The sequence below is a fragment of the Eubacterium sp. SB2 genome (assembly GCF_001244405.1).
GTDB classification, from domain to species: domain Bacteria; phylum Bacillota; class Clostridia; order Lachnospirales; family Lachnospiraceae; genus Faecalicatena; species Faecalicatena contortus_B.
Map to the genome: position 1 here is coordinate 725982 of NZ_LN865153.1, position 57671 is coordinate 783652.

The 57671-nt window shown below is 49.0% G+C and carries 46 protein-coding genes (2 of these 46 cut by a window edge); 6 read left to right on the forward strand and 40 right to left on the reverse strand.

Annotated features, from left to right (window positions below; genetic code table 11):
* The 3 genes in view from BN1938_RS15635 to phnG are tightly spaced (at most 37 nt apart) and all read right to left on the reverse strand, a layout consistent with a single transcriptional unit that may run on beyond the window.
* Nucleotides 1–985, reverse strand: partial view of a carbon-phosphorus lyase complex subunit PhnI gene (locus BN1938_RS15635; RefSeq protein ID WP_050641487.1) — the 5' portion only. It extends 194 nt beyond the left edge of the window; 985 of the gene's 1179 nt are visible here — the first part of the coding sequence; its start codon is at nucleotides 983–985; the stop codon falls past the left edge of the window.
* A gap of 37 nt (nucleotides 986–1022) precedes the next feature.
* Nucleotides 1023–1616, reverse strand: coding sequence for a phosphonate C-P lyase system protein PhnH (phnH, locus tag BN1938_RS15640; protein ID WP_050641488.1), 594 nt, complete (start codon nucleotides 1614–1616; stop codon nucleotides 1023–1025).
* 3 nt (nucleotides 1617–1619) lie between these two features.
* A complete protein-coding gene (phnG, locus tag BN1938_RS15645; RefSeq protein ID WP_050641489.1) occupies nucleotides 1620–2048 on the reverse strand; it encodes a phosphonate C-P lyase system protein PhnG in 429 nt (142 codons plus the stop codon).
* Nucleotides 2049–2293: 245 nt separating this feature from the next.
* Between phnG and BN1938_RS15650 the strand changes: the two genes are divergently transcribed.
* The gene (locus tag BN1938_RS15650; RefSeq protein WP_050641490.1) at nucleotides 2294–2998 is read left to right on the forward strand and encodes a GntR family transcriptional regulator; all 705 of its coding nucleotides are present in this window, start codon (nucleotides 2294–2296) and stop codon (nucleotides 2996–2998) included.
* Nucleotides 2999–3176: 178 nt separating this feature from the next.
* Here BN1938_RS15650 and BN1938_RS15655 read toward each other — a convergent pair whose 3' ends face one another.
* From BN1938_RS15655 to BN1938_RS15680, 6 genes are all read right to left on the reverse strand, one after another.
* The gene (locus BN1938_RS15655) at nucleotides 3177–3539 is read right to left on the reverse strand and encodes a DUF1667 domain-containing protein (protein WP_050641491.1); all 363 of its coding nucleotides are present in this window, start codon (nucleotides 3537–3539) and stop codon (nucleotides 3177–3179) included.
* Between the two features lie 2 nt (nucleotides 3540–3541).
* Nucleotides 3542–4825, reverse strand: coding sequence for an NAD(P)/FAD-dependent oxidoreductase (locus tag BN1938_RS15660; RefSeq protein ID WP_050641492.1), 1284 nt, complete (start codon nucleotides 4823–4825; stop codon nucleotides 3542–3544).
* 108 nt (nucleotides 4826–4933) lie between these two features.
* Nucleotides 4934–6370, reverse strand: a complete 1437-nt coding sequence (locus tag BN1938_RS15665; RefSeq protein WP_050641493.1) for an NAD(P)/FAD-dependent oxidoreductase — start codon at nucleotides 6368–6370, stop codon at nucleotides 4934–4936.
* A 330-nt stretch (nucleotides 6371–6700) separates the two neighbouring features.
* Entirely contained in the window at nucleotides 6701–7204 is a 504-nt protein-coding gene (locus BN1938_RS15670) for an L-2-amino-thiazoline-4-carboxylic acid hydrolase (RefSeq protein WP_050641494.1), read from the reverse strand.
* Nucleotides 7205–7288: 84 nt separating this feature from the next.
* Nucleotides 7289–8785, reverse strand: a complete 1497-nt coding sequence (glpK, locus tag BN1938_RS15675; protein ID WP_050641495.1) for a glycerol kinase GlpK — start codon at nucleotides 8783–8785, stop codon at nucleotides 7289–7291.
* 69 nt (nucleotides 8786–8854) lie between these two features.
* Entirely contained in the window at nucleotides 8855–9427 is a 573-nt protein-coding gene (locus BN1938_RS15680) for a glycerol-3-phosphate responsive antiterminator (protein WP_369794803.1), read from the reverse strand.
* Nucleotides 9428–10615: 1188 nt separating this feature from the next.
* Here BN1938_RS15680 and BN1938_RS15685 point away from each other — a divergent pair.
* The 5 genes from BN1938_RS15685 (at nucleotide 10616) to BN1938_RS15705 (ending at nucleotide 17505) form a co-directional block, all read left to right on the forward strand.
* Nucleotides 10616–12397, forward strand: coding sequence for an adenine deaminase (locus BN1938_RS15685; protein ID WP_050641497.1), 1782 nt, complete (start codon nucleotides 10616–10618; stop codon nucleotides 12395–12397).
* An 83-nt stretch (nucleotides 12398–12480) separates the two neighbouring features.
* Nucleotides 12481–14223, forward strand: a complete 1743-nt coding sequence (gene ade / locus BN1938_RS15690) for an adenine deaminase (protein ID WP_330581580.1) — start codon at nucleotides 12481–12483, stop codon at nucleotides 14221–14223.
* A 17-nt stretch (nucleotides 14224–14240) separates the two neighbouring features.
* Nucleotides 14241–15806: a xanthine/uracil/vitamin C permease gene (locus tag BN1938_RS15695; RefSeq protein ID WP_050641498.1), complete on the forward strand. Its 1566-nt coding sequence runs from the start codon at nucleotides 14241–14243 to the stop codon at nucleotides 15804–15806.
* 407 nt (nucleotides 15807–16213) lie between these two features.
* Nucleotides 16214–16396: a helix-turn-helix domain-containing protein gene (locus BN1938_RS15700; protein WP_275891938.1), complete on the forward strand. Its 183-nt coding sequence runs from the start codon at nucleotides 16214–16216 to the stop codon at nucleotides 16394–16396.
* A 185-nt stretch (nucleotides 16397–16581) separates the two neighbouring features.
* Nucleotides 16582–17505, forward strand: a complete 924-nt coding sequence (locus BN1938_RS15705; RefSeq protein ID WP_050641499.1) for a magnesium transporter CorA family protein — start codon at nucleotides 16582–16584, stop codon at nucleotides 17503–17505.
* On the opposite strand, the gene BN1938_RS15710 is transcribed toward BN1938_RS15705, so the two are convergent.
* The 31 genes from BN1938_RS15710 to BN1938_RS15860 all read right to left on the reverse strand — a co-directional run.
* Nucleotides 17502–19175, reverse strand: a complete 1674-nt coding sequence (locus tag BN1938_RS15710; protein ID WP_050641500.1) for a MutS-related protein — start codon at nucleotides 19173–19175, stop codon at nucleotides 17502–17504. The genes BN1938_RS15705 and BN1938_RS15710 overlap by 4 nt on opposite strands.
* A 141-nt stretch (nucleotides 19176–19316) precedes the next feature.
* The gene (nifJ, locus tag BN1938_RS15715; RefSeq protein ID WP_050641501.1) at nucleotides 19317–22859 is read right to left on the reverse strand and encodes a pyruvate:ferredoxin (flavodoxin) oxidoreductase; all 3543 of its coding nucleotides are present in this window, start codon (nucleotides 22857–22859) and stop codon (nucleotides 19317–19319) included.
* A gap of 1017 nt (nucleotides 22860–23876) precedes the next feature.
* Nucleotides 23877–25103 (reverse strand): uroporphyrinogen decarboxylase/cobalamine-independent methonine synthase family protein, encoded by a 1227-nt coding sequence (locus BN1938_RS15720; RefSeq protein WP_242843875.1) that lies wholly within the window; start codon nucleotides 25101–25103, stop codon nucleotides 23877–23879.
* A gap of 17 nt (nucleotides 25104–25120) precedes the next feature.
* Entirely contained in the window at nucleotides 25121–26092 is a 972-nt protein-coding gene (locus tag BN1938_RS15725) for an ABC transporter permease (RefSeq protein WP_050641502.1), read from the reverse strand.
* Entirely contained in the window at nucleotides 26089–27591 is a 1503-nt protein-coding gene (locus BN1938_RS15730; RefSeq protein WP_082203033.1) for a sugar ABC transporter ATP-binding protein, read from the reverse strand. The genes BN1938_RS15725 and BN1938_RS15730 overlap by 4 nt, the downstream gene beginning before the upstream one ends.
* A 70-nt stretch (nucleotides 27592–27661) precedes the next feature.
* On the reverse strand, nucleotides 27662–28690 hold the full coding sequence (locus BN1938_RS15735) for a sugar ABC transporter substrate-binding protein (protein WP_050641503.1): 1029 nt from the start codon (nucleotides 28688–28690) through the stop codon (nucleotides 27662–27664).
* Nucleotides 28691–28873: 183 nt separating this feature from the next.
* Complete coding sequence (locus BN1938_RS15740; RefSeq protein WP_050641504.1) at nucleotides 28874–30460, reverse strand: response regulator; 1587 nt, start codon at nucleotides 30458–30460, stop codon at nucleotides 28874–28876.
* Complete coding sequence (locus BN1938_RS15745) at nucleotides 30453–32273, reverse strand: cache domain-containing sensor histidine kinase (protein WP_050641505.1); 1821 nt, start codon at nucleotides 32271–32273, stop codon at nucleotides 30453–30455. The genes BN1938_RS15740 and BN1938_RS15745 overlap by 8 nt, the downstream gene beginning before the upstream one ends.
* Before the next feature lie 3 nt (nucleotides 32274–32276).
* Entirely contained in the window at nucleotides 32277–33236 is a 960-nt protein-coding gene (locus BN1938_RS15750) for a substrate-binding domain-containing protein (RefSeq protein ID WP_050641506.1), read from the reverse strand.
* Nucleotides 33237–33438: 202 nt separating this feature from the next.
* Nucleotides 33439–33756 (reverse strand): hypothetical protein, encoded by a 318-nt coding sequence (locus BN1938_RS15755; protein ID WP_148487231.1) that lies wholly within the window; start codon nucleotides 33754–33756, stop codon nucleotides 33439–33441.
* Between the two features lie 158 nt (nucleotides 33757–33914).
* The gene (lgt, locus tag BN1938_RS15760) at nucleotides 33915–34862 is read right to left on the reverse strand and encodes a prolipoprotein diacylglyceryl transferase (RefSeq protein WP_050641508.1); all 948 of its coding nucleotides are present in this window, start codon (nucleotides 34860–34862) and stop codon (nucleotides 33915–33917) included.
* 45 nt (nucleotides 34863–34907) lie between these two features.
* On the reverse strand, nucleotides 34908–36005 hold the full coding sequence (ychF, locus tag BN1938_RS15765) for a redox-regulated ATPase YchF (RefSeq protein WP_050641509.1): 1098 nt from the start codon (nucleotides 36003–36005) through the stop codon (nucleotides 34908–34910).
* 109 nt (nucleotides 36006–36114) lie between these two features.
* Nucleotides 36115–36768, reverse strand: coding sequence for a thiamine diphosphokinase (locus BN1938_RS15770; RefSeq protein ID WP_050641510.1), 654 nt, complete (start codon nucleotides 36766–36768; stop codon nucleotides 36115–36117).
* Nucleotides 36761–37423: a ribulose-phosphate 3-epimerase gene (gene rpe / locus BN1938_RS15775; protein WP_050641511.1), complete on the reverse strand. Its 663-nt coding sequence runs from the start codon at nucleotides 37421–37423 to the stop codon at nucleotides 36761–36763. The genes BN1938_RS15770 and rpe overlap by 8 nt, the downstream gene beginning before the upstream one ends.
* A 3-nt stretch (nucleotides 37424–37426) precedes the next feature.
* A complete protein-coding gene (gene rsgA, locus BN1938_RS15780) occupies nucleotides 37427–38305 on the reverse strand; it encodes a ribosome small subunit-dependent GTPase A (RefSeq protein ID WP_050641512.1) in 879 nt (292 codons plus the stop codon).
* A 3-nt stretch (nucleotides 38306–38308) separates the two neighbouring features.
* Entirely contained in the window at nucleotides 38309–40423 is a 2115-nt protein-coding gene (pknB, locus tag BN1938_RS15785) for a Stk1 family PASTA domain-containing Ser/Thr kinase (protein WP_050641513.1), read from the reverse strand.
* Nucleotides 40417–41160, reverse strand: a complete 744-nt coding sequence (locus BN1938_RS15790) for a Stp1/IreP family PP2C-type Ser/Thr phosphatase (RefSeq protein WP_025655087.1) — start codon at nucleotides 41158–41160, stop codon at nucleotides 40417–40419. Before BN1938_RS15790 ends, pknB begins: the two co-directional genes overlap by 7 nt.
* A gap of 12 nt (nucleotides 41161–41172) precedes the next feature.
* The gene (gene rlmN / locus BN1938_RS15795; RefSeq protein ID WP_050641514.1) at nucleotides 41173–42213 is read right to left on the reverse strand and encodes a dual-specificity RNA methyltransferase RlmN; all 1041 of its coding nucleotides are present in this window, start codon (nucleotides 42211–42213) and stop codon (nucleotides 41173–41175) included.
* A 3-nt stretch (nucleotides 42214–42216) separates the two neighbouring features.
* Nucleotides 42217–43572, reverse strand: a complete 1356-nt coding sequence (gene rsmB / locus BN1938_RS15800) for a 16S rRNA (cytosine(967)-C(5))-methyltransferase RsmB (RefSeq protein WP_050641515.1) — start codon at nucleotides 43570–43572, stop codon at nucleotides 42217–42219.
* A 57-nt stretch (nucleotides 43573–43629) separates the two neighbouring features.
* Complete coding sequence (locus BN1938_RS15805) at nucleotides 43630–44328, reverse strand: zinc metallopeptidase (RefSeq protein WP_050641516.1); 699 nt, start codon at nucleotides 44326–44328, stop codon at nucleotides 43630–43632.
* 46 nt (nucleotides 44329–44374) lie between these two features.
* The gene (gene fmt, locus BN1938_RS15810; protein WP_050641517.1) at nucleotides 44375–45325 is read right to left on the reverse strand and encodes a methionyl-tRNA formyltransferase; all 951 of its coding nucleotides are present in this window, start codon (nucleotides 45323–45325) and stop codon (nucleotides 44375–44377) included.
* A 1-nt stretch (nucleotide 45326) separates the two neighbouring features.
* Nucleotides 45327–45803: a peptide deformylase gene (gene def / locus BN1938_RS15815; protein ID WP_025655082.1), complete on the reverse strand. Its 477-nt coding sequence runs from the start codon at nucleotides 45801–45803 to the stop codon at nucleotides 45327–45329.
* A 63-nt stretch (nucleotides 45804–45866) separates the two neighbouring features.
* Nucleotides 45867–48092 carry a replication restart helicase PriA gene (gene priA / locus BN1938_RS15820; RefSeq protein WP_050641518.1) on the reverse strand — a complete coding sequence of 742 codons (2226 nt, stop codon included), beginning with the start codon at nucleotides 48090–48092 and terminating at the stop codon, nucleotides 45867–45869.
* A 13-nt stretch (nucleotides 48093–48105) separates the two neighbouring features.
* Entirely contained in the window at nucleotides 48106–49566 is a 1461-nt protein-coding gene (locus BN1938_RS15825; protein ID WP_050641519.1) for a UDP-N-acetylmuramoyl-L-alanyl-D-glutamate--2,6-diaminopimelate ligase, read from the reverse strand.
* Nucleotides 49567–49706: 140 nt separating this feature from the next.
* On the reverse strand, nucleotides 49707–50720 hold the full coding sequence (locus BN1938_RS15830) for an acyltransferase (RefSeq protein WP_050641520.1): 1014 nt from the start codon (nucleotides 50718–50720) through the stop codon (nucleotides 49707–49709).
* Nucleotides 50717–52009 (reverse strand): DNA polymerase Y family protein, encoded by a 1293-nt coding sequence (locus tag BN1938_RS15835; protein ID WP_050641521.1) that lies wholly within the window; start codon nucleotides 52007–52009, stop codon nucleotides 50717–50719. Before BN1938_RS15835 ends, BN1938_RS15830 begins: the two co-directional genes overlap by 4 nt.
* Complete coding sequence (gene clpB, locus BN1938_RS15840) at nucleotides 52006–54603, reverse strand: ATP-dependent chaperone ClpB (RefSeq protein WP_050641522.1); 2598 nt, start codon at nucleotides 54601–54603, stop codon at nucleotides 52006–52008. Before clpB ends, BN1938_RS15835 begins: the two co-directional genes overlap by 4 nt.
* A gap of 133 nt (nucleotides 54604–54736) precedes the next feature.
* Nucleotides 54737–55054 (reverse strand): type II toxin-antitoxin system RelE/ParE family toxin, encoded by a 318-nt coding sequence (locus BN1938_RS15845; RefSeq protein WP_050641523.1) that lies wholly within the window; start codon nucleotides 55052–55054, stop codon nucleotides 54737–54739.
* 1 nt (nucleotide 55055) lies between these two features.
* Nucleotides 55056–55334, reverse strand: a complete 279-nt coding sequence (locus BN1938_RS15850) for a type II toxin-antitoxin system Phd/YefM family antitoxin (protein ID WP_050641524.1) — start codon at nucleotides 55332–55334, stop codon at nucleotides 55056–55058.
* 67 nt (nucleotides 55335–55401) lie between these two features.
* A complete protein-coding gene (locus tag BN1938_RS15855; RefSeq protein ID WP_050641525.1) occupies nucleotides 55402–56379 on the reverse strand; it encodes a Gfo/Idh/MocA family protein in 978 nt (325 codons plus the stop codon).
* Nucleotides 56380–56477: 98 nt separating this feature from the next.
* Nucleotides 56478–57671: the 3' portion of a hypothetical protein gene (locus BN1938_RS15860; RefSeq protein WP_050641526.1), read on the reverse strand. The gene runs 852 nt beyond the window's last position; the window shows 1194 of its 2046 coding nt (coding positions 853–2046); the start codon falls outside the window, past its right edge — the gene reads right to left on this strand; its stop codon occupies nucleotides 56478–56480.

Here is a 57671-nt window from a genome sequence, read left to right on the forward strand (position 1 = left end):
TTTCCAGTCCCGCATCGGCAATAGACATGGCAATGGCCTTGTTCTCATTTCTGCCGAATATCAGGCCGTATCCTCCGGAAAGCGTCATCTTATCGAATTCCTCATCTGTTTCTGTGTGGGAAGGCACCAGTGCTTCCACTTCGGTCACAAGGATTTCTCCGATACAGATCTCTTCTTCCTCATTCAGTGCATAGGGAATGCATACTTCCACATATCCGCTCCGCAGCTCGGATACGGTCGGATGTACAGCCCCGTACCCGCGCATGGAGCTGTAAGCAACTCCCCCCAGGAATCCGGCATCACTTCTTGCAAACGTCTGCAGCCTTGCACTGCGCGGAGCGGGAAATGTGAGCAGACTGCTGGTCACATCAAAGGGAGGGGTATTATCTTCCGCTGTATCCTCCAGTAGATTCTCGGCTTTTAAAAGATCTGTCACGCGGCTGCAGCGAATGTCGGCGCCGTCTTCTGCCACAGTTCTTTCTATTTGTTCCTGCACTTCCCGTGGTTTATCGTGATTTACACGGTCTTCTGTTCCGCCTTTCGTATTGTCTTCTCTACTGCCTTTTATATTGTCTTCCATGATATCTTCCATCAGCGAAAAGTCCAGAAGACGATGTGAATAATCGTATGTAGGTCCCAATATCTGCCCTCCCGGGATATCTTTAAAGGCAGCGGAAATCCTCCGCAGAATCCGCATTTTCCCCGTATCAATCGGCAGTGAATAATAGTTTCTAGGCAGGGTGGAACGGTAGGCCCGCAGTAAAAATACCGCTTCCTCCACACTGCCCTCGCACTGCTTCAGCGCCAGCGCAGCATACTCTTCTGAGTAAAACCCTGCTTCGCTCATGATCTTATCTACTAACAGCGCCATATTTTCTTTCATGCATGTCACACTGATATCTTCTTTGCTCTCTCTGAATATTTCCAGCAGTTTCAAGGACTGTTCAATTGCCTCTTTGCCGCCGGTAACTGCTACATAAGCCATATGTCTGCCTCCTATTGTTTTCTTGAATACTCTGCTTTTATATCATCCTGCACAACCTCGGGAGTCCCATAATGTTCCCGGTAACATCCGCAAATACCAAATCCACCCCTAGCGGATACTCAATCTGCAGACTTTGACGCAGAGCGGTGACCTTTTTTATATAAGGATAGACCTCGACAGTAAGCCTGTCTTTGATGCCGGGTCCCTCCAGTGTCATGGATTCTCTGCCTGCCAGCTCCGTGCACTGCAGAAAAACCGTGGCCGACTGCTGAGGATCGGCATACGTCCCATGCTTAATATTTTTCAAAATCTGTTCCATGGAGCCATAATTCATCTCGGAGGAAAGGAAGATATAATCTGCCTTGTCCAGATCCGCCTCATGGCACAGTGTCAGACTGTGTAAATCCGCAGAAAGTACCGGATTCTTTTCTACATACATTGTTTCTTCATTATCCAGCAATGTGCATCCCAGTGCCATCAAAGCCTGGTGGCTGCCTGCAAATTTACCGGCCTGATGACCGATACTGCCGATTGTTCCCGGATTAGCCAGGGCATGGAGCAGTTTTCTGAATACCTTCTGTCCGTCAAACACAAAATCAAACTCATATGCAAGTTTTAATTCCTTCACCATTTTCTATTCTCCCATTACATTAAAATTAACCTTCGATTTTCTAAGCGCGCGATTTAACTCTGCACGCGCCGCTGCCTGCTGCCTGCCAAGCTCTTGAATCTGCCCGAGTACCTGCTGCTTCTCTGCCTTTTTATCCGGCAGATTCAGAAACCCGTCAATAACAGCTGCCGCCGTCACTTTATCAAAATCATCTCCCGCAAGTACTGCCGCGCCTTTCACGCCATCCACCAGCACCATACATTCTGTTGCAAGCACTTCGCCGAGATAGAACAGGGATCTTTTAACAGTTTCCCTGGCTTTTACCATAACGAGTGTTTTCTGCGGCGGCTTCATAATTTGAATCTCACAGTTTTCTTTCATAGGACCAGCAATTTCTATTACTTCCTTCTGGGAAGCTCCTGCCAGAATTACGGATATCTCCCGCTTCGTCATAACTATTCCTCCTGATCTGCCTTTGTTTAAATTCAAATATTTTACTTCTCTGAGCATCTTATGTGAGGAATGTAAAGTTGCCAACTGCGTTGCGTAAACTCTTCGTAAAGTTGTCTGAATATTGTTGTGCTTGAGAGATTCTGTTGTTATAATCGTGGGGAAAACAGGCAGAATTTGAAGGGGAGGTCAAAGGGGTCTGACCCCCTTGAGCTTCATTGTCTGAATATACACGGAGGTGTACTTATATGAAGAAAAATTGGACATGGGAGTCCATTGTTGATGTTCTTATACAGGAATTTCAGAAAAATATATACAAGAAGGGCGATAAGATGCCAAGTGAAAATAAGATGGCCGTCCGATTTGGCGTCCCCCGCTCCGAGATCCGGAAGGCTTATGAACGGCTGAAGGAACTGGGTTATATCTATGCCATGCAGGGCTATGGCAGTTTCTTTTCCGGCAGGCGGGATAAGATTCTGCTTTCTATGGAGGACCGGAGTTTTTCCAGCAAGATGGCGGATCTCAATCTTTCCTTTGAGACCCGGAATATGGGATGCCAGAAACTGCGAGGAGATTCTCTGATTCACAGCATGCTGGGTGTGGAATTCGAGGAGCCTATTTATAAGATCACCCGCCTGCGCATACTGGATGGTGAGCCTGCTGCCATACATATCAGCTATATGGCGGAGGATCTGTTCCCCTGCATTCAGGAGGACGGTGCCTCGATTACTTCGGTCTATGACTATATCCATAATTGCGGCTATTCCAATCTGCATACGGAGAACCGGCAGCTTACGGTCTCTTCTCTCAGCAAAAAGGAGCGCTCCCTTCTGCAGATAAAAGGGTACGCTCCCTGTCTTGTTCTCACCTGCCGCTGCGTCACGCTTCCCTCCGGAACCGTTGTAGAGGTTGCCAGGACCATATACCGCAGTGACAAGTTCATATTTGTTTAACTAGTACAGCAGTGCATTAATCTTTCAGTAATAAGCGCCTGATATCTGCGTCAGAGTTGTGCCTGCTTTCGCGACGGCGTAGTGGTTCCTACGTCTAGCGAAAGCAGGTACAGCTATGGCGTAGATATCAGGCGCTTATTGCTGAATGATTAGTGCAATGCTGTACTAGTCACGGTCTTTAGCAAAGCACTTCCCTGGTAGCCACCACGTTTACTCCGGTTCCCGCCGCATTCCCCAGAACGATATCCCCTATATGCACAGGAGGTTTCATTTCCACATCCTTCAGCTGCCTTACACACTCAAATATCTTTCCTTTCGGAATATCCGTCTCCGTCTTTACAGAGACCGTCTTCTCCCGGCTGTCACTCATCCTGACTGTTGTGGTCACAATTCTGGTCGGGTTCGTCACTTCCTTTCTGGCATAGCTTTCCCCGCGGGGGCAGGTATTTCCGGCCACAGACAGCACCTCATGATCCTCTGTCTCCACCGTTAAGGCACATCCCATGGGACAGCCGATACAGATCAGTTCTTTTTTCTCCATTTCTATGCCTCCTCTATCCGAATTCTGATTGTTTCATCTTCATTGCAGCCCAGCAAAAGGGACTTCTCCAGCCTGATCTCTTCCATCTCTCCCGGAGCCATTACAGGACGTTTTTTGTGAATGATTCTTTCTTCCCCGAGATATACGCTGACATAACACTTCCGGTACACACTGCCGACCCGGAATCTTACCGTCAGCTTATCCTCCATATGATCCGGTCTTATAAATGAAGGGACTGTATAGCGCACCCCGCCTGACGGCTGTATTGGAATCACTTTTCCATATCCTCCGCCGTTTTCTGTGGACTTATCCACATGCTTCTTAACATAAAGTGCGGCATTCTGCCCTGCCATTTCCGCTTCCTCCGAAACGAAATCTACCAGATCGTGGACATGCAGAACATTCCCACAGGCAAAGACTCCGGCCACGCTGGTCTCCAGGCTTTCATTCACCACCGGCCCGGAGGTGACGGGGTTTAACTCTGCTCCCATCTGCCCGGATAATTCATTTTCCGGAATCAGGCCGACAGACAAGAGAAGCGTATCACATTCATAGTCCTCCTCTGTCCCGGAAATGGGTCTTCCTTTTTCATCAACCGCCGCAAGCGTTATCCCTTCCACGCGCTCTTTTCCCTTAATATCTGTTACGGTGTGGCTCAGCTTCAGTGGTATGCCGTAGTCGTCCAGACACTGTACGATATTCCGCTTCAGCCCGCCGGAGTAAGGCATCAGCTCCGCCACCACTTTTACCTCTGCGCCTTCCAGCGTCATTCTTCTCGCCATAATCAGACCAATGTCCCCGGATCCCAGTATCACAACCTTTCTGCCGGGCAGAAAGCCCTCCATATTTACAAGCCGCTGCGCCGTGCCGGCCGAATAGATCCCCGCCGGGCGGTAGCCCGGTATGTTCAGCGCACCCCTGGAACGCTCTCTGCATCCCATGGCAAGGACAATGGCCTCCGCCTGAATCTGAAACATGCCTCTTTCCCGGTTCATGGCAGTAATCAGCTTCTCCCGGCTGATGTCCATGACCATGGTTTCCAGTCTGTATTCAATCCCCAGTTCCAAAACGCGCGCCTCAAAACGCGCCGCATATTCCGGACCGGTCAGCTCCTCTTGAAAGGTATGCAGACCAAACCCATTATGGATGCACTGGTTCAAAATCCCCCCCAGCTCCTTATCCCGCTCCAGGATCAGAATGCTCTCTATTCCTGCATTTCTGGCTGAAACTGCGGCTGCCAGTCCCGCAGGCCCTCCTCCGATGATCACGATCTTATATTTCTCCATTTTTATATCCTCCTACTGTCCGCAGACTTCCAGTTCATCTTCTCCATGCTGCTGATCTGATGATAACAGTTCATGCCTGCCTGAACTGTTACATCTGATGCAATCCATCTACAGCACATCTTTATTCGTCCCTACGATCAGTCCGGAGTTTCCGCCGGCCTTTGTAATCGCTTCCATGGACACGCCCAGTTCCCTTGCCAGAATCTCCATCGTCCTCGGCGAACAGAATCCGGCCTGGCACCGTCCCATACCTGCTCTCGTCCTGCGCTTCACGCCGTCCAGTGAACGCGCCCCCAGCGGCCGGTGTATGGCATCCAATATCTCCCCTTCGGAAATCATTTCGCACCGGCAGATAATGTGTCCATAGGCCGGCTGTTCCAGAATCAGTTTATTTCTATCTTCTATGGAGAGCAGCGCAGGATTCAGTATCCCTTTTCTCCTCCCCTGAAAATCAGGATTTTTCTGCAGCTTCATCTTATCCCGCAGAATCTCCGCCACCATAAGCCCCACAGCCGGTGCGCTGGTAAGGCCGGGAGATTCTATTCCCGCACAGTCGATAAATCCCGGGGCATCTGAAGCCTCCTCTATGATAAAGTCATTTCCGTCCTCATGGGCACGCAGACCGGCAAAACTGGTGATCACCTTTTTGAGAGGCAGATCCCTTACATTCTGTCCGGCCTTCTCTGAAATCGCAGCAAGCCCTGCCGCTGTAGTATTTGTGCCTTCTTTATTCTCGATATCTGCCGCCGTAGGTCCAACCAGCAGATTTCCATGCACAGTCGGAGTGACCAGAACTCCCTTTCCTAATTTCCCCGGAAGGGCGAATATAGTTCTGGAAACGTGATTTCCTGCCCCTTTATCCAGCAGGAAATATTCTCCCTTCCTTGGAGTGATATGGAGCTTTCTGCTGCTCACCATATTATGGAAACGGTCCGCATACACACCCGCAGCATTTACCACATACCGGGCTTTGTAATCACCGGAATCTGTCTTGAGAAGGTAGCCGCCCTCCACCTTCTCAATCGCATCCACTTCCGTATCAAACCGAAATTCCACGCCGTTGGCACAGGCATTTTCAGCCATTGCGATATTCAGTCCAAAAGGACAAACGATTCCGGCCGTGGGTGCATACAAGGCGGCCTCCACCTGTTCCGTAATATTGGGTTCCAGTGCAAGCGCTTGTTCCCTGTTCAGAATCTCCAGGCCTTCCACACCGTTCTCTTTTCCCTGAGCCTGCAGCCTCAATAGAACCGGAAGCTCCTCCTGATTCCTGCATATAACCAGCGACCCCTTTCTCTGAAACGGAAAATCCAGCTCTTCTGACAGCATCCCCATCATGCGGTTTCCCTCCACATTCAGCTTGGCCATTAGAGAACCTGGCCGTGCGTCATATCCGGCATGGACGATCCCGCTGTTAGCTTTGGATGTCCCGCAGCATACATCCTCTGATTTTTCCAGAACGCATACCTTCACCTTATATCTGGACAGCTCCCTTGCTGCCGCCGCACCGGAAACACCGGCTCCAATTATAATTACATCATACATATTTCATCCCTCCTGGATTCCGAAAAATATTTTGTCTTTAAAGACAAAAAACAGAGCCCGCAAACAAACATATCTGCTGATATGTCATCTGCCAGGCTCTGTTCTCATCGGCACAAATTATTTATTTCTATATATATTATACGCCCCCCTCCCCCAAATTACAACCGGAATTTAAGGAGGGAAAGCTTCCCCTCTGGGTGGGGTTCCGAAACGGTGGCAGCGGATTAATTCGTTTGGTTGTACTGAGTTGGCCTAGAGCGTGTTCCACCGTTCTAATTAATACGCTGCCACCGTTTCGGAGGCCCCATCCGCTGCCGAGACTTAAGCTCGTCAGCTAATATCTGGTTTATGGTAATATAATCTGCATACCTCATCTCCCTTGGCAATGCTCTTTAATAGCTTCAGTTTTCCGCCATATGCTTCTCCGATTCCCCTGTCTCCGCACATGGCTATATCGCACAGATCAGAGATTTCCTCATCGGAACATCCCGCCTTCTGCCACGCTTTTACCAGCGGGCAGTAATGGAAATCTATTGCCAATACTTCTGGCGTGTTTTTTCGGATTTTCATTTCAAATACCCACTGGGCTGGTTTTGTGAATAAGGTTTTCCTGAGTCCTGTGAAATCTTTTGTGCCGCCCTTTTTCACCAGTGCCGCTCCCTGGGTAAGCCCGCAGCGTTTGATTGCGGCGCTGCCGAAATCTTTTTTGTCCAGGCCTCTTTTTTCTGCCTCATCACACAGCAGATAAAGCCAGGTTGCTCTGTGCTCCAGTTGTTCCCGGATGGCCGTTATTAATGCATTTTTAATCTTTGGTTCATTTTTAACCCTGCTCATGTCCTGCCTCACATTTCTATTTAATGTATTCACATATCCTTATTTTTGAAAATGATCTGATGCTGCTGATTCACTGTGCTGTCTTTATTCTTCTTTTGCCCAGCCGTATGAGTACCTCACCGCTTTGTTCCAGCCCCGGAGCATCTTTTCCCGTGTATCGGCCTCGATATCCGGCTCAAATACCCGGTCGATCGCCCAGTTTGTTAATACCTCTTCCTTACTTTTCCAGTATCCTACAGCAACCCCGGCCAGGTAAGCTGCGCCCATGGCGGTTGTTTCCACGCACTGCGGACGTTTTACAGGGGCATTGCTCAAATTTGCCTGCGTCTGCATGAGGAAATTGTTTGCGCTGGCGCCGCCGTCTACCTTGAGTGCAGAAAGCTTTATCCCGGAATCCGCCTCCATGGCGCGCAGCACGTCATTTACCTGATATGCCAGAGACTCCAGGGTGGCGCGTATGATATGATACTTGTTTACACCGCGGGTCAGGCCCACAATGGTTCCCCTGGCGTACTGATCCCAGCGCGGCGCTCCAAGACCGGTAAATGCGGGAACTACATAACATCCGTTTGTGTCCTCCACCTTCTGGGCCATATATTCGGACACTTGTGACGAATCAATCAACTGCATCTCGTCCCGCAGCCACTGGATCGCCGCACCTGCTACAAAGATGGAACCTTCCAGTGCATAATTGACTTTCCCGTCCATGCCCCAGGCAATCGTCGTCACAAGACCATTTTCGGAATATACCGGCTTCTCCCCGGTATTCATCAATAAAAAACAGCCTGTTCCATATGTATTCTTGGCCTCGCCTTTCTGAAAGCAGGTCTGGCCGAAAAGCGCCGCCTGCTGATCTCCTGCTGCCCCCGCAATTGGGATGGGCGCCCCGAAAAACCCGGCGTCCGCCTCACCGTATATGCAGCTGGACGGCTTCGCCTCCGGAAGCATGGAGGCCGGTATTCCAAGCTCCGCCAGTATCTCTGCGTCCCACTGAAGTGTATTGATATTAAACAGCATGGTTCTGGAGGCATTGGAATAGTCCGTTACATGAACCGCCCCTTTTGTCAGCTTCCAGATCAGCCATGTCTCTACCGTCCCGAATAAAAGCTCCCCTCGCCCGGCACGTTCCCTGGCCCCTTCCACATTGTCCAGAATCCACTTTACCTTAGTCCCGGAGAAATAGGCGTCGATCACCAAGCCTGTTTTTTTCCTGAATTTGTCTGTCAGCCCTTTTTCTTTCAGGCTGTCACAATACTCAGATGTCCGCCTGCACTGCCATACAATCGCCTGATAGACCGGCTCGCCGGATTCCTTATCCCAGACGATCGTCGTCTCCCTCTGGTTAGTAATGCCAATGGCTGCTATATCCGCAGCCGTCGCATTGATATTTGCCATTGCCTGCTGCGCCACCTCAAGCTGGCTGGACCAGATCTCTTCCGCATTGTGCTCTACCCAGCCCGGCTTCGGAAAATATTGTGTGAACTCTTTCTGTGCCACACTGCACATATCCCCCTTTTCATTAAAAAGAATACACCGGTTGCTGGTCGTCCCCGAGTCCAGCGCCATCACATACCTTGCCATAGTAAAACCCTCCTTTTATGATTTCTGCATTTGCTTCTATTCCCATACACGCCATAATTCTTGTACGCCTTATAATTCCCATACGCCGGGGTTGGTTGACGATACCGCCACAGCCCCCGCCTCCAGGGCTCCCATCACATCCTCTTTATCCGCGATCAATCCGCCTGCAATGACCGGAATCCGGCTGCTTCTGCAGATCTTCCGGATCACTTTGGGCATCACTCCCGGCATGACCTCGATAAAATCCGGTTTTTTGCCCCGCTGTCCGTCCAGATTCTCTATGCTCTTAATGGCCATGGAATCTATGACGAAATAACGCAGCACTGCATACATTGACAATTCCTTAGCCCGCTGGATCATCAGCGATTTTGTGGACAAAATCCCGTCGGCGGCGGTACTGTTCTTGATATAATCAACTGCCGCCTCTTTGGCACTCAGCCCGGTAATCAGGTCGATATGTACCAGAGCCGTCTTCCCGGCCTCTTTGATCCGCTTCACAATACCGGGTATAGAACAGATATCCCCGTAAAGTACAAAAATCACCTTCATTTCTTCCATGGCGCAGCATGTTTCCACACCCTCTTCATCCTTCACTGCCGCGATCACCGGATTTTCCTCGACGATCTCATAAAATTCCCGCATTTTATTCATTCCTTCCCTCTCCGCCGGAAATCCACATCCCACTGGAGCGCGTCTGAAAATTGCTTGTTGCAAGATGTTGTCCCAGTTTGCGGGGATATAAGTCCAACTTTTCATATTCTTTTACTTGTTATATTTTATCATGCGTTGTGCCTGCACACAAGCAAACGTCTACGTTTTTGTCACTAATCCAGAAAGAAAGTTAGCGACGAGCTTTACTCTCGGCGCGGATGGGGGGGACGCCAAGCGAACCGTAAGGGGAGGCCTCAAACGGGGGCAGCGTATGATGTTGAATTAGCGTGGATTTGTTTGCCCCAGTATTTTTTCAAAAATAGGTTTTTAAACGCTTTTATACCTTATTAATTACTTTACTGCTAACTTAATTATTAAAAATTACTGGAGCTAACAAATCCACGCCAATTCGCTATCATACGCTGCCCCCGTTTGAGGCCACCTTAGGAACGTGTCCTTTTCCTACCGGTTGGATACGCCAGCTCCATGAAGGGATAGCCGAAAGCCTCCCGGAGAACATCCATGTCCTTTCAAAAACGCTCTAAGCGGGCCTTAGAAATTCTTGGTGGGAAACAGCCCTGAAAATGGAGAGATTTTTGGATTCCGAATCCAAAAATCAGCTGACCCAGCGCGAGAAATCATCGGATTTCTCGTGATGTGTCAGTGGTGCTCCATTTTCAGGGCTGTTTCCCGCCTAGAATTTCTTAGGTCCGCGGCCGCGTTTTTGAAAGGACATGGATGTTCTCCGGGAGGCTTTCGGCTATCCCTTTATGGAGCGTCCCCATCCGTGCCGCGACTAAAGCGCGTCACTAACTCCCGATTTAGATGTTGGCTGGGGTATTAATTGTTACGAAAGAAAGGTGTTCCTGTTCATATCCTACGGGCGTGCTCAGTTTCAACTACTGTCCGTTCCTTGGTAATCCATTCAAAAAAATAGTTTGGCAAGCATTTTTTTGCGCCCCGCTCCTGAATAAATATTAACACCGTCGGCAAAACTACTTCCTATCGGTTACAGGATATGTGGGATAGACAAAACCGCCAGAAGCAGCACGCTGAAGCCAGGCTATCATATTTACATCTATCTGCTTTTTTTATTTTTTATATCCTGCTTCTTCTAACATACATGAGTGTACGCTTTACTCACCCATTTAAAAGTATCCATAAACGGGAGGATTATATATGGAAAGAACCATCGAAAATTTAAAAGAAATGATTCGTGCAGGTAGAGGAATTATTCCTGCAGATATTGCCATTAGAGGAGGCCTCCTGGTTAACGTCATGACAAGCGAAATCTATCCTGCAGATGTTGCTATTTACAAGGATATGATTACGGCCGTCGGGAATATTGAACATTATATGGGATCTGAGACAAAAGTCATTGATGCGACCGGAAAGTACCTGGTTCCCGGGCTGATTGACGGACATATCCACAGCGAATGCAGCAAACTCAGCATCACCAGCTTTGCAAAAGCCGTGGTCCCCTGCGGCACAACTAGCATCATATCCGGACTGGACGAGTACATTTCCGTATCCGGGCTGGACGGACTGAAGGAAGTGCTGGCGGAAGTAAAGAAAAGTCCGCTCAAAGTATTCTGGGGTGCACCGTTCAAAACCCCATATACAATTCCGGAATCTACGGTAGCCTTCAACATTAAAAAGGAAGTTCATGCACAAGTGCAGCAGTGGCCGGAATGCTTCGGGGTATGGGAAACCGTGCGGGAATTTCTTCAGGAAGAAGACGAGGATACGCTGGGCGCAATTGAACAGGCATTTAAAAACCGCCTCCCTGTTTTCGGATGCGCGCCGATGGCCAGGGGGAAGGACTTAAACGGTTATCTCTGCGGCGGCGTCCGTCTGGACCATGAAAGCTATGACCACGAAGAAGTTGTGGAGAAGATTCGGAAAGGTATGCATATGCTGATCCGTGAATCCTCTGTTACACATTTTCTGGCGGAAAATATCCGCGCGGTCACGGAAGTCAACCCTCTGATGGCTCGCCGTGTCAGCTTCTGTACGGACGACGTAACCGCTACGGATGTGCTGGAGAAGGGACACCTGAACCATGTTGTCCGGCTGGCAATAGCCGCAGGCGTGGATCCGATGACAGCAATTCAGATGGGTACCATAAACAGCGCGGAAGCTTACCGCATCGACCATCTGGTCGGCTCCATCTCTCCCGGAAGAATTGCGGATATTCTGCTCGTAGATTCGCCGGAGGAATTCCATGTGGAGGCAGTCATTGCCAATGGCCGTCCCGCCGCGAAAGACGGCAGGCTTGCCTTTGAACTGAAAGCGCCGGAAAGAAGTTCTGTCCTCAAAAGTGTCTTGAAATGTAAGAAAACAACGAAAGCAGACTTTGCATACAAAACCTCCATCCAAAATGGTACAGCCGATGTACTGTCAATGGATGTCCAGGGGCCATTTGTACGCAAGAGAAGAGACGTTGTCTTAAAGGTGGAGAACGGGATTGTGCTTCCCGATCCCGAACAGGATGTGGCTCTCGTCTCCGTCCTGGAAAGGTTTGGACGAAACGGCAACCGTTCCCTCGCTTTTTGTTCCGGCTGGAACCTGAAAAAGGGAGCCATGGCTTCCTCCGCCGCACCGGATGACAATAACCTGATCGTGATGGGAGTCAGTGCAGAGGATATGTCGCTCGCCGTGAACTATCTGATCGAGCAGGGCGGCGGACAGGTCGTTGCCGCGGACGGTAAGATTCTGGAATTCCTGCCGCTGCCGGTAGGCGGAATTGCAAGCGATGAAGACCCGGAAACCATCGCAGCGCAGGAAAAGCGTCTGAACAAGGCGGCGCAGGAGCTCGGCTCTACACTTTCCGAACCACTGATGTATATGTTCTTCCTCCCGATCACCGCGATTCCGGATTACGCAATCACTGATGTTGGGCCTGTTGATTATAAAAATCTGACTATTTTTAATCCGATTTTAAATCTGAGAGAACAATAGAACAGAAGGTAACAGTTCAGGCTTGCCTGAGCGGTTACAACAGAACAATTGTCCATAATGATTTCCAGCAAGGAGGAATATGCATGAATGAAATGAGCAAAGAGGCTCTGAAGGAACTGATCGACACAGCGGCCGGCAGAAATACCGCGGATATCGTCATCAAGAACTGCCGGGTTGTTGACGTCTTAAACGGCAGTATCATTGAGGGCGATATTGCAATGATCCGGGGAAGGATTGCCGGAATCGGGAGCTATGAGGGACGGGAAGAAATTGACGCAAAAGGAAAATATGCAGTCCCCGGCTTCATAGACAGCCATATTCACATCGAATCCGCCTATGTAAGCCCGGAAGAGATTGGCCGCCTCCTGGTTCCCCACGGTGCCACTACCATAATCGCCGACCCTCACGAGATCGTGAATGTATGCGGAATCCGAGGCCTGGATTATATGCTGCAGGCCGCAGAAGGCACTGCCCTGGATATCAAGTATATGCTTCCCTCCTGCGTCCCGGCCACTCCCTTTGAACACGCAGGCGCCAATATAGATGCAGAGGCTATGAAAGGCCCGATTCAGGACGAAAGAATCCTGGGCCTCGGGGAGTACATGAACTTCCCCGGCCTGATTCATGGGTGTGAAAGCGATCTCGATAAGCTTATGACCGCAAAGGAAATTGGAAAGCTGATAGACGGCCACAGCCCCGGAGTCTCGGGCCGGGATCTGAATGCCTATGCCGCCGCTCTGATCCACACAGACCACGAATGTTCCACTGTGGAGGAGATGCTGGACCGCATTTCCCGGGGTATGTACGTACTCCTGAGGCAGGGTTCCGCATGCCACAACTTAAGGACTCTGCTTCAGGGTCTGACCCCTATGAACAACCGGCGCTGTCTGCTCTGTTCCGATGACCTCCAGCCCAAAACCATTCTGGAGCAGGGGCATCTGGATCATCATCTTTCCATCTGCGTGGAGGAGGGGATCGATGCAATTACCGCGATCCGGATGGCAAGCCTGAATGCAGCCGAATGTTTCCGTCTTTACGACCGCGGAGCCATCGCACCGGGCCTTCGCGCGGACATCGTTCTGCTCGATAACCTAAGAGACTTCTCCGTCTCGAAAGTCTGGATTGGGGGTACCCTTGCCGCTGCCGAAGGGAACTATCTGCTTCCGGTTGAAAAGCGGGATATCTCATCGGTTAAAGGCAGCTTTCATGTGAAAGATTTTTCAAAAAACAAACTGAAAATGCATCTGAAATCGGGGCATGTTCATGTAATAGACATTCTGCCGGGCGGTGTAGTGACCGGAAAAGGCACTGCGGACGTGAAACTGGATAAGGCCGGCGACTTTGTCAGAGATCCGGATGTGGATCTTGTAAAAATAGCCGTCATTGAGCGCCACCAGGAGACAGGAAATGTTGCGGCCGCATTTCTGCGGGGCTACGGAATAAGGGAAGGCGCAGCAGCTTTATCTGTGGCCCATGATTCACACAATATCATTACCGTAGGCGTAACCGACGAGGATATGGCATTTGCCGTACAGGAGTTAATCCGCCAAAACGGCGGAATCGTTCTTGTAAAGGACGGGCATGTCACGGAATCTATGCCCATGCCCATCGGCGGCCTGATGAGCGACCAGAGCGGGGAATGGGTAGATGATAAACTGACACGCATTCACCAGGCCGCCCATGAAGAGCTGGGCATCAGCAGAGATGTAGAACCTGTTATGACATTGTGCTTCATGTCACTGGCAGTCATCCCGGAAATAAAGCTGACCGATATGGGCTTATTCGACGTAACAAAGTTTGACTTTATTCCTGTGGAAGCAGAATAGATGGAGGTGACAGGGTATTGAGAGAGAAGAAGGAGATTGTTCCTTTATTCCAAAGAGGAGATATCGGGGGGATGGCTTACTCCATCACCAATAATATTGTAAACTATCTGATCGTAATCGCCACTTTATCCGGTGTCCTTGGCTGGCCGGACGAGATCGTATACGGCAGAGTCATCCCCGGAATGTCAATCGGCCTGATGCTCAGTGGCTTTTACTACGCCTTTATGGCATACAGCCTGTCTAAAAGGGAAGGGCGTGCGGATGTGACCGCGCTGCCTTCCGGAGTCTCCACCCCTGCTATGTTTGTAATACTCTACGGTGTAATCATGCCGCTTCACTACGCGCTGGAGGATCCGGAACTGGCATGGTCCGCAGCCATTGCCGCCTGCTTTCTGGGAGGTGCAGTCGAATTCTTCGGCGGTTTCATCGGCCCCTGGATGAAGAGAAAAATCCCGAGGGCTGCACTGCTCGGGACCGTCGCCGGTATCGGATTCATCTGGATGGCAACGCAGGGAGTCTTTGACGTATTCAGCGATCCGGTCATCGGCATGCCGATCCTGATTCTTGCCCTGATCGGCGTATTCGGCGGCTATCTGTTTCCCGGAAAGATCCCTCCTCTTGTGGTCGCAATCGTGGGGGGCATCGTCTATGCCTTCTGTCTGGGGCGGACCAGCATTGATTTCAGCGGGGTCGGCTTTTATTTTCCGAACCCGGTAAACAGCATCCAGCATCTGTTAAGCGGCTTTGCCATAGTCGCTCCTTATCTCACGATTATCATCCCGATTGAGATCTATAACTTCATCGAAACAATGGACAATGTAGAGGCTGCAAACGCAGCCGGGGACAACTATAAAGTACGGGAAGCGCAGTTTGCAGACGGTATCTGCACCATGATCTCTGCCGTATTTGGAGGCGTTGTGCCGAATACCGTATGGCTTGGACATGCCGGCCTGAAAAAAGCAAAGGCCGGCATCGGCTATTCCTTTATCTCCGGTCTGGTGCTGGGCCTTGCGGGACTGCTGGGGCTCTTCACCTTCCTGAGCAGGCTGGTCCCGCCGGCCGTCTGTGCCGTCACCTATCTGTGGTGCGCCATCGTCATGGTGTGCCAGGCCTTTAAAGACTGCAGCAAAAAGCACTATGCCGCAGTCGGAATCGCCATGATCCCGCCTGTTGCAGACTACCTGTTCACGCAGATCACGGGAGCCGCTGGCCTTGCCAATGTCTGGACGGAAACACTCCCGGCCGGATACTCCGGATATACCCCGGAAGTCACCCAGTCCCTGCTGGACGCAGGCGTCATGTGGAACGGAGTCCCAGCGGTCAAACCCGGAGCCATCATTATCGGAATCCTGCTGGGAACCATGACCGCATTTATTATAGATAAAAAATTAAATCTGGCGGCGGTAACAGCCCTCGCCGGTGCAGCGCTCTCCTTCTTTGGATTTATACACAGCGCGGCTCTGGGGTTCTATCCGTTATCCCCTTTTATGATTGGGTATCTTTCCATGGCAGTACTGTGCTTCATACTGCATCTGGGACGCAGAAGCTGGTTTAAGGGGCCCGATGATTTCGATTATGTGTAGAGGGGGCGGGGGTGGCTGGTTGGGGGCCGCGGATTGTTTCATGCCATGATCAATGATTTCACAGAGTACGACTACATTACGCTTATTTTGCATCTTCTATAATGTACTTGAGTTGGTATCACGCCGGGCTTATAGTATTTTATACCGAATACAAAAAATATTATTACAATCTGCGCTCGGATTTTACACAGAGTATCGTTACAGCTTATATAGTTGCGTAGATATACCTCATGTCAGTGGGGGATACTTCTGCACCCTTCAGACACGTTTTAAACCTCATAAGCAAAGGTCCGATTCCATATAGCCGGATTACCGGCAATGTGAAAGTTTACGATCTTTCCTATAATTAGTTTAACGGAATGAAGGGAGTGAGTATTATCATAAGTTACGCTCCATTGTGGGAGACCTTGAAAAAGAAGGGACTTACACAATATAAACTAATCAATGAATACCATTTTTCAAACGGGACGCTGGACTCCCTCAGAAAAAATAAGAGCATCACTTTGAACACGCTGCAGGATATCTGTAAAATATTGAATTGTGATATCTGCGACGTTGTTGAATTCACAGATCGGGAAGAGGAGAACTAATTACTGTTTACCTTTTTTCATTTTACCAGAATTAGATAAACATGTCGAGCAGGCCAAAACAGACTTTTCGATGGGGAGCTGCTGTCTCTGCCCAAATGGATTCAGCAGTAACTATACACCCACTCGGATGTCTTTGTTTTTATGCAAGCGGATCCGCACTCTGTATAGAAAGGATGATTCCAGCTATGGTAAGATATACTTTATACAACAAATTAACTCCGGTTCAGGAGGGAGATGTCCTGACGGAAGGGGCCGGCCTGGTTACTGTTCTTACCTCAAGTGAATATGAAGAACTTTTTCACGGAGCCGGTCATTACAGAATGATAAAGCAGGGGTTTTCTAACATCCGATACTGTAAGGCAGATATGATGGGGGACTTCATATCCGGCGCTTTTTCATGTCCGTCCAGGGAAGCCCTGACAGGAGAACGGTCCGCTTTTGCCTTTTTTATAGAAAGAACAGAGCTGGCCTTTATCGATGACCAGGGATTCACCACCTCTGTTTTGGAACAGATGAAGGAAATCCCTTTATCACACCCCACCTCTGTTCTTCGCTTTTTTGCGGCTTTTTTGGAATATCTGATTAAGGACGATGTCTTCTTCCTCCAGCATTTTGAGGAAATTCTGACATCGCTTGAGGAACAGCTGCTGGATAAAAATGATGCCTCTTTTAACCGTCAGATCTTTCAAATGCGCAGAAAACTTGCAGTCTTAGGGAGTTACTATGAACAGCTCCAGGATATGGGAGAGGCTTTCGCATCGGATGGTTTCTGTGCCGAGGACGAAAAAAACAGCCTCCTGTTTGGTCTTTTTGCTGACCGTGCAGGGCGGCTGTATTCTAATGTCCAGATGCTCAAGGAGTATTCCATGCAGCTGCGGGAGATGCATCAGACTCAGGTGGATATGCACCAGAACCAGATTATGAAGTTTTTGACGATTGTCACAACTATATTTATGCCGCTGACTCTGATTGCGGGATGGTACGGTATGAATTTTGTCAATATGCCGGAGCTGGATTCTCCTTATGGCTATATTCTGGTCTGTGTCATCAGCCTTCTGATTGTACTGGTCGAGATCTGGCTGTTTAAGATCAAAAACTGGTTTGATTAACCGGCTGTCGGCGTCCACTTTCCGGTCTCCAGGAATCCTTCCACCATCTTCTCTGCACCGGCTGTGATGTCCGGATCATATCCGAGAATTTCCAGGAGCCGGATTGCATTTCTGGAATTGGACCTTCCTTCATAGAGGAGATAGTCAAAGACTACCTCCTCCTCAAGAACCTGTTCCTGGAAATGATAATTCCCGTACTGTTCTTCCAAAAGGTAAGTCAGCTCAATGTCATGAGTCGCGGCAAAACAGAGAATTCCCCGCTCACTGAACTTCTTCAGTACCTGTGCGGAAGCCGCAATTCTTTCCACTGTATTGGTTCCCCTGAGTACTTCGTCTACAAAACAGAGAACCGTCTCATTCCCTTCCCAGTCAAAGATCCTTTTCAGAGCGCGGATCTCCGCTATATAATAGCTCTCCCCATTATACAGATTGTCCCGCAGGGCCATGGAGGAAAATACACGGAACCATGCCCCCTTATATTGTCTGGCGGAACAGGTATGGATGGACTGCGCCAGTATGACATTTAAAGCAATGGTTTTCAAAAATGTGGACTTTCCCGATGCATTGGATCCGGTAATCAGTATTCCGCGCTCAGCTTTCACGGAGTTCGGCACCGGTTCGGATAATTCCGGATGATAGGCATCCACAATTTCAAGCACAGGTTCTTCCGTAAATTCAGGAATGCAGTAATACGGCAGCGACTCCCGCAGAGAACCTATGGAAATCAGGCTCTCCAGAAAACCCATAGTACTGATGATATCTTCCACCACATCTATGGATTTTTCCAGCCTTTTCATACACTTATAGAACTGAATACAGTCTACATGGGAAATCATCCGGATGTAATCCAGCGCGATTTCCGTCAATGACTGGCTGTCCGCGTTTGCCGATTTAATTAATGCCACATTGCCAATCTGTTTTTTCAGTTTTTTATAATCCTGTTCCAGCCGCTTCCGGTATTCCTCACTGCAGACAAGCTTTCTTTTCAGGATTCTCCCCGCACCTGCCTCCAGCTTTAAAAAGAGGTGAAGCGCCTGTATGGATGCCTCCAGTTTTCTCCTCTGGGACATATACAGCGCGATATTCACGGCCATGCAGAGAATCAAAAGCCCAATACCCGCAGCCGGGGCAGCGATTACACATATGACTGACACGATCAGAAGCAGCAGCGCCCCATAGTGCTGGATCGGAACATTTTTACTTAGATGGATGCTGTTCATAATATAATGGTAGGCGGAAGACGAATGATTCTTACCGATTGCTGCAAATTCCATCTGCATCTGCAGTCGCTCTTTTTCATGGGTTTGATAGTACCTGATCATTTCCTCCTGTTCTACACAGGTTACCGGCCCCTCCGCCGGGATATGCATCAGATAATACAGGTAGTCCTCCCCTGCAAAAGACCAGGTATGGTTTATCTTCATAAATACGGAATCCAGATCCAGGTCATTCCACGTGATGTCGTCCACCATGGTATCCTTTGCCTTCGTATAGGCTCCGATTACAGAAAGAATTTCGTCGGAATATACAATTTCTCTGTCGCGTCCGTAATAGTAAAGCATTCTCCGCTTCATTTTCCGCAGCCTTCTTTTCTGGTCGAAGAAAGAAATCAGAAAGAATATGACAAGAATACCGACGATCAGCAGTGCCACAAATATATTTTCATTCATACAGACTCCTCACAATCAAGCTCGCCTCAGGGGACATTGTCCGGCCGGCCATATATCCGGCTATATCTAAAAGGCGGTACACCGTGATAAGTGTACCGCCCCTTTTATTACCTGCCGCTTCCCGCAGGAAGACCGGCCTTTTTATTCCTCTCCGTAAAGAGTAACCAGTTTCTTCAGGTAAGCATATCTTTCCATAGCTTCTTTCTCATTCTGAGCAAAGAGTTTTTCAGCTTTTTCCGGATTTGCTCTCTTCAGGGCATTGTAACGAACTTCTCCGTCAAGGAATGCCTGGTATTCATCCTGTTTTGGCTCTTTGCTGTCCAGTGTGAATTTCGCACCCTCAGCTGCCGGATTGAATCTGAAGTTGTTCCAGTAACCACATTCTACTGCCAGCTGCTCCTCGGTCTGAGCTTTGCTCATACCTTTCTTGATACCATGGTTGATACATGGAGCGTAAGCGATGATGAGTGATGGTCCCGGATATGCCTCCGCCTCTGCAATTGCTTTTACTGTCTGGTTGTAATCAGCACCCATAGCGATCTGTGCTACATATACATAGCCATAGCTCATAGCGATTCCGGCAAGGTCTTTTTTCTTTGTTTCTTTTCCGCCTGCTGCGAACTGTGCAGTTGCACCTGTCTTGGTAGCCTTGGATGACTGTCCGCCTGTGTTGGAGTAAACTTCTGTATCAAATACCATGATGTTGATGTCCTGTCCGCTTGCCAGTACGTGGTCAACACCGCCGAATCCGATGTCGTAAGCCCATCCGTCACCACCGAAGATCCACTGGGATTTCTTAGCAAGGAAATCTTTGTGCTTCAGCAGTTCTGCTTTATCTTCGGAGTCACAGCCACATGCTTCCAGAGCTGCAACCAGCTTGTCTGTAGCCGTTCCGTTTGTAGCGCCGCTTGCAAATGTGTCCAGGTAATCCTGAGCTGCAGCCTTAACGTCTTCGTTTCCTGCATTCTCAGCAAGTTTCTCAACGTGGCCTTTCATTCTCTCTCTGATTGTATTCTGAGCCAGCAGCATACCATATCCAAACTCTGCGTTATCTTCGAACAGAGAGTTGCACCATGCCGGTCCTTTGCCCTCTGGTGTTACTGTGTATGGTGTGGACGGTGAAGAATTGCCCCAGATAGAGGAACATCCTGTTGCATTTGCAATATACATTCTCTCACCGAATAACTGTGTGATTAACTTCGCGTAAGGTGTCTCACCACATCCTGCACATGCACCTGAGAATTCGAGCAGCGGCTGTTTGAACTGGCTTCCCTTAACGGTTGTCTCTTTGAACTTAGTTACAACTTCCGGTTTTACAGGGATCTCTCTGCCAAAGTCGAAGTATTCCTGTACGCCTGCATTTGCTTCCATGTTCTCCATAACAAGAGCTTTTTCACCCTTCTTGCCCGGGCAGACATTCGCACATGATCCACATCCTGTACAGTCATATGCAGATACCGTGATAGCAAACTTCATGTTTGGCATACCAACCATATCGATTGTCTGGAATCCTTCCGGAACTTTCGCTGCCTCTTCTTCTGTCAGGGCAACCGGACGGATAACTGCGTGCGGGCAGACATATGCACAGCGGTTACACTGGATACAGTTCTCTGGTTTCCACATCGGAATATCAACTGCGATACCGCGTTTCTCGTATGCGGAAGTACCTGACGGTGTAGAACCATCTACATAATCCTTGAATGCGGATACCGGAAGTGAGTTTCCTTCCTGTGCATTTACTTTTGCCTGGATATTCTTAACGAAATCAACGATTTCTCTCTTGCCTTTCTCATTTACATGAGGAGTTGTCAGGCCTTCGTCAGCTGCATCTTTCCAGCTCTCCGGAACTGTGATCTCTACAACCTGCTTAGCGCCTGCATCGATTGCATCGTAGTTCATCTGTACGATCTTGTCGCCTTTTCTTCCGTAAGTAGCCTTAGCTGCTTTCTTCATCAGGTCGATTGCTTCCTCTTCCGGAATGATCGCTGCGAGTTTGAAGAATGCTGACTGAAGAACTGTATTGATACGTCCGCCAAGTCCGATCTCTTTACCAATCTTGATACCATCGATTGTGTAGAACTTGATGCCGTGGTTTGCGATAAACGCTTTTACCTGTCCCGGTAAGTGTTTGTCAAGTCCTTCAGCATCCCATGGGCAGTTCAGAAGGAATGTTCCTCCGTCAACCAGCTCCTGAACCATGTTATATTTGTCAATATAAGATGGGTTGTGGCATGCTACAAAGTTAGCCTGTCTGATCAGGTATGTTGACTTGATCGGTTTCTTACCAAAACGTAAGTGGGACATCGTAACACCGCCGGACTTCTTAGAGTCATAGTCAAAGTAAGCCTGTGCGTACATGTCTGTGTTGTCACCAATGATCTTGATGGAGTTCTTGTTAGCGCCGACAGTACCGTCTGCTCCAAGTCCCCAGAACTTACAGTTGATTGTTCCTTCCGGAGTCGTTACAAGCGGAGCGCCTGCATCCAGAGACAGATTTGTCACATCATCTTCGATACCGATTGTGAATTTCTGTTTCTCTGTGTTATTGAATACAGCTACGATCTGAGCTGGTGTTGTGTCTTTGGATCCTAATCCGTAACGTCCTGAGAATACCGGAACTGCATCAAACTTGGAGCCTTTAAGTGCAGCAACAACGTCCAGATATAATGGCTCTCCAAGAGCTCCCGGCTCTTTTGTTCTGTCAAGTACAGAAATTGTCTTAACAGTCTCAGGAATCGCATTGATCAGAGCCTCTGCGCAGAATGGTCTGTAAAGGCGGACTTTAACAACGCCGACTTTCTCGCCTGCAGCAAGCAGGTAATCAATCGTCTCCTCAATTGTGTCACATGCAGAACCCATAGCTACGATCACGCGCTCTGCGTCTTCTGCTCCATAGTAGTTAAACAATTTATAATCTGTGCCGATCTTGGCATTCACCTTGTCCATGTAATTCTGAACGATTCCCGGAAGAGCATCATAATAAGGATTGCATGCTTCTCTTGCCTGGAAGAAGATATCAGGATTCTGAGCGGAACCTCTATGGCATGGGTGGTTCGGATTCAGTGCGTGTGCACGGAATGCGTCGATGGCGTCCATGTTTACCATATCTTTCAGGTCTTCATAATCCCATGCCTCGATCTTCTGGATCTCGTGGGATGTTCTGAATCCGTCGAAGAAGTTGATAAACGGAATTTTTCCTTCAAGTGCTGCACAGTGTGCAACTGCTGTCAGGTCCATAACCTCCTGTACACTGCCTTCACAGAGCATAGCTGCTCCTGTCTGGCGACAGGCATAAACGTCAGAGTGGTCACCGAAAATTGACAGTGCATGGCTTGCGATTGCACGTGCTGATACGTTGAATACTCCTGGTAATTGTTCTCCGGCTACTTTATATAAGTTAGGGATCATCAAAAGCAATCCCTGAGATGCTGTAAATGTGGTTGTCAAAGCTCCCGCTGCTAATGATCCATGTACAGCTCCAGCCGCACCCGCTTCAGACTGCATCTCTGTTACCTGAACAGTTTGTCCAAAAATGTTCTCTCTGCCCTCGGTAGCCCATTCATCGATATGTTCTGGCATAACAGATGATGGTGTGATTGGGTATATTGCTGCAACTTCCGTATATGCATATGACACGTGAGCTGCTGCCTGGTTACCATCCATGGTCTTCATTTTTCTTGCCATTTCTTGTTCCTCCTTAAAATTACATTGTAAAAGTTTATTTTTTCACATGTGCTTCCATTATATCGCCTAAATCGGCAAAAGTCTAGTCAGGGTACCCCATTTTTTGTTTATTTTTGCGTACAACGGGGTGGGAGTTTTTCTTGAATTCGAATGGGGACGCGAATGACAAGGCGGGGACGGTGCGCGGCGGGGGGATGTCTGCTGGTGAAATGTCCTGACACTTCGCGAAGAAGCTGTAGAAGAAAGCGGAAGTAAAATGGAGGTACATGCCGCATTTGGCCCGAATGCCGATGCATTCGCGCCGCAGGCGGCATCAAAATTTGCCTGGTGAGGCAAATTTTGCCCTCCATTTTACTTCCGCTTTCTTCAACAGCTTCTAACGCTTGCTTTATGGACTTTTCACCAGCAGACATCCCCCCGCCGCGCACCGTCCCCGCCTTGTCATTCGCTATTGCATCCAATCGGCAGTTAAGAGCAAATCCCAGAGGGACTTGTACGGGAGCTGCGGATTTATGCTGGCATTTTGCGTTATAATTTAACTATTGATATGTTTTTTCTTTTCTTCCGTTAAAGTCTATATTCCCGAAATCTCTCCGTCACTCCGAATAGTTGTACGTTCCCTCAAACGAATTCCTACGCCGCCACACTCTGTAGTCCCCACGAGGGGATCTGTTCTTTCCTGCCGTCTGGAAGAACCAGCCTGGGGAAAGGAGGAGACGGGGCACGGCACAGGAGGCATATGTGGGTTTACAGGGCATAGAATGCGCGTTACTGCCACTTAAGGGGAAACAGCCGGATTTTATGGATGAAATTTGTTTTCCAAAACAAATTTCAAGAAGGGCTGAGCCGCGTTTTCATCAGAAAACGGGGTGAATCCCTTCGGTTCCATAAAATCCGGCTGTTTCCCCTTTAGTGGAAGTTAGCAAATGGACCGTCCAGTAAACCCACATATGCCTCCTGTGCCGTGCCCCGTCTCCTCCTTTCCGCAGGCGTCCCCCAAGTCAACACCCCTCACCACTACCCCCACCTTAACAACCGCGCTATGATTTGTTTTTGTGTCTCTGGGTTTTTTTCGTTCATGCACAGATAGATTCCCTTCGGGGATACTGCATCTATAAAAGTTTCCAGTTCCTGCGGCTCGAGATCTACAACGATGCTTTTACCCGCTGCCTGTATCTTTTTGATGAACGGGACCCACTGCATGATTGGTTTATCCGCTCCTACGCCCTGCACCCACTGGATAGCCTGTATCTGATCGATTTTTAGTATCTCGTCAATATGGTTTGCGACTCCTTTTCCGTCCAGGTGGAAGATGTTATGATCGAAGTGTTCGCTTTCTTTCTTTATATATGGCAGAGAGATCTCATTGAAGAATTCCTGGGAGATCATCGCCCCCATATCGCAGCTTGGTATATGCATCGTCCCATAGGAGGGGATATCCATCCACGAGACAGAAAGCTGCCTCTTTTGTCTTAGCTTGTCATGGAAGACTTCCATCATCGGGAAAAAGGGGGCAAAACATTTTTGTACCAGTTTTTTTACAAATTCTATGTCGTCGTACATATCCATACACAGCTCCTGTGTACCGCGCAAGGCTGCGGCGCAGTCCAAACTCGGATGCATATCCGTATAGCCGACCATAAAACGCCCTTCACACCGCTCGAGAGCATAGTCCATCATCTCCAGCATTTTCTGGTAATAGCTGCTTTCTGGATGAAAACAGATTTTTTCCAGATCATCCTCGCCGAATATCTGCGGTTCGCACCAGGAAGTTACTTCCCCGAACTCCAGTTCACAGTCTGCAAGCACCGCAGCAAAAAAGTTCGGGCCAAGATTTGGAAAGTAGATGGGGAATGTTTCCCCCAGCCACTGGTTTGCATGTAATTTTTTTTCAAAGGCGGACACCTGATATTCTGTATCGAACCACCGGGCTTTCAGACTGCTCCAGCTGTCCGCTGAATCTGCAGTGTCATACTCTTCATTGTGGGCCGAAAACCGTATGGGTACACGGTCCAGTATTTCTCCGTCATACCACGCGTATATCCGTTTCATACATTCTAAAAAATCTGGTTTTGTCTCCAGGCCCAGGTCATACATTGTTCCGCAGTTTTCTGCGGACCCGCCCGCAGGGCATGTATTACGGGGTGCCCTTTGGGTATACATTGTTCCGCAGTTTTCTGCGGATCCGTCCGCAGAGCAAGCCTTACAGGACGCCGCCTGGGTATTTAAGTTTGTATTTTCCATAAAAGTCTCCCTCTGCATTACGCTGTTTTTAGCTTTGCCTTCTTTTCCCTTGACCGGATATCCACGGCAACCGCCACAATCAGCACGATTCCTTTCACAACCCGCTGCCAGTATTCGTTGATATTGAGCATCATCATACCGTTTGCAAGGACTCCCATGAATACAACCCCCACGATTACCTTTGACAGTTTACCTTCTCCGCCGCTGACACTTACCCCGCCCAGGACTACGGCCGTTATAATGTCCATTTCGTAACCGTCTCCTGCACTCGGCTGCCCGCTGTTTACCCTTGACATCAGTATGAGTGAGGCCAGGGCGCCCAGGAATCCTACCATGGTATAGATTTTATAGATTTCCTTTTTCACATTCACTCCCGACAGCCTGGTCGTCTCCTCGTTGCCTCCTATGCCGTAAATCCTCCTGCCAAAAACTGTTTTTCCCAGCATGATATATCCGAAGATAAATGCCAGCACCATGATAATCATGGAGATCGGAACCAGCCCGATACTCCCCTGCCCCAGTATCTTGAATCCTTCGGGAATTCCATAGATAGGCATTCCGCCCGATATCAGATAGGTGGCTCCCCTCAGGCTTATCATCATGCCGAGAGTTGTAATAATTGGCGGTATTTTCAGACAGGTAATGCAGGTTGCATTAATGATTCCTATCACAATGCCAATGGCAAACCCTATGAATACGACGAGAACGGGATTGACGCCCTTACTCATTAAGGTGGCGCATGTCACGACGACAACTCCGATCAATGATCCGATCGAAAGGTCGATGCCTCCGGTCAGAATCACGCATGTCATACCAACAGCGCAGATTCCTACTATGGAAATCTGACGGGCAATATTTGCCAGGTTATTCGGCGTCAGAAATGAAGTCGTGGAGAAGGAAAAGAATATGACCATCACCGCTAATGCAATAATAATTCCCATATTATTCCACTCTATTTTCTTTTTGTTTGCATTCATCTTTTCCTTCATGACATAACCTCCTGTGCCTTAGACGCCAATTCTAATATTTTTTCCTGATGAATCTGCTCTTTTTTAAGTTCGCCGGATATCCGCCCTTCTGCCATGACGATAACACGGTCAGACATCCCCATCAGCTCCGGGAGCTCTGAGGAGATTAGGATCACGGCCTTCCCCTGTCTCGCCAGTTCATTGATCAGTTCGTATATTTCCTGTTTTGCTCCCACATCAATTCCCCGTGTGGGCTCATCAAAGATGATGATATCACAGTTCATGAGGAGCCATTTCCCCAGAATAACTTTCTGTTGGTTTCCGCCACTTAAGTTCTTGACAAGCTGCCGCATAGTCGGAGTTTTTACGGTCAGCTTCTCAATCTGCTGCCGGCAGGCTTCCTCTTCTTTATTTCCGTTAATCAACCCAAGAACATTTGTAATCCGGGGTGCGTATACAAAACTGATATTATCTTTTACAGACATGTTCAAAAACAGCCCCTGCTGCTTCCTGTCCTCGGGAATCAGTGCAATCCCATGTTTTATGGCATCCTCCGGAGACTGGATATTTACGGAACGTCCCTTGATCCGGATCTCTCCCTTCTGCATCTTATCCGCCCCGTATACCGCCCTTGCCGTCTCTGTACGACCTGCGCCGACCAGCCCTGCAAACCCAAGTCTTTCACCGCGGTAGGCCTCAAAAGATACCTCTTTTAAGAGCTCGGTACATACGTTTTGGACCTCCAGAACTTTTTCGCCTCTATCCGGAATAAATTCCGGAAACGTATCATTTAATTCCCGGTTTACCATCAGCCGGATCAGTTCTTCCTGTGTGGTTTCCTTTACATCCATTGTCTTTATGTAATGCCCGTCACGGAAAACAGAAACTTTATCACACAATTGAAATATTTCTTCCATACGGTGTGAAATGTACAGGATTGCCATGCCTTCCTGCTTCAGGGTTTTTACAATCTCAAACAAATACTCCAGTTCACTGTTAGTCAAAGCAGCGGACGGCTCATCCATAATCATAACCTTCACATCCTGTGAAAGTGACTTTGCGATTTCCACAAGCTGCTGATAACCGACCGACAGGTCTTTGACCAGCATCTTAGGATCTATCTTCACGCCAAGTCTGTCTAAAACCTTTGCCGCATCCTCTTCCATCCCACGAAAATCAATAAGCCCTCTTTTTTTCCGGTACCGGTTATAATAAATATTTTCTGCCACAGACAAGTGTTTCAGAAGATTAAGCTCCTGATAGATCGCCGTGATCCCCAGCGCCATCGATTTCTGTGGCGTATTGTCCTCGATTTGTTTTCCTTCAAATATGAGCGTCCCCTGCGTTGGTGCAATAGCTCCGGTAATCACTTTAATAAAGGTAGATTTGCCTGCTCCATTTTCACCGACAATCGCATGCACCTCTCCCCGGGAGAACCCCAGGGAGACGTCATCAAGGGCCACAACACCGGGATAAAGCTTCGTAATATGTCTTAATTCAAGTATTTTCTGCTCCATCATTCATAGGGGTCAGACCCCTTTGCCCTCCATTTTCAGAATTTTCTTAAAATATACCGTTGATTTTCAGCGCCTATTCAATATCATAATCCCCAATGTTCTCTTTTGTTACCTGGCTCATTTCATAGACGATCTGTTCTGATTTCGGTCCGTTTTCCAATACATCCTGTACTAAATCCAATACTTCCGCACCTTTTTCGGCGGGCTTGATGTCTACGGTTCCCTGATACATTGTATCTTGGGAGATCAGCTTGAGCGCTTCCGGCAGTGCATCCAGACCGATGATACAGGTATTGTCCGGTGTGTGCTCTTTATGTGTGAGACAGGATTCGTATACGCCCAGCGCGGAGGAATCGTTGATGCAGATGAACATTGAGACACCCGGATTGGACGTTAAGGCTGTTTCGGACAGGTTGTAACCTGTATCGGCATCCGCGGCGTTCTGCTCGTAGACATAGTTGATCTTCTTGTCGCCGGTATAAGTGTCTTCCAGCCCTTGTTTTAAGCCGTCTGCACGTTTGATAACTGACGGTATCTGGTCATAGCGGACAACCACGACCTCAATCTCGCCCTTATCGTTTGCAATATCGTCGATTGTGCCGTCGCCTTCTTTCTCGTTCAGCCATTGCCCTGCAAGCTCTCCGCCAAGCCGTCCGTATTCTTCTTCATCGATGCCGAAAAATGCATCCGAACCCTTTACTTCCTGGTCAAGGCTGATAACCGGTATCCCCGCATCCTGAGCCTTCTTTACCGCATCTGCCGGCGCTTCCTGATCCACCGGACTGATGATGATGGCATCCACACCCTGAGATACAAAATCTTCAATCTGGCTGATATGCTTTGATGCATCTGCCGCAGCATCTGCAACTACCAGATCGATTCCTTTTTCCTTGGCCGCAGCCTTCATCCCCTCCACAATGGAAACAAAATACGCATTTTCCATGCTTTGTACGGTATACCCTACCTTCAGGGTTCCGTCCTTTTTCTCTTTCGTGTCGGAAGAACCTCCTGCTGAATCATCCGAAGTCTTCACCAGGCTGCATGCCCCAAGGGACATCACCATCACCGCCGCTACCAGAATACTTAAAACTTTCTTTTTCATAAATTTTCTCCTTCCTATATGAAACAGTTCTATTTAAGATAGTTCTATTATAATTTTCATTGTCCAATCTGATAATCCAATATCATACGATAAACTTTAGATATCATACTCTCTTTCATATTGAACGGATTTCGGGTTAAGATAAACATTCAGCCAGGGTTCCCTAAAAAAAGAAGGCGGATGCTATACGCTCTCTCCGCCCCCGATTCCTTTAATCATTTTTTTATATTGTGAAACACTGACTCCCGTATATTTCTTAAAAGCCGCACTAAAATAAGCGGGGTTATCATATCCAGACATATAGCCAATCTCCTGAATCTTATAATCGGAGTTCGTCAGTAGCAGCTGGGCCTCTTTCATTCTTCTGCCGATCAGATAATCTGTAAAACTTTCCCCTGTCACTTCCGTAAAGACCGAACTGAAATAATTGGGGCTTAAGCCCGTATGCCCGGCAACCTCTCCAATCCGGAGGCCCGGCTCGGCAAAATGCTCTTCTATATACTCACACGCCTTCTTGATCATTTGATCGTTGGATATGGCATCTCCGGCCTTGAAACGCTCAGCCATCTTTATCAGTTCCGTTTCCAGAAGTTCCATTGCATCGTCCAGCGTTTTTTGTTTGATCACATGACGGTATACTTCATCCAGATCGGCTTCACCTGTTTCTGCAAGCTGCTGGGTTTTCCCCAGCTCCCCTAATATGGAACTCAGAGAAAAAGACAGCATCAGCAAAGAATCACTTCCTGTATACCTCAGGTTATTTTTCAGCCTTTCCACATACTCATGGATCATCTCCGTATTTCCCATCAGAACTAATTTTGCCAGATATTCCACAAGACTTTTATTTACGGTATGATGCTGGTCAAAATATTTATCCAGATCTTTCTCCGTCAAATCCTTGCCCTTTTCCTCGCTGAACTGGTAGCTGCATATCTGGCGGACTTTTTCGTACGACAGACCCAGGTAGTATAACTCCGATACCGCCGGCCCCATGATAAATGATATTGCGGCTGGTATATTTCTCTCCCGTATCCTCTTTCTGCATTCTTCTTTGAAGCTGCCGGCATCCGCTTCTATCCTTTCCCCGCTGCCCCAGCAGCAGATCAGACTGTGTCCAAAACTACAGATATACTGGTATCCGCGCATCTGGCAGACGCTCTTCACGATCTGGTTTATTTCCGTCTCCTTCTCATCATCGTCAAACATGGCCTCCATAACAAGCCACTTTTGACTCTCCTGTTTCTGAAAAGGCTTCTCCAGTTTACGGCACACTTCTCTTGTGTATTTCTGGTTCAGAACGTTCTGAAAAAAGGTTTCCTCCAGGATCTTTTCGTCCTCAAGCACGATTTCTTCCAGTCCGCTGCTATGTTTTCTCAGAGTCTCCGCCCGTTTCTTTTCATTTTTCTGATATACAATCTGCCTCATCGTCTCCCGGAGCTGGCTCAGGTCAATCGGCTTCAGTAGATAATCGTCCACGCCCAGCCGCAGCGCCTTCTGTGCAAATTGAAAATCATCATAAGCGCTCATAATGACCACCTGAATCTCCGGACACTGCTTTTTGATCTGTTCCGTCAGGTGCAGCCCATCCATATTTGACATCTTAATATCTGTCAGAAGGATATCCGCCTGCTTTTCAATCGCAGCTTCCAGCGCCTGATCCCCATCCTCGACTCCGGCTGCCACTTCAATCCCCAGCTCCTCCCATGGAAACGCACAGCACATTCCCTTCAACTGTATTTCATCATCGTCTGCGATCACCAATCTATACATGCATACGCTCCTCTCTTATCTCGATCAGAACTTTCATCCCTGCCCCTTCTTTGCTCTCAACCTTCATCCTGCACGCAGCTCCGAAGAAAAGCTTCAGCCGCTCGTTCACATTGGTAAGCCCGTAGCTCTCAGATTCCTCCACAAACCCTTCCGAAAGTTGTCTCTGGATTTTCCGGCAGCGTTCCTTTGGCATTCCAAGCCCATTGTCTTCCACCATAAGAACGATTCTCCCATTTTTTCTCCTGCAGTCAATCTGAATCTTCCCTCCGTCCTCTTTCCCCTTGATTCCGTGGTAAATCGAATTTTCTACCAGGGGCTGGAGGATTAGCTTCGGGAGTATAAAATCCCTGATGTCTTCCTCCAGATATATGGAAAATGAAAGCTTCTTCTTATATCTCATAAGCTGAATCGTCAGGTAGCTTTCAACATTCGAGATTTCATATTTAAGGGACACTTCTTCCCTGCCATTGTTTAAACCCGTTTTAAAGAAACGGGTCAGGGCCTCCAGCATGTTCTCTGCGTCCCTCTGTTCGTTCATGCGAATCAGCCACATAAGGGAATCCAGCGTGTTATATAAGAAATGGGGATTGATCTGTGCCTGAAGCAGAAGCAGTTCATAGTGGCGCTGCCGCTCGTGTTCCTTCTGAATGCGCTCCATCAGGTTCCGTATTTCCACAACCATGACATTAAACTGGCTCCCCAGCTCCCCAATCTCGTCCTCTGATTCACATGTAACCGCTATTTCAAAATTCCCCTCCTGCACCTTTTCCACGGACTTCTTCAGGGACAGAATCGGCCTGGTGATGCTGCCGGCCACTCGGTAAGATATGTACCCGCCTATCACAATCAGGAGGATGGTTACGATAACCGACACCGCCAGCACGTTGATCAAAAGACTGTAGTATGCAGCCTGAGGCATGTAATAGGCGATAATCCAGTCATTTGTATGGAGCTGCTGGTAGGCCGTAATAAACTTCGAGATGGTTCCAAAATCTTTTTCCGGAAAATCTTTTTTCCAGTATGTCAGAAACCTGGACGCCTCCAGAACTTCCGGCATTTCTTCCACCACTTCCTCATGGCCCGCTATACCATTTTCACAAATTAGCGTAACTCTGTCATCGTCATAGAGCTTCACCTGTCCATCCCTGATTCTGATCTGTGTGTCCGGGTAAAACAAGTATAATTCTCCACGTTCCTCCTGATACTTGCTGTTGCGCAGAATATCCGATACCGCCACTTCTACCATCACACTGCCCAGCATACGGCCTGTTTTCTCTGCCGTTACCGGAATTGCCAGAGAGACAAATTCCGTTTCGGCCGTACTGACAAAAAAGGATACACTGTGCAGTTCAAACCAGTTTGGTTCCTTTATCTCTTTTATCAGCTTATACCAGTCCTGGGATTTATAATCTTTTTCCTGGAGTGAGTATGGGCTGTCCTTATATACGCCGCCATTTTCTCCGACAATGTAGATCTTGATGGCCTCATCAAAATACCCGGATGTCCCCAACAATAAACTGTTCAGCTTTATTTCACTCTCATGAAGTTCCTGCGCGTCTGAAAAATTCCGCGATAATTCCCGGTTAACCACTTCATCTCCCGCTATCGTCTGACCGATCTGATAGGCCTGCTGGAGAAGCTTATCCAGCTGGGCCGCCTGATTCCCGAGATTCGTGGTTATCTCATTCTTTCTTTTTTCCTGCACATTTGCAGATATGTAAAGCAGCATTACAATGCAAAAAAGAACGACCGGTATCAGGGAAAAAAGCGCAAAGTTCTTCAGCAGCTTGTCCCGGATTGATTTTCTCTTCATCTTCTAATACCCCTGCATTTCATCCAGATTACTTACAGTAAATACATTTCCCCTTGCCACCATGCTGCTCTGGGTCTGTATCCCCTGCATGTCTTGATCGATCAGTTCCGCCAGTTCTCTCCCCAGATATGGAGATGCCTCGACACAGCCATAATATCCGCCTGCCTGTATCGCTGTTTTTACATCTTTGATCCCATTCACGGAGACTATGGTAATCTGTTCCCGAAGCCCCAGTTCTTCCAGGGCATGAACCGCTCCAATGCCTTCTTCATCCGTGTTGGCAAAGATAGCGTCGATTGAACCCGGATGGTTTAAAAGATAATTCATGACATTATTCCTGGCAGTTCCCCGATCCCCATTACCCTCCGTGCTTGCCGTGATTTCCAGATTGCCGTACTCGCTTAACTGGTTTCTGAATCCGATATTATGCATCCTGTTAATGGATGAACCATTTTCTCCGCGTACTTCCAGAATCTTTCCTTCTCTGCCGTCAAAAAACCGCGCCAGAAGATCCGCACAGGCTTCCCCTTCCCACATTGCATCGGTTCTGATCTCTGCCAGGACAGAGATGTCTTCTAAGTTGTCGGCCAGCCTGTCCAGCATGATAATCTTTGCTTTTCCCTGATCTGCCTGGCGCAGACTTTCTTCGAGCCCTATCGTTTTCACAGGCATAACTGCCAGGTATTCCGGTTCATATTCTAACAATTCCTGTATATCATGTTTCTGCTTCTCTATATCGGCATTTGCATCTCTCCACTCAACTGTAAAGCCCTGCCTTTCCAGATTCTCCAAAACATCCTGCCATATGGCAGTTGTCCTTGCGTTTTTTGTATCGCTGAACGATATTGCTACCTGAACGCTCTTTTTCCTTTTCTCTGCGCCATAGTCAAAGCAATTCACAACCAGCAAGAATAAAAGACAAATGATAATAACTGCGCTTATCCAGATACTTTTCTTTTTCATGACCGCCTCCGGGGTTTTTTATAATTATAGCATAACACTTTCGTCCCGTAATAATTTTTTACGGAGAGAAATATATGGAAATCCGGTGGGATGCCGTACCTCCTTCCTTCAAAACACTAATATCGACTTTATATTTATACTGATGAATCCTTAGAAATACGTTTTTTATTTATAGCAGCAAAAAAGCCCCAAACAACAACCGTCATTCGGGACTTTTACATGTTTTTACCCACTGTCTGTGCTTACATTTCACATCTTTACCATAGCTGATCCCAACCTGCAAAATCTCACCGCTTTCTTTTACTTTCTGCATGTAGTTCTTTTGTTTTATCTGACAAATTGCATTCTCATCATTATATTCTAGAAACGGGATTTCTCGGTCATGGATCTTTTCCAGCATTGCAGCTACTTTCATTCCGTTACATGAAAGCGTTGCATCCAACATCTCTTTCGATCCATCTACAATCTGCTTCACTTCCCCCATACTGTCACGCGACAGCACTCTCTGGAATTTTTCCATCAATTCATGATTAGGAATCTTTACCTACCGATTGGATGCTCCAGCTCCATTTTCAGGGCTGTTTCCCGCCTAGAATTTCTTAGGCCCGCGGCCGCGTTTTTGAAAGGACATGAATGTTCTCCGGGAGGCTTTCGTCTATCCCTTCATGGAGCGCCCCCCTATTTAAACAGCCTGTCTTTCGCCCTCGGCCGTTTCTTCCCCACAGGCTTATCCGGCAGCGGTTCATATTTTCTCCCGCTCCTCAGAAAAGGCATCCGCTTATGATTCCGCCATAGATAAATCAGAAGGCCGCCGGTTACAACAACAATCAGCCCGGCCAGCAGCTGTGAAACCGGGAACCCAATCCCAGGAATTAACAGCTGGTCTGTCCTCAGACCTTCGATCCACACTCTTCCCAGCCCATATCCAAATAAATACAGCAGGAACAGTTCCCCTTCGTACTTCTTATGCTTTCTGTAAAGAAACAAAAGAATAAACAAAATCAGGCACCAGACCGACTCGTACAGAAATGTGGGATGAACCTGGATATAGCTGACGCCATCCACCACCTGCATATTGGCCCTCATCTTCTCCGTCACATCGCTGTTCCGCACCGCGTCCAAAGGCAGCTGCATAGCAAAGAGGCTGTCTGTATATTCTCCAAACGCCTCCCGGTTGAAAAAATTCCCCCAGCGTCCCAGCATCTGTCCGTTCAGAATCGCTAATGCCACCGTATCAAATATCTGGGGCGCGTTCAGGTGTTTGACCCTCGCACAGATGATTACCGTAATCACCGCCGCGATCACGCCGCCATAGATCCCCAGTCCTCCTTCACGGAGGTTCAGGATATCGAGAAGATTATCCTTATACATATCCCAGGAGAATATAACATAGTACAGCCTTGCACCTGCAATGCCGCAGACAACGCCGATGATCCCCATATCCAGATAATCCTCCGGATTCTGCCTCGTCCGCTTCGCCTCAGATGTTGCAATCAAAAAACCAATCAAAATTGCACATCCAATGATGATCCCGTAAAAAGCAATCTCAAATCCGAAAACAGTAATCGATTTCCCTACGTGTTCCAGATGAATTCCCAAATGCGGGAAATTTATATTATAATGCATGTCCTATGCTCCCTTCCTGTAGGATTGTTCAGAGGGGTCTGACCCCTATACATTAAACCGAAACAAAATAATGTCTCCGTCCTGTACTACGTATTCTTTTCCTTCCAGTCTGACAAGCCCTTTCTCTTTGGCCGCAGCATGTGTCCCGCAAGCCATCAGGTCGTCATAGCTTACGATTTCCGCACGGATAAATCCTCGCTCAAAATCGGTGTGGATCTTTCCGGCAGCCTGCGGCGCTTTTGTGCCTCGCTTGATTGTCCATGCGCGAACCTCCGGCTCACCGGCCGTCAGATAGCTGATCAGGCCCAGAAGATGGTAACTGGCTTTTATCAGTTTTTCCAGTCCTGACTCTTCTAATCCTAAATCTTCCAAAAACATTTTTTTCTCTTCGTCATCCAGCTCCGCTATTTCCTGCTCGATCTGGGCACAGACCACGAATACCTCGCACTCTTCGCGTTCTGCGTACTCACGCACTGCCTGCACGCCAGCGTTGGAGGCGCCGTCATCTTCCAGGTCGTCCTCGGTTACATTTGCCGCAAAGATAACCGGCTTGCGGGTCAGTAGGTTATAGCTCTCCAGCCAGCCCTGCTCGTCTTCATCGTCTGTGCCGAAGCTTTTTGCCATTTTATTCTCTTCCAGGTGCTCTTTAATCCGCTCCAGAAGACCGAGTTCTTTTGCCGCTGCTTTATCATTTCTTGCAACCTTTGTGGTTTTTGCAATTCTTCTCTCCAGGATCTCGAGATCGGAGAAGATCAGTTCCAGATTGATCGTCTCTATATCCCGCAGTGGATCAATACTGCCATCCACATGTACGATATTGCCGTCCTCAAAACATCTCACCACATGCACAATCGCGTCAACCTCACGAATGTTTGCTAAAAACTGATTTCCCAGGCCTTCCCCCTTGGATGCTCCCTTTACAAGGCCCGCTATATCTACAAATTCGATGGCCGCGGGAACGATCTTTTTTGTGTGATACATCTCTCCCAGCACGTCAAGACGCTTGTCCGGCACTGTTACAACGCCAACATTCGGATCAATCGTGCAGAACGGGTAATTCGCTGACTCCGCCCCCGCCTTTGTCAATGAGTTAAACAATGTGCTTTTCCCAACATTCGGTAATCCAACAATTCCTAATTTCATAAGTTAAATCCTCTCTGTATCTTAATCTTTATTCTGCGGCCTGCCACAGACTTCTTTATGAGTAACGACAGACCCTCTGCATATACCTGTTCTTCTCCCCAATACAGCGTCAGTCCCGTGTCTCCATCAAGACAACCGTCCCGTAAGGAAACGAGATTCTCACCTCATCCCCCTCTATTTCATTGCTGACACACAAACTGTCAAAAGGCGTCAGCATATGATGGCTCAGAGGATACTTTGCTCCGGTTATATTAAAGTCCTCCACTTCACCGCCCAAAGGAAATACGGAAAAATATGGACCATATGCCTCTTCCTTTTTCAGAACCAGCTCCTCTTTCAGAAGCCTTATCTGGTTATGCCTGTCCACGATCCTGGCGTCTGCCCCCGCGTCCAGGGCCACCTTCAGCGTCTGCACATTCGCCCACACATGGTCCAGCCTGGTGCCGGTTGCCCCCAATATCAGGATATTCTGCCTGTGCAGATCCAGACACAGACGCAGAGCGATCTCTGTATCCGATGCATCCTTCACAGGATTAAATTCCCGGATCGGAACCTTTGTCTCTTCTTTATAGTACGCAATGACCTCTTCAGGCGCACTGTCGAAATCTCCTACAATATAATCGGGGAGGATGTTATGCTCGTAAAGGAAGAGGAGTCCTCTGTCCACACCAATAATAAATTCAGTCTCTTCATCCTTTAAAATATCAACGGCGAATTCTTCCTCCAATAGTCCGCCGCTGACAATTACTGTTCGTTTACTCATTTTCTTTTAAAATCTCCATCAGTCCTGTCACATTATCCGCAATTGTTCCCTTAAATACTGCGGAACCCGCCACGATTACATTCGCGCCTGCATCCAGGACCTCTTTCACATTGCTTTGATATATCCCGCCGTCTACTTCGATGTCTGTATTCAGTCCACGTTCGTTCAGCACAGAACGCAGGCTTCTGATCTTGTCCAGTGATTCCGGAATAAATGCCTGTCCGCCAAAACCAGGCTCCACACTCATAATCAAAAACATGTCCGCCTGATCCAGAAACGGCACCAGTGCCTCCACCGGTGTAGCCGGCTTAATCGTCACCCCGGCCTTCATACCGCAGGCGTGGATCTTGTCCAGCACGGCCTGCACATCCTCGCATGCTTCCAGATGAACTGTCAGAATATCTGCTCCTGCCTCCTGAAAAGCCTCCACATAACGCCCCGGATCTGTTACCATCAAATGCACATCCATCACCTGGGGGCTTACGCCCTGGATCGACTTCAGGACGGGCATTCCAAAAGAAATACTGGGAACGAACATGCCGTCCATAACATCGAAATGCAGGTACTTTGCACCATTGTCCGACGTAATCCGTATCTGTTCTCCTAAAACCTTAAAATCTGCTGACAAAATAGATGGCGCCAAAATATTTTTCATAAGCTAATACCTCTTCTTCTCCTGTAATTCCTGATACATTTCCAGATAATCCTCATACCGGACGGTATGAATCTCTCCATGTTCCACGGCCGCTTTTACGGCACACCCCGGCTCGTGCACGTGGTCGCATCCGTTAAACCGGCACTTTCCTTCATAGGGGGCAAATTCTCTGATATAGTGCTTAAGCTCCCCTTTTTCAAAATCATTGACATACAGAGAACTGAAACCAGGCGTATCCATAATATAGGAATTCCCGTCTATCGTAATTAACTCGGAATGTCTGGTCGTGTGCTTTCCTCTTGCAATCTTTTTGCTGATACTTCCCGTCTCCATCCGGATCTCCGTTTGGAGCAGATTGATCAGAGAGGACTTTCCCACCCCGGATGGTCCCGCAATCACGGTCGTCTTACCCTGAAGCACTTCCTTTACAGTCCCGACATTCTCCTCGTTTAAAGCACTGGTAAATATAACCCGGTATCCGCAGGCGCTGTAGATCTCCTGCAGTTCTTTGAGTTCCGGCTGTGAGGCTATGTCCTTCTTATTAAAACAAAGCACTACCGGAATCTCCTTGCTTTCCATCATGACAAGGAACCTGTCCAGCAGGTTGAAATGAGGCTTTGGCTCTGTCACCGCAAACACGACCAGCGCCTGGTCAATATTCGCCACTGCGGGACGGATCAATTCATTCATTCTGGGCAGAATCTGGACAATATTGCCGGTCTTCTCCGCCTCGTCCAAAATCTCGATCTCAACGTCATCCCCTACCAGGGGCTTTACCTTTTCTTTTCTGAATACACCTTTTGCTTTACACTCATAAATACCGGATTCTACTACGTGTACGTAGTAGAATCCGGCAATTCCCTTTATTATCTTTCCCTGCATAAACTAATAACCTTCTTGATCACTGCCGCTTGTTCCGTCCCCTGTTCCATTTCCGTTTCCGTTACCGTTACTTGGACTCTCAGGATCATCCGGCTGACTTTGCCCCAGGCTGATTACAAAATCGACCGTCTCTCCTTTTTCAAGCAAACTACCCGGAGATACAGATTGAGATGCAACTAAACCTGCGGTTACAAAGCTATAATCTTCAGTAGCATTGCCTTCAAGACCAGCATCATGTAAAGCCTGCATAGCTTGATCTTTATTCATTTTACTTAAATTGGGCACCGTCACCATCTCCACCTTCGGCCCTTTACTGACAACATACTCAACCGTTGTCCCCGCATCCACTTTCTTATCAGCCTTCGTCTTCTGCGACATGACAATCCCGGCGTCATACTTATCACTATACTCCTCAGAAGCACTTCCCACAAGCCCCGCAGCAGCCAGTGCCGCCTCTGCATCTTCCTGGCTCAGGTCAACCAGATTCGGGACCGTCGCCTTCTCAGCGCCCATGCTGACAGTCATTGTTACCTTGGTGCCTTCTTTTACCTCAACACCGGGTGCCGGATCCGTAGATATAACCTTCCCTTCCTCTACACTGCCATCATAAACCGCTGTGGAATCCACCACCAGTTTGGCGTCGTCCAGCATCTTCTGTGCCTCGTCCTCACTCATTCCTACAACATTCGGAACCATCACGGTCTTTTCTTCTTTGCCGCTGCTGACCACCACATTAATCTGTGTATTCTTATCTACTTTCGTCTTGGCATCTGTCTCCTGCCGGATAATCACACCACTATCATACTTATCGGATGTCTCACGCCCGGATACGTGATAGCCCAGATTTTTCTTGGAGAGGGCTTCCTTCGCCTCCTCTTCCGTCATGCCAACCAGATCGGGCACCGTCACCTTGCTCTCCGTCTGCGTCGTCTTGAAACCAGAACCGCCCTTGAAGAGCCCGGCCGCCTTTCCGATCATAAAAAGCAGGATAAACGCGATAATGACCGCCGCCACGATCATCAATATCTTCATGATCTTCCGCGTATTCGGATCTACATCATTCTTCTTCCTGCTGTCCCTCCTGTAGTCTTCCTCATCATCACTGTCATACTCATCACTATCGTAGTCGTAATCATCGTCGTCGTAATCGTCATAACCGTCATCGTCATAGTCGTCATCATAATCATCGTCATCGCCGTAGTCACGGTCCTGTATCCGTTCCATCTCCTCCGTGGACATCACAACCGTAGTGTCTGATCCGGATGCGTAAGGAGACATATTGACGAAATTCCCTTCCGGGCTGACAAGAGACCGCTTCAGATCCAGTATCAGCGACTGGCAGTTCAGATATCTCCGTTCCGGATTCTTCTGCGTACACTTCATGATAATACATTCCAGACTGTACGGAATATCCGGCACTTCCTCCGCAGGCGATACGATCTCCTCCTGCAGATGCTTGATTGCAACGGATACGGTAGAATCCCCGTCAAACGGCACATGGCCGGTGATCATCTCATACATGGTGATGCCGGCCGAATAAATATCACTTTTTTCATCTACAATGCCGCCTCTTGCCTGTTCAGGCGAGGTGTAATGTACGGAGCCCATAACATTGGTGCTGATGGTATTGGTGGCCGTGGTTGCCCGCGCAATCCCAAAATCCGTTACTTTTACTTTTCCTTCTTTGGAAATAATGATGTTCTGAGGTTTGATATCCCGGTGGACAATATGCTGATTATGGGCAGCCTGAATACCTGTCACCATCTGTATAGAAATGCTGATCGTCTCTTTCGCGGTGAGTCTTCCCTTTTTTTCGATATATTCCTTTAACGTGATTCCCTCGACCAGTTCCATGACCATGTAGTACAGGCCGCGGTCCTGCCCCACATCGTAGACATTTACCACATTGGGATGCATCAGGCCTGCTGCAGCCTGCGCCTCGCTTAAAAACTTCTGGATAAAAATCTCATCTGTGCGAAAATCACTCTTTAATACCTTAATTGCCACATAGCGATTCAGCTTATGGTCTTTCCCCTTATAAACATCCGCCATTCCACCTGAGCCAATACGGCTCAATATTTCATAACGTTTCCCTAAAAATACTCCTTCTTTTAACATATACTCACCTCATCCGCAAACGGATCTACCAGAACAATCCCTATATTGTCCGTACCGCCGTTTTCTTTTGCTGTTTCTACCAGAGACTCTGCCGATTCTACAATGTCCCTGCCCCCCTGTACGATGTGGAATAATTCTTCATCTTCCACCATATTGCTGAGTCCGTCTGTACACATCAAAATGATGTCTCCCTTTTTCAGACGGTGCTCATAAAAGTCTACCTCCACGCTGTCCTTGGCGCCAATGGCCCTTGTAATGATATTCTTATCCGGATGGTGCTTTGCCTCCTCCGGCTTGATACCGCCGAGACGCACCATCTCCTCAACCAGTGAATGATCCTTGGTCAGCTGAATAATGCCCTGATTGATCAGATACAGCCTGCTGTCCCCCACATTCGCAAAATACATCATCTGATTCACGATCGTCGCAACGACCACCGTGGTTCCCATCCCCTTCAGATGGGAGTCCTGGGAGGCCTTTTTTATAATCTCCCGGTTCGCGGTCTTAATTGCGGAGACAAGCGCCTTTTCAATGTCTTCCTGGTCGCTCTGCTTCAGTTCTCTCTGCAGAACTTCCACCGTATATTTTGAAGCATAATCGCCGGCCTGGTGTCCGCCCATGCCGTCGGCAACTACAAACAGGTTGGGGAGAGGTCCTAACGGATTATCTGTCGTATAGACATAATCTTGATTCACTTGTCGTACCATACCAACGTCGGTAATGGAAAATGTCTTCATAGCATATCTCCTTTATTCTTTGTTTGTCTGCACATAACGTCGTCTGAGCTGCCCGCAGGCGCCATCGATATCTGCACCCATTTCCCTTCTTATAGTAACATTTATTCCACTTTTTTCAAGTTTATTTTTGAAATTCAGGGCATTTTTCCTGCTTGGCCTCACAAATGAGCGTTCCCTGACCGGGTTCACCGGGATCAGATTCAGATGGCAGTTTCTCGGCTTTAAGATCCGGACCAGTTCTGCGGCATCTTCATCCGTATCGTTCACGCCGTGCACCAGGCTGTATTCGAAGGTAATCCTTCTGCCTGTTTTTTCAAAATATTCATCGCATGCATGCAGCACGTCCTGAAGTCCGTATTTGTTTGCAACCGGCATAAGTTCTTTTCTCTTCTCCTGTGTCGTTCCATGCAGGGAAAGAGCCAGCGTGATCTGCAGATCTTCCTCTGCAAGCTCCCGCATCTTGGGTACAATCCCGCATGTGGAAACCGTCACATTCCTCTGGCTGATATGAAGTCCGTGTTCATCCGTCAGAAGCCTGATAAACCGAAGAAAATTTTCATAATTGTCCAGCGGTTCCCCGGTGCCCATGATGACCACATTGGACACCCGCTCCCCTGTAATTCTCTGTATCGCATAGACCTGCCCCAGCATCTCCGAAGCTGAAAGATTCCTTACCAAACCACCGATCGTGGAGGCACAGAACCTGCAGCCCATGCGGCATCCCACCTGGGAAGAGATACAGACAGAATTCCCGTGCTTGTATCTCATGAGTACGCTTTCCACCACATTCTGGTCGTGAAGCATAAAGAGAAATTTGTTCGTCCCATCCAGATTCGATTCCTGGCGTTCGAGCATCTCAACAGGAAGTATCGTATATGCCTCATTCAGTCTTTCCCGGAGTTCTCTCGAGAGATTCGTCATCTCGTCAAAGCTGCCGGCCAGCTTGACATGGAGCCATTCATACAACTGCTTTGCCCGAAACTTCTTTTCCCCAAGAGCCGCCATTTCCTCCTGTAATTCTTCATATGTATATGCACGGATATCCTTCTTCATTATTTACGCTGAACCTTTCTTTCTCAATCTGGCAATAAAAAATCCATCGCTGTCGTGCACGCCCGGCAGGAGCTGCAGACAGCTATCCTCTCCTACAGCGCCCTGAAGTTGTGCGCAGAGGCTCTCCTTCAGCTGCTCAGGGGCAAAATCCGGATGTTCCGCTAAAAACCACTCCACATTTTCCTGGTTTTCCGCCCGGTTAATCGTACATGTGCTGTAAATGAGCACCCCTCCCGGCTTTACATAGCCGCACACCACATCCAGTATACTGCGCTGGAGCCGCACAAGATCCTCCAGCTGTTTTTCAGTAACCCTGTATTTTAAATCCGTCTTTTTCCCCAGCACGCCAAGGCCGGAACAGGGCAGATCCGCGATCACAATATCAGCCTTAGACACAGATGAGGCGTCCTGCACAGAAGCGTCCATCTGCACCGCGGTAATATTCTTCATCCCCATCCTGTCTATGTTCTCCCGGATCAGTGCTGTCTTATATTCCGTCAGATCCCTTGCCTCCACATGTCCGGTTCCTGCCAGACGGTCCGCAAGATGAATGGACTTGCCGCCCGGAGCGGCACAAACATCGATAATATAATCGCCCGGCTTTGGATCTGCAATCTCACCGACCAGCATGGAGCTGACATCCTGTACCGCGAACAGTCCCTCCCGGAAACTTTCCAGATCGCCCAGATAGTCATATCCGGTAATGCGGCAGGCGTATGGCAGGTACGGATGTCCCGCTGCCCGCACCCCTTCTTTTTCCAGCCTGGCCTCCAGTTCCGCCGGCTGACACCGGCTGATATTACAGCGGATTGTCAACGGCTTCTCCTTCTGAAAATCTGCAAGCATCATCTCCACAGTCTCCCTGCCGTATTCCTCCAGCCACATCTTCAGAATCCACTCCGGCATAGAATACCGTACAGACAGGGCTTCCACGGGGCCGCTCGGATATTCGACCGCGTTGATCCCGCGTGCAGCACTGCGAAGCACGCCGTTCACAAAGCCCTTAAGCGGACCAAAGCCCTTTTTCACCGCCAGCTTAACCGCTTCATTGCACACGGCAGAATCCGGAACACTGTCCATATATTTCAGCTGGTATACCGCGCTCCGCAGTATATTGCGGATGACCGGCTTCATCTTTTTCACCTTTACTTTTGAGAACTGGCTGAGGATATAGTCCAGTTCGATCAGGTGCTCCAGAGTCCCCTCCGTCACCCTCGTAATGAATGCACGTTCCTTCTTATCCAGATACTGATATTTACTCAGCACATTCCCCAGCGCAATATGGCTGTACACATCATGCTCCGTAATATCCATCAAAAGCCCCAGCACAATCTCTCTGTCACTCAACGGCTTTGCCATCTCATTTCCTCCTGTCAGTGGTTATTGTTCAAAGGCAGACCTGTAAACAGTAACCTGTTAGTCGCGCCTGCGCCCGCTGATCAAAAGCAGCCTGAGAAGCTGCAGGATCATGGATGCGGCGCTGGCTACATACGTCAGGGCCGCTGCCCCCAGTACTTCTTTTGTTGCGCTTACTTCTTCCGGATAAAGCATTCCGGTATTCTCCAGAACCTTCACTGCTCTTCTGGATGCATTAAACTCTACGGGCAGCGTCACAAGCTGGAACAGTACTGCCGCAGAGAACAGCAGAATCCCCAGATTGATCAACAGCAGAGAGGTCCGTCCATTGATAAAAAGCCCAATGATAATCAGCGGCCACGCAGCCATGGAACCGAAATTAGCTACCGGCACCAGCGCCCCTCTGATCTTCAGCGGCGTATATCCTACATTGTGCTGTATTGCATGGCCGCACTCATGTGCAGCTACGCCTATGGCGGCCACCGAAGCCGACTGATACGTCGCATCCGACAGTCTCAGTACCTTATTGCGCGGGTCATAATGGTCTGTCAGATTCCCCGATATATGCTGCACGGTCACATCGTATATTCCATTTGCCCTTAAGATCTTCTCCGCCGCTTCTCTTCCCGTCATCCCCGAATGGCTGCGCACTTGAGCATATTTATTGAATACCCGGTTCACCCGGCTGGATGCCAGAATACAAATAACAGCCCCGATAATCACTAATATATAAGTTGGATCATAGCCAAAAAAATACATGTTACTCCCTCCAATTCGAATGCGGCACCCGCCAGAATGGGTTCGGTCACTCTGAACCGCAGTTAAATACGGTGCCGGTTTCCAGTGTATATCCCCTCAGAAATGCACTTGCCTCCATTCGTTTTTTACCGGGAATCTGCAGCTCGCTGATCCGCAGAATTCCCTCGCCCGTCAGCACTGTGAAAGAGTCTTTTCCCACTTCCAGAACTGTTCCGGGTGAAGCAGCGGCGCCCTTCGCTTTCTGCGGTTCCGCTTTCGCCTTCCAGATCTTCAGCACTTTTTCTCCCCAGTGCGTATAGGCGCTTGGCCAGGAATTCAGCCCCCGTACCAGTCTCTCGATCCGGACGGCCGGCTGGCCCCAGTCAATATTTCCCATCTTCTTATCCAGCATCTTTGCATAAGGAGTCGGACTCTCACCCTGATGCTCGAAAACTGCGGTACCGTCCTCCAGCGCCTCCAGTGTCTCCACGCAGAGCGCTGCACCGGCCGCAGCCAGTTTGTCGTGCAGGCTTTCCCCTGTTTCTTCCTCCGTAATCGGCACCTCTGTTTTCAGGATCATGTCCCCCGTATCCAACCCCTCATCCATCTGCATCGTCGTGACGCCCGTCACCTCTTCCCCGCAGAGAATGGACCACTGGATCGGCGCCGCACCTCTGTACTTCGGAAGCAAAGACGCGTGGACATTAATACAGCCGTAGGGCGTCATGTCCAATATCTCCTTCGGAAGGATCTGTCCGAAAGCCACGACCACAATGACATCCGCCTTGTATCCCCGCAGTTCTGCCACACATTCCGGCCGCCGGACCTTTACCGGCTGATACACCGGTATCCCGTACTTTTCTGCAGCTTCTTTTACCGGCGTAAACTGCATTTCTTTGCCTCTGCCTCTCGGCTTGTCAGGCTGGGTCACGGCCAGGCAGACATCATGTCCTGCCTGGACAAGCGACTCCAGAGTACCGACAGCAAAATCAGGAGTCCCCATAAATATCACTCTCATCTTACTCTTCTTCCTCCTCATATGTCACATCATGAAGCCCGTCTTCTACTTTATCTACATACAGTTCCCCTGACAAATGCGCGATTTCATGGCAGAAAGCCCTCGCCAGAAGGCCCTCGCCCTCCATCTCAAACTCTTCCATATCTTCATTCAAAGCCCGTACTTTCACATAGTCCGGCCTGGTCACAATCCCCCATTTTCCGGGAACACTCAGACAGCCCTCTTCACCGGTCTGCTCGCCGGAAGTCTCCAGTATCTCCGGATTGATCAGCACGATCGGTCCTTCCCCTACATCGATGGTTACAATATTCTTAAGCACTCCGACCTGGGAGGCAGCAAGTCCCACTCCATTCTTTTCATACATCGTATCAAACATATCCCCGATAAGCATTTTTGTACGCAGAGTCATTTTTGTTACTTCTTTGCATTTCTTTGTTAAAATTTCGTCCCCAATCACTCTTACATCTCTGATTGCCATAATATCCTCCCTGTTTCTATTCTTCTTCTTTTTTCTTTTCTCTATTCTCTGAACCTCTAAAACTCAAAATACATTCATCGGATTAAAATCGAACTGGATCCTCATTTTCTGAAATCCCGGATTCACCTCAATGTATTGTTCCAGATAGTTTTTCATCTTTACCAGTGTATCATATCTTTCTGATTTGAGATAGAGAACTTTACGATACACATCGTTGATTTTTCCAATCCCCGGGCTCGCCGGACCGATGATCTCCATGCTCCTGCCTTTATTGATGCGCAGCGCATACTCCTTGAGATATCCGCATCCCTTTTCCAGAAGCGGTTCGTCCCCACAGCTCACCAGCACTGCCAGCAGGCTCTCCGCCGGCGGATATCCCATCAGCTCCCGGTAGCGGATCTCCTCCGCATAAAACGCCTCGTAATCCTGTGCCGCCGCTGTCACAATTCCATAGTGTTCCGGGCTGTAGGTCTGAATCACGGCCTCGCCTTTCTTCTTTCCGCGGCCAGCCCTTCCCACGGCCTGGGTCAGAAGCTGGAAGGTCCTCTCCCCCGCCCGGTAATCATCCGCATACAGGGACATATCCGCAGCCAGCACACCCACCAGCGTCACATTCGGAAAATCATGCCCCTTTACGATCATCTGGGTTCCCACCAGAATATCGGCCTCTTCATTGGCAAATGCCGCCAGGATCTTTTCATGCCCGTCCTTCTGCCGCGTGGTATCCATATCCATCCGGAGCACTCTCGCCTCCGGAAACTGGTTTTTTACCAGTTCCTCGATCTGTTGTGTCCCCGCCCGGAATTCCCCGATATGGCGGGAGCCGCATTCAGGGCAGACAGACGCTTTTCGTTCCTCGTACCCGCAATAGTGGCAAACCAGCTTCCCGTTGCGGTGGGACGAAAGAGACACATCGCAGTGCGGGCATTTGATTACATGTCCGCATTCCCTGCACGAGACAAATCCTGCGTATCCCCGGCGGTTCAGAAACAGCATGATCTGCTCCCGCTTCTCCAGACGGTCCGCGATCATATCCTGCAGCTTTCTGCTCAGAATCGAACGGTTGCCCTCTTTGATCTCTTCCCGCAGATCCACGGTGGAGACCTCCGCCATGTCCTGCATCCCGGACCGGTTCGGCATCTCCAGCAGGCAGTACTCCCCGCGTTTTGCACGGTACATCGCCTCCAGGGACGGGGTTGCCGATCCCAGGACCACACTGGCTCCCTCCATCGCCGCCCTCTCTATCGCAGTCTCCCTCGCATGATACCGGGGCACCTGCTCGCTTTTATACGTAGTTTCATGTTCTTCGTCTATCACGATCAGCCCCAGATTTGGAAACGGGGTAAACAGTGCGGAGCGGGGACCGATCATCACATCAATGCCGCCTTCTTTTGCCCGCATCATCTGGTCATAGCGCTCTCCCGCCGAGAGCCTGGAATTCATAATCGACACCCGGTCTCCAAAATTCCGGTAAAACCGCATCACCGTCTGATAGGTCAGCGCAATCTCCGGGATCAGCACGATGGCCTGTTTCCCGCGGGCCGCCGCCCTGCGTATCATTTCGATATACACTTCCGTCTTTCCGCTGCCCGTCACCCCATATAACAGGTATGTGCCGTATTTCTCCTGTTCAAAGTCTTTCCAGAATACATCCACCGCATGCCGCTGTTCTTCGGTAAAAGTGATACTGCACTCTTCTCTTTTCCCTTTCACCGGATTGCGGTATACCTGCTCTGTCTCCAGCGTAAGAACTCCCTGCTCCTCCAATGCCCGTACAACAGCAAGAGTGATATTCAGTTTCCGGGACACCAGTTCATAATCCAGCACCTGGTCATCCAGAAGGGCGGCCATCAGCCTTGCCCTTGCCCGCTGATTCTTTTCGAGATAGTACTCCAGCTTCTTCCTGCCGTCCTCTTCATTCAAAAGAAGGCGGACCCGCTTCTTCACCCTGGCATTTTCCTTCTGCTTGATGGGCAGCACGGTCTTTAAAGACTGGATCATGGTTCCTCCGTACTGTTCCTTCATCCAGGCAGCCAGTGCCACAAGCTTTCCTTCTATTGCTACGCCGCTCCTAGAGATATTCAGAAGCTCTTTTACTTTAGATTCCTCGTAATCGCAGCGCGTTGTCAGGCCGATGACGTACCCCTTCGTCTCCCGGTTCCCCCGGCCAAACGGCACCCGTACTTCCATTCCAACAGAAAGTTCCCCTTCCAGACGGGAGGGGACTCTGTATTGGAATATCTTATCCAGTTTTTCATGTGTAATGTCTACGATAATATTCGCATACATGAAATGTATTCACCTACTTTAATTCTTCCAGAATTTCCCGGATCAGCACGCGCTCATCCATGGGATACTTTACACCTTTGATTTCCTGATAATCCTCATGGCCCTTGCCCGCCAGCACAATCACATCGCCACGCTGTCCATGCTCAATCGCATATTTGATTGCCTCTTTTCTGTCACAGATCTCCACATATTTCCCGTCAGTCCTTTGTATCCCCGTTTTAATATCATCTATAATCGCCTGGGGTTCCTCAAATCTCGGATTGTCGGAAGTGATAATGGAGAGATCCGCCAGCCTTCCGGACACTTCCCCCATCTCATAACGGCGGTCCCTGGAACGGTTGCCTCCGCAGCCGAACAGGCAGACAAGCCGCGCCGGCTCATATTCCTTCAGCGTTGTGAGAAGGCTTTCCAGGCTCATGGCGTTGTGGGCATAGTCGATCATCAGCGTAAACTCATCCGACACCGGGATCATCTCAATGCGCCCCTTTACATTGGCTTCCTTCAGCGCCTTTTGAATCTGCTCCCCGGGCACCTGGAAATGCCTGCACACCGCAATGGCAGTCAGTGAATTGTAAACACTGAACTTGCCCGGAATGTCGATCTCCACATCAAAATCCATAAGTCCTGCCGCATGGTAGGCGACTCCCAGGTACCCCGGCCTGGACACAAGATGCGTGTCTTCTGCGCGCAGATCCGCTTTTTCGGAAAATCCAAAGGTCTCTACTCTGCACGTTGCCTTAGAAAAGACATCTGCAAAATACTCGTCGTCCACGTTGGCTATCCCCAGCCTGCACTGCTGGAACAAAAGCCCTTTGCATCTCTTATAATCCTCAAAGTCCTTATGCTCATTGGGCCCGATATGGTCTCTGCCCAGATTGGTGAAAATGCCGATTTCAAAGTCGATCCCCGCGGTCCTGTGCAGCATCAGGCCCTGGGAAGACACCTCCATCACAACGCAGTCGCAGCCTGCTTCCACCATTTTTGCAAAGTACTGATGGATCGTATAGGATTCCGGAGTCGTGTTCGCGGCCGGGATCTTCTCCTCCCCTATAATCGCCTCTATGGTTCCGATCAGCCCCACTTTATGGCCAACCCTTTCCAAAATGGACTTGATCAAATAAGTGGTTGTGGTCTTTCCCTTTGTCCCGGTAATTCCGATAATCTTCATCTTATCCGCCGGATAACCAAAATAAGCGGCCGACATCAGCGCCAGCGCATAGCGGGTATCCTTCACCCGGATCACGGTCATTCCCTCCGGCGCATCCGCCTTACGTTCCACAATCACGGCTGCCGCCCCTTTGCCGGCCACTTCCCCGATAAAATCATGTCCGTCTACAACAGCTCCGCTGATGCAGACAAATGCGGACCCCTCTTCTACTTTTCTGGAATCATTGATGAATGTGGTTATCTCCACCTCATCGCTTCCCTGTACGACTTCGTATTCTAAACGTTCTAATAACTGATTCAGTTTCATTTATACTCCTCCTGACTGGTACATCGTCTGTCCAATTGACGCCCGCCTCCCGGACGGGACTTTACGATGTCCTTAAAAAAACTTACCTACCATAGAATAACACAAACAGCCTCCGGTTGCAAAATTCTCCTGTGAATTCTTTATGAAATATACTGGCCAAACGGCAATTTTCGTATGAAGTGACTACAGACAAAGGAAAGGATCAATATGCCTGCCGTCAGTCCGGGCACGGCAATCCACGCACTGATCTGCTCCGGATCCACATATTTTTTATAAGTATCCAGAAATAGTATATGGATCAGATAGATTCCAAAAGAGCTGGCGCACCAGGCATCAACCGCTCTTTTTGTCCTCTCCTTCAGCCTGATATTTCCGCCGCCAAGCAGGATCATAAACGCAAAGAAAGCTACTCCTGCCGTGATCACCAGCGGACATCCATATTCCAGAAACCGCTCATAGTGCTCCCCTTGAGCGGACGACTTCCAGACGGTCAGCGCCAGATTCAATGCCGTACTTCCCAGAAATACCCCGAGGAGCAGCGGTCCCCTGCCCTTTAGTTTTTCCCGGTATTTGTGGATAAAATATCCAAGGAAGAAATAAAACGCATACACCCTGTCCCCGATGATCGGCAGATCATAATACGGCTCCTCATGCAGAAGTGAAGAAAAGTACATAAATACTGCCGCCAGGCTGCCCATCAGTAAAAATGCCATATCCATCCTGGTATTCATCCCCCTGCACATGATCTGGAAAAAGGGCAGCACCAGGTATATGGGAATCATCGCATACAGATACCACAGATGCGGCTCCGTGGGAATATAAAGCAGATCCCGCAGATCATAAGGCGTCCCCATATAATATATATTAAAGAAATAATAAACAATGCTCCAAAATACCAGTACGATAAAAAAACGCAGCAGGCGTTCCCCGTTTTTGCGCAGACTTTCCGACCGTCCCAGCAGCAAGGCTCCGCTGAGCATGAAAAAGCAGGGCACACTGACCCTGGATGCAGTATCCAAGAGCAGGGAAAACAGATATTCTCCCCTGCCTATTTCCGTGTATGCCCTGCAAAAATAATTGGTAACGTGTATGATAATAACCATCACAAATGAGACGGTTCTGATCAGTTCCATGTTGTAGTTCTTTTTCTTCATATTTTACTTCCTGTATCCTTCTTCCTGCCGCCGTTCTCCCCGCCTCCGGCGCTGTTTCTGTCTTTTTGTGTTCCCTTTTTCTGTGCGGCGCCCTTTTTCATCAGGCTCGCCTTCACCACTGCATCTTTACCGTATTTCGCCCGTATCTCCTCCATGGCCTGATTCAGCTTTCGGTGCTTTTCATCCGGAGGCTTTGGCATCTCAATGTCAAAGATGGAAAGCTGCACCGGTTCGGACGCAACAACAAGCTTTGCCGTTCGAATTCCGAGAAGACGGATCGGTTCTCCGTCCCATGTCTCGTCAAACAGCCTGCAGGCAGCCTCATACAATACCGCGTCTTCATTGGAAGGCTTGTCCAGCTGCTTCTGATGGGAAATACGCTGAAAGTCATGGTATTTGATCTCCATACTGACCATATTGGCCTTCTGGCCGGCTTTTCTAAGGCGCCTCCCCACACTTTCCGCCAGTTCGTGCAGAACTGCCTTCGCTTCCTCCGCTGTCTCGGCATTCTCCGGCAGCGTTGTGGAATTACCGATCCCTTTTGCCTCCGCCTGTTCCGACTGAACACGGGAATCATCGATTCCATTGGCAAACTCCCACAGCATCCGCCCATGGCTTTTCATATGGAGGCTGATCAATTCCGGGTCCGCCTGCGCCAGGTCCCCAATGGTGTATATTTCCAGCTTTTTCAATGTTTCAACGCTGGAGCGCCCCGCCATATAAAGCTCCCCGATGGGAAGGGGCCACATTTTTATCCGGATCTCTTCGGGAAACAGGGTATGCACCTTGTCCGGCTTCTCAAAATCAGATGCCATCTTCGCAAGCAGTTTGTTGGAGGAAATCCCAACATTGACGGTAAACCCAAACTTTTCTTTTATTCCGTCCTTGATCACCAGCGCTGCATCTATGGGAGACGGATATTTCCATGCAATCCCCGTAAAATCCACATAGCACTCATCCACACTGACCTGCTCGATCTCTGTTGTAAATGCCTTCAGGTACTCCATCAGCCGCGCACTTTTTTCTCTGTACATCTTATGGTCAGGCGGCGCCATCACCAGATTCGGACACTTACGAAAGGCATTCGCAACAGGTTCCCCCGTACGAATGCCGTATTTTTTTGCAGGAATGGACTTGGCCAGCACCACGCCCCGGCGCGCCTTCTGGTCACCGCCTATGATGGCCGGCACAAGCCGCATGTCCTGCTTTGCACCATGTTTCAGTTGTTCTACCGCCGTCCAGCTCAGATATGCGGAATTGACATCGATATGGAAAATGATGGGTGTCATGAAACCAGCTGTCCTTTCACACGTGCTTCTAATTTTCCGCCGGCAACATCGATTAAGATGGCGTCTCCTCTTCCTACATTTCCCGCCAGTATCAATTTTGCCGCCAGTGTCTCTACATTCTTCTGCAGATATCGCTTCAGCGGCCTTGCACCGTACATCGGGTCATATCCGCCCTCAACGATGTAATTTCTGGCCTCATCTGTCACTTCAATCGAAAGTTCTTTATCGGCAAGCCTCTTGTTGACATCTGCTGTTAATAAGTCAATGATGGCATAAATATTGTTTTTCGTCAATGGCTTGAACATAATGATTTCATCCAGACGGTTCAGAAATTCCGGTCTGAACCGTGCGCGCAGTTCGTTCATTACCATCTCCTGGCTCGCCGCGTCTATGGTTCCGTCTTCCCCGATTCCCTCCAGCAGATAATTGGCTCCCAGGTTGGAGGTCATGATCAGAATCGTATTCTTAAAGTCCACGGTCCGCCCCTGGGAATCCGTGATACGCCCATCATCCAGCACCTGAAGAAGCACATTGAACACATCCGGGTGGGCTTTCTCAATCTCATCAAATAAGACAACGGAATATGGTTTCCTTCTGACAGCTTCCGTCAGCTGGCCGCCCTCGTCGTATCCCACATATCCCGGAGGAGCCCCGATCAGCCTGGATACAGAAAACTTCTCCATATACTCGCTCATATCGATACGCACCATGTTATTCTCATCATCAAACAGGCTCTCTGCCAGCGCTTTGGCAAGCTCCGTTTTGCCGACTCCGGTAGGCCCGAGGAACAGGAATGAGCCGATCGGTTTTGACGGATCCTTAATCCCCGCTTTGGAGCGGATAATTGCCTCTGTCACCAGTTCTACGCCCTCATCCTGTCCGATGACGCGCCTGTGCAGCTCATCGCCCAGATGGAGCGTCTTGCTTCTCTCGCTCTCATTCAGCTTGGCCACCGGGATTCCCGTCCATCTGGAAATGATCTTGGCGATCTCCTCGTCAGTGACGGCCTCGTGTACCAACGACAGCTCTTTCTCCCTGACCTTATCTTCCTCCTCTTCCAGCTGTTTCTGCAGCTGCGGCAGCCGCCCGTACTGCAGTTCCGCTGCCCGGTTCAGGTCATACTCCCGCTGCGCCTTCTGGATATCCTTGTTCACCTGCTCGATCTCTTCGCGGATCTTCTGGACTCTTTCTACGGAAGCCTTCTCATTATCCCACTGTGCTTTCTTGCCCGCATACTCTTCGTTCAAACCGGCCAGCTCTTCCTGCAGGTGTTCCAGACGCTCTTTGCTCAGGCGGTCTTCCTCTTTCTTCAACGCCTCTTCCTCGATCTCCAGCTGCATAATACGGCGGCGCAGTTCGTCCAGCTCTGTGGGCATGGAGTCCAGCTCCGTCTTAATCAGCGCGCACGCTTCATCCACCAGGTCAATCGCCTTGTCGGGCAGGAACCTGTCGGAGATATAGCGGTTGGACAGCATCGCAGCCGCTACCAGGGCGCTGTCTGTAATCTTTACGCCGTGGAAGACTTCATACCGTTCCTTTAAGCCCCTCAGAATGGAGATTGCATCCTCCACCGTCGGCTCTTCTACCATAACCGGCTGGAAACGGCGTTCCAGCGCGGCATCTTTTTCGATGTACTGGCGGTATTCATCCAGAGTGGTGGCGCCGATACAGTGCAGTTCCCCCCGTGCCAGCATTGGCTTCAGCATGTTGCCTGCATCCATAGCGCCGTCGGTTTTGCCTGCACCTACAATTGTGTGCAGCTCATCGATAAAGAGAATGATCTGTCCGTCGCTGTTCTTCACTTCCTCCAGAACCGCTTTCAGACGCTCTTCAAATTCTCCTCTGTATTTTGCCCCCGCAACCAGGGCGCCCATATCTAGAGAGAAGATGGTCTTATTCTTCAGCCCTTCCGGTACGTCCCCCCTGACGATACGCTGCGCCAGCCCTTCTACTACGGCCGTCTTACCGACACCAGGCTCGCCGATGAGAACCGGATTATTCTTTGTCTTGCGGGAAAGAATCCGGACTACGTTACGGATCTCCTCGTCACGGCCGATGACCGGATCCAGCTTCTGGTCCCTGGCACGCTCTACCAGATCCTGGCCGTACTTATTCAACGTATCGTAGGTCGCCTCCGGATTGTCGCTGGTCACCTTCTGGTTCCCCCGCACGGTGGACAGCGCCTGTAAAAAGTTGTTCCGGCTGATGCCGAACTCCTTGTACAGTGTTTTCAGTTCCCGGCTGGCATACTTTAACAGAGCCAGGAAGAGATGCTCCACGGACACGTACTCGTCGCCCATCTGCTTCGCCTCATCCTCCGCATGGATCAGGACGTTATTCAGATCCTGCCCTACAAAAACCTGGCCGCCCTGTACCTTCGGACGTTTAGCCAGGGCTTCCTCCACACGATTTATAAAGAGGGCGCCCTGTATATTCATTTTTTCAAGTAATTTTAATATCAAACTGTCATTCTGCGTTACCAGCGCATAAAGCAGGTGCTCCTGCGCGATCTCCTGATTGCCGTAATCGTAGGCAATTTTTTCGCAGTTCTGGACTGCCTGAAGAGAATTCTGGGTAAATTTATTTATATTCATAGAAAGACCTCCTTTGTCGGTTTAGAGCTTGTTGTTCTACTACAAATATAACAATACCACCAATTATTAGCACTGTCAAGAGTCGAGTGCTAAAAATAGTTCTATTTACAACACAAGACCGTGCTATATTCCTTTATAATCCTCTGATAATATTCAAATAATCCTGTCTTTGATCCACTACCGCATAGACAATCACTCTTTTTCTCTCATTATCCACTTTATAAAATACAAGATTTTTCTCTAAAATCAATACCCTATATCCTTGTCGTCTCAGAATATGATATCTGGGAATCATTCCAATATCCGGAGTATCCCCCAAACCCAGAATACTTTCTTCCAGCTCATCCAGTTTCTGTAATGCAACCTCCGGTCCAAAATTATCATTGATATGAAGGATGATCTTACGGATCTGTTCATCTGCCACATCTGTGCGGACAACTGTATACTTCATATCATTTCTCCTTCAATAACTGTCTCAGATCCTGGAAAGTATTTTCAATTGGTTCAATCATTCCATTTTTCACGTCATCTTCCGCTTCCGACAAAATTTCCAGAAGTTCTATCCTGGATTTCATCCTTTTGTATTCCTCATAGGAAAGAGAAACAGTATCTCCCCGGCCGTTCACTGTAATAATAACTGCCTCATTATTTTCCCTGCATTGTTTGGATATTTCGCTGTAATGATTTCTTAAATCTGCAGATGGACGAATAGATTCCTGTATTGAAAACATAAGCATACCTCCCGTTAATTTTATAGTCATATTATATCGCGAAACGACTATGTTTTCAATTAACTTCTTATAGTAATGTTTGCGGATACTTCATTCCCCATTCATTCCGCACGGCAGTCATCATTTCCATAACATCCTTTGTATAATCTAAATGCATGACATTTATTTCACCGGAAACAGCCGCCTCCATATCCTCCACCTCATAGACAAGAGCATTTTCCTTCTCACCGTCCCTGACAACTTCCGTCGCCCCGTCTTCTGTATAATTAATGACCGCTTCCACACCGCGGGGATACTCATATATTTCAATATATCCTTTGTCGAATGCCGCCATTCCCCGCTTGGGCTGTCTGGCATGCATAGATAAAATAACGGCAGCCATCTCCTCTTCCTTGTTTTTCAGCAGTATGCTGGCCTGTTCGTCCACGCCGGTTGGTGCAAATTTCACCTGTGATACAATCTCCTCCGGTCTGGATGACATAAACCACCTGACAAAAGATAGTGCATAGACACCAATATCCAGCATTGCTCCGCCTGCAAGGCCAGGGTTAAAGAAACGGTTATTCATATCGTATTCCTTATAACAGCCAAAATTCATTTGAATCAGCCTCAAGCTTCCCAACCGGCCGGATGCAATGATCTCATTGAGCCGCTTGTACACCGGCATGTGGTATATTGTCATCGCTTCCGCCAGGACAACATGATGATCCTCAGCCAGTTTCACCGCCTCTTCCAGCTCCTTTGAGTTCAGGGTAATTGATTTCTCACAGAGTACGTGTTTTCCTGCACGGAGCGCCTTTTGCATATACTGGCTGTGTGTGTTATGAGGGGTGGCAATATAGATAATATCTACCTGATCATCCTCAAATATCTCATCGATCCGGCCATATACTTTCTGAACTCCATATTTCTCTGCAAATTCCACTGCTTTTTCCTGTGTACGGTTTGCGGCCCCGTAAAATGTCCTACCCAGGCTTTTCATAGCCTCTGCCATCTGGCCTGCGATATCGCCGCATCCCAATACCGCCCAATTATATCTTTTCATCCGCAAATCCCCTTTCTCTTTACCGTCCGCTACTTGTTTTCACGGATGGTCCTGCATGGCCCTACACTCTCCGAACTTACCATCTGTGCCTGCATAAACTATTTCGACTTAAATAGTCCCAATAATTTTTCCCAGAATCCTTCTTTCTCTGCCTCTTCCTTCTGTGTCGCCGCCGCTTTTGGCTTTTCTATGCCCTCTGCTGCAAATACAAACTGCACGGATTTTACATTTTTATTCTCAGGCGAGGTAAAAGAAACCGGTGTGAAATCGGAATTCCTGTAGGTCTCCAGCATCTCATCTATACTTTTTTTCACCTCATCCGGCATTCCCGATGTCTGGTCCCTGAGAGCCTTTAATCCTCCGGTCAGCTGAGACATCCCGTCCGCCAGTACCGCCGCGCCGCTGTCCAGCGCATCTACGCCGCCCAGAAGTTCCGACGCGCCCTCTTCCGTTTGCTTCATGCCTCCTGCCAGGCCTGCACTCCCTTCTGCTACGCCCCGGATCCCTTCGTCGATCTGCCCATAGCCCCCGGCGAGCTCCTTTATGCCGCCCATATAGGCTTCAAGCCCCTGGTGGAATTGGGTATACTGGTCTGACAGCCCGGCTATTCCTCCTGCCAGGTCTTTCAGGCTGTCGGGATCCGCATCCTTAAGCTGTCCAAGTCCTGCCGCCATATCCCGCATACTCTGTATTACCTGGGCCGTGCTCTCCTGCAAAGGCTCAAAGTTCTGCCTGACTCCGGCATATGTCTGCGATAATGCGGCAGCTGCCGCATAGTTTCCCGCAAGCTTTCCGATGACAGCCTGCGTCTCCGGGGAAATGGCCTCCGATTGCTGCAGTTCCCCCAGTGCCGCATAAAGTTCTGCATCCTGTATCTCCGTAACAGGATAAGCATTCGCCACCTGATCCATTGCTGCAAACATCCCGGCATATCCCGCCTGTATGGCCTCAAGACCGTCGGCAAGCGCCGTCAGCCCGTCCGGCATTGCCTGGAGTTGTGCCAGATCCAGGCTGTTAAGTTCTGCTGTTCCACTTTTCAGCAGCTGAAGCGCCTGATCCACCTGCGCAGATCCGCCGAGCAGCTCATCTGAACCTGCAGCCGCCTGTTCCAGGCCGCTTCTGAATTCCCCTGAACCAGACTGAAGAAGTCCTGCTCCGCTGCTTAGTCCGTCGGCTCCGTCCTTTAACTGCCGGATTCCATCGCCAAACTGTGCCGCGCCGGCCTTCAGCCCTGCTGTTCCTGATTGAAAGGCATCCACTCCGCTCTTCAGCTGATCTGCCCCGCCATCCAG

Bases quoted from the DNA above. Each gene is read 5' to 3' on its own strand.
- BN1938_RS15705 (WP_050641499.1), top strand. From the start codon at position 16,582: ATGGTAAGATATACTTTATACAACAAATTAACTCCGGTTCAGGAGGGA.
- BN1938_RS15740 (WP_050641504.1), bottom strand. From the start codon at position 30,460: ATGTATAGATTGGTGATCGCAGACGATGATGAAATACAGTTGAAGGGA.
- BN1938_RS15650 (WP_050641490.1), top strand. From the start codon at position 2,294: ATGAAGAAAAATTGGACATGGGAGTCCATTGTTGATGTTCTTATACAG.
- BN1938_RS15790 (WP_025655087.1), bottom strand. From the start codon at position 41,160: ATGAAGACATTTTCCATTACCGACGTTGGTATGGTACGACAAGTGAAT.
- phnH (WP_050641488.1), bottom strand. From the start codon at position 1,616: ATGGTGAAGGAATTAAAACTTGCATATGAGTTTGATTTTGTGTTTGAC.
- BN1938_RS15720 (WP_242843875.1), bottom strand. From the start codon at position 25,103: ATGGAAAATACAAACTTAAATACCCAGGCGGCGTCCTGTAAGGCTTGC.
- BN1938_RS15825 (WP_050641519.1), bottom strand. From the start codon at position 49,566: ATGAAACTGAATCAGTTATTAGAACGTTTAGAATACGAAGTCGTACAG.
- nifJ (WP_050641501.1), bottom strand. From the start codon at position 22,859: ATGGCAAGAAAAATGAAGACCATGGATGGTAACCAGGCAGCAGCTCAC.
- pknB (WP_050641513.1), bottom strand. From the start codon at position 40,423: ATGTTAAAAGAAGGAGTATTTTTAGGGAAACGTTATGAAATATTGAGC.
- rsmB (WP_050641515.1), bottom strand. From the start codon at position 43,572: ATGGCAAAGCCGTTGAGTGACAGAGAGATTGTGCTGGGGCTTTTGATG.
- rsgA (WP_050641512.1), bottom strand. From the start codon at position 38,305: ATGCAGGGAAAGATAATAAAGGGAATTGCCGGATTCTACTACGTACAC.
- BN1938_RS15855 (WP_050641525.1), bottom strand. From the start codon at position 56,379: ATGAAAAGATATAATTGGGCGGTATTGGGATGCGGCGATATCGCAGGC.
- BN1938_RS15680 (WP_369794803.1), bottom strand. From the start codon at position 9,427: ATGCGGGAATTTTATGAGATCGTCGAGGAAAATCCGGTGATCGCGGCA.
- BN1938_RS15845 (WP_050641523.1), bottom strand. From the start codon at position 55,054: ATGAAGTATACAGTTGTCCGCACAGATGTGGCAGATGAACAGATCCGT.
- lgt (WP_050641508.1), bottom strand. From the start codon at position 34,862: ATGCATTATAATATAAATTTCCCGCATTTGGGAATTCATCTGGAACAC.
- clpB (WP_050641522.1), bottom strand. From the start codon at position 54,603: ATGAATATAAATAAATTTACCCAGAATTCTCTTCAGGCAGTCCAGAAC.
- BN1938_RS15730 (WP_082203033.1), bottom strand. From the start codon at position 27,591: ATGATGGAGCAGAAAATACTTGAATTAAGACATATTACGAAGCTTTAT.
- BN1938_RS15655 (WP_050641491.1), bottom strand. From the start codon at position 3,539: ATGGAGAAAAAAGAACTGATCTGTATCGGCTGTCCCATGGGATGTGCC.
- BN1938_RS15805 (WP_050641516.1), bottom strand. From the start codon at position 44,328: ATGTATTTTTTTGGCTATGATCCAACTTATATATTAGTGATTATCGGG.
- BN1938_RS15670 (WP_050641494.1), bottom strand. From the start codon at position 7,204: ATGAGCAGGGTTAAAAATGAACCAAAGATTAAAAATGCATTAATAACG.
- BN1938_RS15750 (WP_050641506.1), bottom strand. From the start codon at position 33,236: ATGAAAAAGAAAAGTATCTGGATAAGCGCAGTTATTATCATTTGTCTT.
- BN1938_RS15745 (WP_050641505.1), bottom strand. From the start codon at position 32,273: ATGAAGAGAAAATCAATCCGGGACAAGCTGCTGAAGAACTTTGCGCTT.
- ychF (WP_050641509.1), bottom strand. From the start codon at position 36,005: ATGAAATTAGGAATTGTTGGATTACCGAATGTTGGGAAAAGCACATTG.
- phnG (WP_050641489.1), bottom strand. From the start codon at position 2,048: ATGACGAAGCGGGAGATATCCGTAATTCTGGCAGGAGCTTCCCAGAAG.
- BN1938_RS15665 (WP_050641493.1), bottom strand. From the start codon at position 6,370: ATGTATGATGTAATTATAATTGGAGCCGGTGTTTCCGGTGCGGCGGCA.
- BN1938_RS15710 (WP_050641500.1), bottom strand. From the start codon at position 19,175: ATGAATGAAAATATATTTGTGGCACTGCTGATCGTCGGTATTCTTGTC.
- BN1938_RS15770 (WP_050641510.1), bottom strand. From the start codon at position 36,768: ATGAGTAAACGAACAGTAATTGTCAGCGGCGGACTATTGGAGGAAGAA.
- BN1938_RS15725 (WP_050641502.1), bottom strand. From the start codon at position 26,092: ATGAAGGAAAAGATGAATGCAAACAAAAAGAAAATAGAGTGGAATAAT.
- priA (WP_050641518.1), bottom strand. From the start codon at position 48,092: ATGTATGCGAATATTATCGTAGACATTACACATGAAAAACTGGATAAG.
- rpe (WP_050641511.1), bottom strand. From the start codon at position 37,423: ATGAAAAATATTTTGGCGCCATCTATTTTGTCAGCAGATTTTAAGGTT.
- BN1938_RS15850 (WP_050641524.1), bottom strand. From the start codon at position 55,334: ATGTTTTCAATACAGGAATCTATTCGTCCATCTGCAGATTTAAGAAAT.
- glpK (WP_050641495.1), bottom strand. From the start codon at position 8,785: ATGGCAAGGTATGTGATGGCGCTGGACTCGGGGACGACCAGCAACCGG.
- BN1938_RS15755 (WP_148487231.1), bottom strand. From the start codon at position 33,756: ATGGAAAAATTCCAGAGAGTGCTGTCGCGTGACAGTATGGGGGAAGTG.
- rlmN (WP_050641514.1), bottom strand. From the start codon at position 42,213: ATGAAGAAGGATATCCGTGCATATACATATGAAGAATTACAGGAGGAA.
- BN1938_RS15685 (WP_050641497.1), top strand. From the start codon at position 10,616: ATGGAAAGAACCATCGAAAATTTAAAAGAAATGATTCGTGCAGGTAGA.
- BN1938_RS15835 (WP_050641521.1), bottom strand. From the start codon at position 52,009: ATGACACCCATCATTTTCCATATCGATGTCAATTCCGCATATCTGAGC.
- BN1938_RS15660 (WP_050641492.1), bottom strand. From the start codon at position 4,825: ATGGAGAAATATAAGATCGTGATCATCGGAGGAGGGCCTGCGGGACTG.
- fmt (WP_050641517.1), bottom strand. From the start codon at position 45,325: ATGAGAGTGATATTTATGGGGACTCCTGATTTTGCTGTCGGTACTCTG.
- def (WP_025655082.1), bottom strand. From the start codon at position 45,803: ATGGCAATCAGAGATGTAAGAGTGATTGGGGACGAAATTTTAACAAAG.
- ade (WP_330581580.1), top strand. From the start codon at position 12,481: ATGAATGAAATGAGCAAAGAGGCTCTGAAGGAACTGATCGACACAGCG.
- BN1938_RS15830 (WP_050641520.1), bottom strand. From the start codon at position 50,720: ATGAAGAAAAAGAACTACAACATGGAACTGATCAGAACCGTCTCATTT.
- BN1938_RS15735 (WP_050641503.1), bottom strand. From the start codon at position 28,690: ATGAAAAAGAAAGTTTTAAGTATTCTGGTAGCGGCGGTGATGGTGATG.